Below are 57,671 nucleotides of genomic sequence, written 5' to 3'. Positions count from 1 at the left end.
AACTCACGGTTCGCGCCAATGCGCGGATAACCCAGAATGTGTGCCAGCGCCATCGTGTTTCCCCTTGCGGTATGCGGCTAGAATAAGTGCCTTCGTGTTCACGGCGTCGCAATGCCGTGATGTGCTGGCGGGCAGTCTCGCTGGCGGTAGTGCGTGAATCAAACTAAATTAACTAATCATCAAAATGAACGGCACTCATACACCATGCTCGAGCTTCGCCATCTCCGCACCTTGATCGCACTCCGTGACGCCGGCTCGCTCGTCGAGGCCGCCGAACGTGTGCATCTCACTCAATCGGCGCTCTCGCATCAGATCAAGGATCTCGAGGAGCGCCTGGACACGCCCCTTTTCCAGCGCAAGACACGTCCGGTCACCTTCACGCGGGCGGGCGAGCGCCTGCTCACGCTGGCCGAGCAGATCCTGCCACAGATCCGCATGGCGGAACGCGATCTGGCACGCCTGGCCGGCCATGAACAAGGACGCTTGCACATGGCCATCGAATGCCATAGCTGCTTTCAGTGGTTGATGCCGACCATCGATCACTTTCGCGATCACTGGCCGGAAGTCGAGGTCGATATTCCCAGCGGCTACAGTTTCGATGCCTTGCCCTCGCTGGCGCGGGAATCGCTGGATTTGGTGATCACTGCCGATCCCCAACCGCTGGCCGGCATTCATTACGAACCCCTGTTCCGCTACGAAGGGCTACTGGCGGTGGGCAAGCAACACCCGCTGGCACGTCACGACTGGGTCACGCCGGCACAACTGGCCTGCGAGACACTGATCACCTATCCGGTCGAGCACACACGCCTCGACGTCTTCACCCAGTTCCTGACACCCGCAGGCTTCACGCCAGCCGAGGTGCGCACCGCCGAGTTGACGATCATGATGATGCAATTGGTCGCCAGCGGACGCGGGGTCTGCGCGCTGCCCAACTGGGCACTCACCGAGTACCTGGAACGCGGCTATGTGCGCGCCCTGCATCTCGGCGAGCAAGGGGTGTGGAGCACGCTGTTCGCGGCCATTCGCGAGGAAAGCCGCGACGAACCATGGATGGAGGACTTCCTGCGCACCGCGCGCGAAACCTCCTTCGCGGTACTGGAAGGGATCAAGCCGGCGTAGCCACACGTCTCGTCACCATGCGTCCACGTCGGCGCTTGCGACATGCAATCGTCCGGCGAGTGCGATGTCGATCAGGCATCGTCCGCGCGGCGCGTTCGAGCGTGGCGCGGATCGCCCTGGAGGAGATCCGGGGTCGGCAACAATAGACTGAAGCGCGCCCCACCGAGCCGCTGGCTACGCTCGACCACGACGCTGCCGCCATGCCAGGCCATGATTTTCTGCACGATGGAGAGCCCCAGGCCATAACCGCCGGAACGCCGCGTGCGACTGTCGTCGAGGCGCGCGAAGGGTTTGAAGATCAGCAGGCGATCGGCTTCGGGGACCCCCGCACCGTCGTCCTCGACATCCAGGCGCACGGCGCGCGCTTCCCGCGTCACGCTCACATGAACATGCCCTTCCGCATGGCGGCAGGCATTGGCCACGAGATTGGAAAGCGCGCGTTGCAGATAGCGCGGATCGGCCTCGACGTCGACGTCATCGCCTTCCAGCACCTGCAGACGCAAATGCGCGTGCAGCGGTGCCAGAGTATCGACCACGCGATGGGCCATGCCGCGACAATCGGTGGTCTCGGTGGCGAGCTGGATGCCCTGGGCGCTGTCACTGCCCAGGCGGGCGTAGGTCAGAATCTCGTCGACGAGCTGATCGAGTTCCTCGATGTCGCCGTCGATATCCTGCAACTGGCGCCGCACCACGGGCTCATCGGTCATGTCCTCGACCATCTGCACCGCAAAGCGGATACGTGCCACCGGGGTGCGCAATTCATGGGAGACGGCGCGGATCATTTCCTGCTGTGTGCGCAACAACGACTGCACTTGGGCCGCCATGCCATTGAAGGCCATCCCCAGCCGTCCGAGAAAGTCGCTGCTCTCGACCTTGACCCGCGTATCCAGATGCCCCCCGGCGATGCGCGTAGCGGCACGTTCCAGGCGCTCCACGCGCCCTTCCACGCCGCGCACTACGAAATAAATGGTGCCCGCCAGCACCAGCAACATGATGCTCAGCAGCGCCAGCGCCAACGAGATAGGCATCGGCTCGAAGGATGGGATGGGGCCGATATTGAGCCAGCGATCCGCCCCCAGCCGCGCATGCACATACAAAACGCCGCGCCCCGGCTCGAGGCGCACCACGACTTCTCCGCCTTCGAGACGCGCCCGTTGAATGGGGTCGACACCCGAGGGCAGCGTCAGCGACACCTCCAGGGGAATCTTGAAGGCATGCTGCAAACGCGCCAAGCGTTCGGCGCTCTCGTCTTGAGAGACGCCGCTGAGCCACGTTCGCAGTGCTTCGGTCGCGCCGCGTAGCTGCATCTCCTGGAGCCCACCGACACGCACTTCCAACAGCCAAGGCGTATCCGGAAGGTGCTGCAGCACCGACCATGCCGCGTCGTGACGCTCAATCAACGGGCGACCTTCCTTGAGCCGCGAGCGGTCGAAGTAACTCAGCGATACGTCATCGATGGGATGCAGCGCCATGGGCACGCCCAACGTCGATGACATCGATGCCAGCCATTCATCGCGCTTATCGGCCGGTTGCTCAGCAACCAACTCTGCCAGCACCTGCATCGGACCGCTGGCCAAACGCTCGCGGTAATTTTCCTGGCGCACCTGATCGACCATCAGGTAACCCAGCAACGCGAGTCCGAATGTCAGCACCAACGCCAGCAGTAGCAAAACGTACACGCGCAGGAAGGTACTGTCCGACAGGGTTCGCCGCATCAACGTTAGCTATCCTTGACGAACAGATACCCTTTACTGCGCACGGTCTTGATTCGGTGCGGTTGATTGGGATCGTCGCCGATCTTGGGCCGAATACGCGAGACCCGCACATCGATGGAGCGATCCTGGCCGTCATACTTGATGCCCCGCAACTGCGAAAAGATTTCCTCGCGGGTCAGCACGTGGCCGGCATTGTCGGCCAAGAGCCACAACAGGTCGAATTCGGCACTGGTCAAGTCGATACGCTCGTCGTTTAACCAGGCCTCGCGCGTGGCACTGTCGATGAGCAGGTCGCCGAAGTTCAACCGGGTAGCACCGCTGGCGGCGTCCAAGGCGTCAGCACGACGCAGCAGGGCACGCATGCGCGCCAACAGCACGCGCGGCTGCACCGGCTTGGGCACATAGTCGTCGGCCCCCATTTCAAGGCCAAGCACCTGGTCCATATCGTCGGTACGCGCAGTCAACATGAGAATGGGGCCGGCATACTGGCCACGCACGCGACGGCAGATGGAAAGGCCATCCTCGCCGGGCAACATGAGATCGAGAATGACCATGTCCGGCTGTTCGTCGAGGATGCGTTCCACGGCACGTGCGCCGTCATATTCCAGATCGACCTGGAATTCATTCGCCTCGAGATATTCTCGCGTCAGATGCGCCAGACGCTCGTCGTCCTCTATGATCAGGACGTGATCGTGATGTCTGCTGCTGTCCAAGCTGTCATCCATCCCTTTACATTAATGCCATGAAGCCCTGCCTACCTTCGGCCTTGTCGTGCGAGTTCCGTTCGTCTTTATTTTGTATTCGTTGCGCTATCCAGGGAGACTCCGCCGGAATAAGCGGCGCGACAAAGGCGTGCATGCCGCCACTCCCTACCATAGCGGATAGCGAGCGATGATACCCGAATTCACTCTCGAGTAGCTGTCGAGCATCATAGAGATCGCCACGCTGATTGAAAAATCGTCGCGTGGCAGCGAGTTATAGATTTCTTGACGAAGCGCAAGAATAACCCCCAGAAGAGACACAGACTATCCACAACTTATCCACTTGCGACCCCCGAGAAACAGCTCTATCTTGTGCTCATCATCAAGACCTCCCCCATATATAGGGATCACCGTATTTCGCGTGCATGTCCCGAATGGGCCTCTTCAGGCACGAAAATGCCGAGACAAGGCGGTTAATTCGATCATCGTCGCCATAACGCTCGACTTCTCGCGATGCGACATGAACGGCGGCACTCTTTCCCTTGGACCCGTAACGACAGGAAGGCGTCATGGATACCACTCTTTCTTCCCCTGACAAGGCGTCAGTGGACATCACAGCGCCGCAGCGACTGCGCGTCATCAAGCGAGGCGGTGATGTCGCGGCCTTTGATGGCAGCAAGATCTCGGTGGCGATCACCAAGGCGTTCATCGCCACCGAAGGCGACAATGCCGCAGCATCGTCACGCATCCGTGACTTCGTTCACGAGGCGACCCAGAGCATCGTCGACACCTTCCTGCGTCGCATGCCCGATGGCGGCACCCTGCACATCGAGGACATCCAGGACCAAGTCGAGCTGGCCCTGATGCGCGCCGGCGAGCAGAAGGTCGCCCGCGCCTATGTGCTGTATCGCGAAGAACATGCTCGTGCCCGTCAGCCCCAGAACGGCGATATCGCCAAGCCGCACCCCAGCCTCAACGTCACGCAAGCCGACGGCACCGTACGTCCGCTGGACCTGGGCCGGGTCGAGACCCTGGTCTTTGACGCCTGCGAAGGGCTCACCAACGTCGAGCCGCAGAAGATCGTCGACGCATCGTTGAAGAACCTCTACGACGGCGTGTCCATCGATGGCGTGTCGCAAGCGCTGACGATGACCGCGCGCACCTTGGTCGAAAAAGAGCCCAATTATACCTACGCCACCGCGCGACTCTTGCAGGACAACCTGCGTCGCGAGGCACTCTCCTTCCTGGATATCGCCGACGAAGCGACTTACCAGGAGATGGCCGACCTCTACGCGCCGGCCTTCAAGGCCTATATCGCCAAGGGCATCGCGTTCGACCAGCTCGACCCGCAGCTTGCCGAGTTCGACCTCGAGCGCCTCGGTGCGGCGCTGGATTACACCCGCGACGCCCAGTTCACCTACCTCGGCCTGCAGACGCTTTACGACCGCTACTTCCTGCACCACGACGACATCCGCTACGAACTCCCGCAGGTGATGTTCATGCGTGTCGCCATGGGCCTGGCGCTCAACGAAGACGATCGCGAAGCGCGTGCCATCGAATTCTACGAGTTGCTCTCGAGCTTCGACTACATGGCCTCCACGCCGACGCTGTTCAACGCCGGCACCGTCAAGAGTCAGCTCTCTTCGTGCTATCTCACCACCGTGCCCGACCAGCTCGATGGCATCTACGGGGCGATACGCGACAACGCCATGCTCTCCAAGTGGGCCGGCGGCCTGGGCAACGACTGGACGCCGGTGCGCGCGCTGGGCTCCTACATCAAAGGCACCAACGGCAAATCGCAAGGCGTGGTGCCGTTCCTCAAGGTGGTCAACGACACTGCCGTGGCCGTCAACCAGGGTGGCAAGCGCAAGGGCGCGGTCTGCGCCTATCTCGAGACCTGGCACCTCGACGTCGAGGAATTCCTCGAGCTGCGCAAGAATACCGGCGACGACCGCCGCCGTACCCACGATATGAACACCGCCAACTGGGTGCCGGATCTGTTCATGAAGCGGGTCTTCGACGACGAAGAATGGACGCTGTTCTCGCCGTCCACCTGCCCCGACCTGCACGACCTGTACGGCGCCGCCTTCGAGAAGCGCTACGCCGAGTACGAGGAAATGACCCGCAACGGGCAGCTCAAACTGTTCAAGCGCGTCAAGGCCAAGGACTTGTGGCGCAAGATGCTGTCCATGCTGTTCGAAACCGGCCATCCATGGATCACCTTCAAGGACCCGTGCAACCTGCGCAGCCCGCAGAACCATGCCGGCGTGGTGCATAGCTCCAACTTGTGCACGGAGATCACCCTCAACACGTCGGCGGACGAAATCGCCGTGTGCAATCTGGGGTCGGTCAACCTGGCGCAGCACATCGTTGATGGCGAGCTCGATGGCGACAAGCTGAAGAAGACCGTCAAGACGGCCGTGCGCATGCTCGATAACGTCATCGACATCAACTACTACGCCGTACCGCAGGCCAAGAATTCCAACTTCAAGCACCGCCCGGTGGGGCTCGGCTTGATGGGCTTTCAGGACGCGCTCTACAAGCGTGGAATCGCCTACGCCTCTCAGGAAGCCGTTGCATTCTCCGACACCTCGATGGAGCTGATCAGCTATCACGCCATCGAAGCCTCCAGCGATCTAGCCGCCGAGCGCGGACGCTACCAAAGCTTCGACGGCTCGCTGTGGAGCAAGGGCGTGCTGCCCATCGACTCCATCGCCAACCTCGCCGAGGAACGCGGCGCCGACTATATCGAGGTGGACACCTCCACCACCCAAGACTGGGCGCGTCTGCGCGATAAGGTCACCAGCCAAGGGATGCGCAACTCCAACGTCATGGCGATCGCGCCGACCGCGACGATTTCCAACATCTGTGGCGTGACGCAGTCCATCGAGCCGACCTACCAGAACCTGTTCGTCAAATCGAACCTTTCCGGCGAGTTCACCGTGGTCAACGCCTACATGGTCAACGACCTCAAGGAACGCGGCCTGTGGGACGAGGTCATGATCAACGACCTCAAGTACTACGACGGCAGCGTGCAACCCATCGACCGCGTGCCGGATGACCTCAAGGCCCGTTATGCCAGCGCCTTTGAAGTCGAGCCCAAGTGGCTGGTCGAAGCCGCCGCGCGACGCCAGAAGTGGATCGACCAGGCGCAGTCGCTGAATCTCTACATCGCCGGCGTCTCAGGCAAGAAGCTCGACGTCACCTACCGCATGGCCTGGTTCCGCGGTCTCAAGACCACCTATTACCTGCGCGCGCTAGGCGCCACCTCGGTGGAAAAATCCACCGTCGATCGTGGCAATCTCAATGCCGTGGGCAACGCCGATAGCGGTGCATCGTCACCGCAGCCCACCGCCAGTGGCGCCCCCAGCCCAGCGGCCAGTGGCGCCTCCGGCGAAGCGCGCGGCATCGACGACTTCCTGAACGGCAAGAGCGGCAGCGGCTCGCGCGCGCCCTCGGCGGGCGATATCGACGAGCTCGGCTGCGAGGCTTGCCAGTAGACGCTTAGCGCCAGCGACGGGCTTCGAGTCGCGAGCCACGAACTGCTCGAAGCTCGAAGCTCGAAGCTCGAAGCTCGAAGCTCACCAAAGTCTAGCCACTGGCGTTATGTATCAACGCCACTAGCAAGGAATGAGGAAGAACATGCTGAACTGGGACGACTTTCACGAAGACGAGACCGCCGACGAGCCTCAAAAGCCTGCGCCGGCCACCAAGCCGACAGCGCAACCCGCAGCGCCGGAACCCGAGCAGGTGCGCGAAAGCGCGTCACGCTACCAGGTGGCCGATGAAGACCGGCTGGCGCGCGCCCGCAAGTCGCTGGACGAACTCGATGTCGCCGCCGGCCTGGAAGAGCTGGAAATGGGCGCGGCGCGTATCGAGGTCGACGACAAGAAGATGATCAACGCCCGCGCCGACCTCAACCAGTTGGTGCCTTTCAAGTACGAGTGGGCGTGGCAGAAGTACCTGGACGGCAGCGCCAATCACTGGATGCCCCAGGAAGTGAACATGAACGCCGACATTGCGCTGTGGAAAAGCAATGACGGCTTGACCGAAGACGAGCGCCGCATCGTCGAGCGCAGCCTGGGCTATTTCTCCACCGCCGACTCGCTGGTCGCCAACAACCTGGTGCTGGCGCTGTACCGCCTGATCACCAACCCCGAATGCCGCCAGTACTTGCTGCGCCAGGCCTTCGAGGAAGCCATCCACACCCACGCTTATCAGTATTGCGTGGAGTCGCTGAGCATGGACGAAGGCGAAGTCTTCAATATGTACCGCGAGGTCCCCTCGGTCGCCGCCAAGTCGGCGTGGAGCCTCAAGCACACCCAGTCACTGGCGCGCCCGGACTTCCATACCGGCACGCCAGAGACCGATCAGGAGCTGTTGCGCAACCTGGTCGCCTTCTACTGCGTGACCGAAGGCATCTTCTTCTATTGCGGCTTCAGCCAGATCCTCTCCATGGGCCGGCGCAACAAGATGACCGGTGTCGCCGAGCAGTTCCAGTACATCCTCCGCGACGAGTCGATGCACCTGAACTTCGGCGTCGACATGATCAATCAGATCAAGATCGAGAATCCGCACCTGTGGACGGCGGAATTCCAGGACGAGGTCACCCAGATGATCATCGAGGGCACCGAGCTGGAAATCGCCTATGCGCGCGACTCCATGCCGCGTGGTGTGCTGGGCATGAACGCCGCGATCATGGAGGAGTACCTGCACTTCATCTGTAACCGCCGCCTGGCGCAGATCGGCTTGAAGGAGCAGTACCCTGGCGCCGACAACCCGTTCCCATGGATGAGCGAGATCATCGACCTGCGCAAGGAGAAGAACTTCTTCGAGACGCGCGTCACCGAATATCAGGTTGGCGGCGCGCTAAGCTGGGATTGACACCTCACATGAGAGGTTTCGAGGTGGGCCGTGTCATGCGACATGGCCCGCTTTGCGTCATGCACTCGGTATCGGTAGGCTTGCCGCCGTTCCCATTCCCTACCCGACATCGCGAAAGGTACGAACATGCAACTCGGTATCATCGGACTCGGCCGCATGGGCGGCAATATCGCCCGACGCTTGATGCGCGGCGGCCACGACGTCGTCGCCCATGACCGCGATCAATCCATCGCCTCGGCGTTTATCGAGGACGGCGCCACCCCGGCGGACTCCCTGGCCACGCTGGTGGATCAACTGGAAACGCCACGCGTGGTATGGGTCATGCTGCCTGCCGGCGACCCCACCGAGGAGACGGTCAATGCGTTGGCCGAGCGGATGGACGCCGGCGACATCATCATCGATGGCGGTAATACCTTCTACAAGGACGACATTCGCCGCGCCAAGGCGCTGGCGCTCACGGGCATTCATTACGTGGACGTGGGCACCTCGGGAGGCGTCTGGGGATTGGAGCGCGGCTATTGCATGATGGTGGGCGCCGAGGCAGAAATCTTCGCTCATCTCGATCCACTGTTCGATACCCTGGCGCCCGGTCACGGCAATCTGGAACGCACGCATGGCCGCAACGCGCCCCATGACAGCGCCGAGCGTGGCTATATCCATGCGGGCCCGGTGGGTGCCGGCCACTACGTGAAGATGGTCCACAACGGGATCGAATACGGCCTCATGCAGGCTTACGCCGAAGGCTTCGAGCTGATGCAGAGCAAGTCATCGCCGGAATTGCCGGAAGACGAGCGCTTCGATCTCAACCTCGCCGACGTGGCCGAAGTCTGGCGCCGCGGCAGCGTGGTCTCGTCCTGGCTGCTCGACCTCACCGCCCAGGCGTTGACCGGCGACCCCAAGCTCGACCATTACACCGGCGCCGTCGCCGACAGTGGCGAAGGCCGCTGGACCATCGATGCCGCCGTCGAGCAAGGCGTCTCCGCCCCTGTCCTGGCCAACGCATTGTTCGCGCGCTTCAACTCGCGTAAGGACAACACCTACGCCAACCGCCTGCTCTCGGCGATGCGCTTCGGCTTCGGCGGCCACGTCGAGCCACCGAAGCAGTAATCCTCGGTGTGCGCTGGCCGCAGTATCGCTTGGGCCGTCAGTCCCCCAGCCCCAGCGACCGCTGCCAGCGCTTCTCGAGCGTATCGGGGCCGCTGGGGCCGAATACCGCCCGTGACACCCCCCGATACCAGGCCCACATCTGATCGCCGTAGCTGTAATGCCACCACTCGCTGGGCAGGTTGGCGAAGCCGGCATCCCGCATGGCGTGGTAAAGGACCCGCCGCCGGTCACGGTAGGTCCGCGTCGCGGCGTCGTGGGCGTGATGCTCGAAGTGGACGGTATGCGAGGCGGGTCGCGCTTCATCGAATGCCGAGCCCATCTCCAGCAGCATCCCATCATCGTCGCATAGCGCTACATCCACGGCTCCGCCGGTGAGATGCGGGCTCGGGCACTCTGGCCGATCACTGGGTGGCGAGACAAATGCTCGGGTCAGCGCCCGCCGATCCGATTCGTCGAGATCCGCATAGCGCGCTTCCACCATACTCAGCAAGGTGTCATAGAAGTGGCGCTGCACGGCATAGGGCCGCCAGGCATCCAGCACCACCAGACCTACCCCCTCCGGCAGGCTCCGCGCCACCATGAGAAGTCGCCGATAGACCGCCTCTCGCGCCCAGCACTCGGGCACCGCCCCAGATACGCCCAGGGCATGGTAGATGGGATGCACGCGCAAGGCCGGCGCGGCAAGGCTGAGTGCATGTAGCGGCATGCCCTCGTCGACGATGGGAATGGCGGCAATGGCCTCCCACTGGGGATCGGTAATGTCGGCGATGGGTCGAAGCGTCGAGTCAGTCACGTTCAAACAGTTCGTTTCCAAGTTGAAGTCAGCCCAGGGTGTTGGGTAGCCAAGTGATCAGGCCAGGAAAAACGATCAGCATCAGCAGCACGCACACCGCCACCAGAATAAACGGCCAGATGGTGCGGAAGAGCACGGTGATATCCAGCCGGCTGACCGCCGCAGCGATGAATAAGCAGGCCCCCATCGGCGGGGTGATCAAGGCGATGGTGATGTTGAGCGTGATGATGATGCCCAGCGCCACCGGGTCGATACCAGCCGCCAGCGCCACCGGCGTGAATACCGGGGAGAGCAGCATCAGGGCTGACACTTCCTCCATGAACATGCCGGTCACGAAGGTGATGGCACTCAGCAGCAAGAGCACGATCACCGGCGAGTCGATGAAGGGCTCGAGCAGCCCGGCGAAACGTTCCGGCGCCTGCGCATAGGCTAGTTCCCAACTGATCACCGATGAAATGCCGATGATCAGGAAGATCGCCGCCGCCAGCCGGGTGGTATCGATCACCGCCCGCCAGAAAGCCGCCAGCCGCAACTGGCCCATCAGCAGTCCACATACCGCCACGTAGAGCACGGTCAACGCGGCAGACTCGGTCGGCGTGACGATCCCCAGCACGATGCCGGCGACGATGATGAACGGCGCAACCAACGCCGGCAATGCGCCGCGTACCGCTGCGTATATCTCGTCTCTCGCCGGTAAGGTAGTGCGACGCGCGAAGCCCGCTCGCCTGGCATGCACGGCATTCATCGCCATGAACGCCAGCGCCAGCAGCAGACCCGGCACCACGCCGCCCAGGAACAACTGGCCGACAGAGGTATTGGTCTGGGCGCTGTAGAGAATCATTAAGATGCTCGGCGGAATGATGGGGCCGATCAATGAACTACCGGCAGTCAAGCCGGCAGCGAAGGCAGTGGTATAACCTTCGCGCGTCATCGCCGGGACCAATAGCGCGCCCATCGCCGAGGCGTCGGCGGCGGCCGAACCGTTGATCCCGGACATGAACACGCTGCCCACCACATTGACATGCCCGATACCGCCGCGTAGGTGACCCACCAGCAGGCGCGCGACGCGCATCAACCGCTCGGTCAAGCCACAAGCATTCATCAGGTTACCGGCGAGAATGAACAACGGAATCGCCATCAGCGAAAAACTGTTGAGGCCGCCGAAAAACTGCTGCGGCATCATCCGCGCAATCATACCCGGATCGACGAACACGAAGCCGACCAAGGCGGTCACGGTCAGCGTCAAGAAAAGTGGAATACCCAGTAAGGTATTGGCCAGCAAGGTAGCGAACATCGCGGCAACCATCATGAAGCGCCCTCCTTGGCCGTGTCCGCGTCGTCGATACCGGGTTGCGGCAGCGGCTGTGGTCCGTAGAGCAGCACCTGCAGCGCAAGCAACCCAAAGCCAATGGGCATGGCCAGCATGGGAATGGTACGGCTGATGCCCAGCCCCTGAGAGGTGAAATAGCTCACCGACAAAGCGTAATGCCAACTCCACCAGGTCATGGCCAGGCATAGCCCCAGGGTCAGCAACCATTGATAAACCAGTAACACTTGTCGCGCGGCACCTTCCAGCTTGCGCTCCAGTAGCGCCACTCGCATATGCTCGCCACGCACCCACACATTGCCGGCGATCAGCAATGCCGAGGCGATCAAGCAATAACGTGCCAGTTCATCGCTCCAGATCGGCGCCTGACCGACTACGTAGCGCGTCACGACGCCGTACAGGATATCGATCAGCGTGACCAACAACGCGATGCTGCCCAGACCTGTCGTGACCCGCCCCAGCAGCGATAACAAGGTTTTTCGGAACATGATGATCACATGGCGCGACCGACCTCGCCGGTCGCGCTCCTTCCCTCGGAATGAGTAAAACCGTTATCAGTTGCTGAGCAGGTCGCTTTGACCGGCATCCTCGAGCGCCATCTTGATCCACTCGTCGTCGATACCCTGTTCGCGCAACCAGTCGATATAAGCCGGCTGTCCTTGCTCACGAAACGCCGCCATTTCCTCACTGGAAGGTTCAATCACTTTCATGCCCTGGTCGGCAAGAAACTGGATGCGCTCGTCGACCTTTTTCTCGACCTCACGACGATTGATTTCGACGGCTTCCTTGACGGCGGCTTCAACGGCCTGACGATTGTCCTCGGAAAGCCCCTCGTACCAATCGCCATTGGCAATCAGGAATTGATCGGAATACTGCACATTGGCAAGGGTGAGATACTTCTGCACTTCGTAAAGGCTGCCCATGATGATGTACATCGGCGGGTTCATCTGACCATCGGCAACGTTGGTCTTGAGCGCCATATAGGTATCGGTCCAGGGAATCGGCGTGCCGGACGCACCAAAGGCCTCGTAGAGCGCCACTTGGCTGGGGTCCATGGCACGGAAGCGCAGTCCCTTGAAGTCTTCCGGACTGCTGATGGGACGCTGAGAGTTGGTGAAGTCGATGAAACCACCCTCCTCGACCACGCCCAGCAGCTCGGCGTTCGTACGTTCTTTCAAGGTGTCTTCCACCTTGTTCCAGTAGTCGCCCTCATCGAAGAACTGATGCGCGGCGCTGTAATCGTCAAACAGGAAGGGGATCGCGCTGACATAGATTTCGGGCACGATCGGCGAGAGTCCGGCAAAGGAAGCGATATTCAGGCTCGGGGTATTGATCACCTGCTCCATCCGCTCCTGTTCTTCGCCGAGCATAGAGTTGGGATACAGCTTGAGCTGGATATCGCCGTCGGTTTTTTCCTCGACGAGCCGCTTGAGATTGGACGCAAACAGGTGGACCGCATTCTTGTCGGCGTCGGGCGGTCCGTTATAGCTCAAATTCAGGGTGGTGGCAGCATTCGCCAGGCTTGCCGTGGCCAGCAAGCCGCTCGCGATGGCGGTCAGCAATACGGGACGCAACATTGAGGTACGCATGAAAGGACTCCTTGTTGTTATCGGCACGAGACGATTCGCGCAGGGATCGACCGTTGTTGCCTGGCAGCAGGTTTCAAACGGCGTTCCATGACGCTAATCGTTGCGCTGTTGACCTTTCAAGCGCACTAGCGTTGCTTTAAAGGCAACATACGTGCGTCAAGGACTCGCGGTGCGTCGGCGCTGAAGAAACGCATGCTATATCGCAGGTGCTCAATGAAAGCCTGGGCTGCCACCGTCAAAGGCCGCTCGACCTGACTGACGATGCGCGCCTGCGCCTGGCACAACACATCGGCATCAACTTCGCGCGTGACGATAGTGCCCTCGTGAATCTCCTCGAGGACACTGAGCTCAGGCATGAACGTCACACCTAAGCCGGAACGCACGAAATTCTTGAGCACCGACACCGAGTTGGTTTTCATGCGCGGCCGATACGATAGCTTGGCCGTACGCAATGCCATATCGACCAACTGTCCCATGCCGGTTTGTCCATCGATAAGCGCCAAGGAATGCGCACCGATCTCGGAGAGCGTCAACGGCGCCGTCGCGCGGGCCAACGCGTGCTCGGCGGGCACGATCAGATCCAGCGGTTGGCAGCGATCGACATGCGACATCAGGCGGTGATCGTCGGGCGGTGCGTACAGCAACGCTAGATCGACACTCCCTTCCTCGACCAACGCCATGGCATCGGTGAGCCCAGCCATATGTACTTCGATTTCCAATCCCGGATAGGTGGCCAAAAAATTCTGCAAGGGTGCCGAGACCAGATCCGCGATGAATCCTTCGCCGACGGCGATATGTACCTCGCCATGTTCCAGGTTCTGCATTGCCTGCAACTGGGAAAGTGTTGCCCGCTCGGCGGCGCGTCGATCGCGATAGTGACGCAGCATCAACTCACCGGCAGGCGTCAATCCCAGTCGTGGCGAACGCACCAGTAACACGGCATCCAGCTCCTCCTCGAGCGCGCGCAGCTGCCTGCTGAGTGCCGATGGGTTGACCTCCAGATGCGCGGCGGCCCGGCGTAGCGAGCCATAGCGAACGACGGCATCGAGATATTCAAGCGCACGGGATTTGAACGGGGTCATGGCAAGCTCGGTCAGCAATCTGATAAACAGGTATCATCCGACGAACGATCCCAAGGGATGGGATTGATTCCAATCCGCAACCGGCGTAGCGTGAAGGCGTCGAATTCACAGGAGACTGGATCATGGCGGAAGCCAAGAGTGTCATCAAACGTGTCTATGTTCCTACCTATGTCCGCGACCTGCCCAATGGCGAACGCGTGACGGTCCCCGGGCACTACAAGAAGACACCCACGCACTCGCGCTGACGCTCGTGATTGGGTCGCGCCCTTTCTGCGCGGGTATACAACGAACCAGGAACGCCCTGCCAACCGGCAGGGCGTTTTTCATGGGGGGCGCGTACACCGCATGCCTCAGCGACGCAGGTCGACCTCTCGCGTCTGGCCGGCGCCGACCTCGATCTGCTTCAGGATCAGCGGGCTGCGCGAGCCGTCCGGTAGGCGTACGCTTCCGGCCACATAGAAGACCCCCGCGGGTATCCCGGTGGCCTCGAAATATCCGTTGGCGTCGGTCTTGACGTAATGCGTGTATTCGCGAGCACGTGGGTCCGCAGGCTCGATACGCTTACCCGCCAATGCCACCTCGGCGGCTTCGGCGGAATAGCGCGTGGCCGGCGCGATCGACACGGTTTCTCCTTTTCCCGCCACCATGCCATATTGCGATGAGGCATAACGTAGCCGCCCCTTGACGACGGCGGAGCCATGCTTATCCAGCTTGGCGTATTCCTCGGCCGGAAATGCGACCTGGCGTTCGACAGCGCCTGCCGGCGTGCCTTCGCCGGCTTCCTCGACCTCGGCGGGCTGCGTCGGCCCCCCCGTGGGGAGCATCTCGCAACCACTCAGCGCCAGTCCCACCAGAAGCAACCACCATCCCGTGCGTATCGTTCTCATTCCATGAGCCACCTTGTGAGCGAGCTTAACGTGCAAGCTCGGGATTGAGCGTGTAGGTTCCCATCACGCTGGCCTGTTCGATGACATGCCCTTGCATGGCCTCGAGCACTTCGTCGCCGGTGAACTCGCCCTGCAGGCCCAGCGAGTCGACATCCAGCGCATAGACCGTGAAGTAATAGCGATGTACCAGGGCATCGTTCCATGGTGGGCAAGGCCCGTCATAGCCGCCGTAGATACCTTCTAGCTGTTCGTCATCGACGAAGAAGTCCGTGTAGCTGTTGATGCCGCGTACACCCTTGCCGGTTTCGCCCGGCGCCTTGCCCATGGCGACGACACCATCGGCATCTTCGCCTTCGTCGATGCCTTTCACCTTCGTCGGGATGTCGATCAATACCCAATGATAGAAATCGGCGCGCGGCAGGTCGGCCGGCACGCTGCGGCCTTCCTGGTTGACGTCACTGGGATCCGTGGGTGCATCCACATCGACCACCAACAGCGCAAGGCTATGCGTTCCGGCGGGCACATCGTGCCAATGCACACAAGGATTGCGATTGTCGCTGAAACGCAGGTGTTGCTGGGGATCGGGAACGGCGAACGCAAAGCGTTCGGGGATGGGTTCACCGTCGATGACGTCCTGCACGTCGATGCGCATGCGGCTTTCTCCTGATAGAGCGTAATGAATAATGTACGTGCCTCAGTTTGGCACATTCATGAGTCAGTGCGCATAGGACCAACGGCGCCCCCACATCTATAGAGAGTATCAGCGGTCAGGTGACGATCATCCTGCGAGGCATGTGAATTTGACCGATACTGTACGCACCTTCACCCGGAAAGGAGAACCGCCATGCCACGCTGGATACCGCTCGCCTTCATCGCGGGCTTCTTCGCCGTTCTTTGCTTCCATCAGCCCATGGCGGGCTTACTGCATGCCTACGCCATCGTCCCTTTTGCGCCCTATGGCACGGCATCCGTACCACCTTTGGGCATTCCTCAGTGGCTGTCGGCGAGCTTCTGGGGCGGTGTATGGGGGATCGTCATGCTGTGGGCTTTCACGCGTTTCCACATCACGACCGGGCTGTGGTGGAAAAGCGTGTTGTTCGGCGGTATCGCCTTGACCCTCGTGGCGCTTTTCATCGTATTTCCGCTCAAGGGGCGCGGCCTCAACCTCGCCGGGTTTCCTATCGGCTTTCTGGTCAATGGCGCCTGGGGCATGGGCATCTGGGTCTTCGCACGCTGCTTCGGGCTCTGGAGAATTTCGCCGCGGCAAGTGTCATCAGTCCCATAGCAGGGTCACTAGCAATGCCAATGCCCCCACGATCAATGCAGTGAGCACGGCGATGCTCACCAGCCGATCCAGCCAGACATCGACGCCGCTCCGGGATCGCCTCGCGGAGGCCGCTCTCCGGCGTCGGGTGGCACCTTGGCGTCGCTGCCTACCTGCTTTGGCCACTTGAGGCATTCCTCACTCCCGTGCATGCAATATCGCTTACCATAAGGGGTGGTGCGCGTTTCCACCAGCGTCAACGCAAAACGCCCGGCCGAGACCGGGCGTTACACCTGTCGTCAGGTGAGACATTAACCGCCTTCACGCGTATTGATACGCCGGTTGACCACGTTCGGGGCGCGCCGATAACGCTCGGCCTCCGCCAAGGTTTCCGCTTCGAACGCGTCGGCGCCGACCGGGGTCTCGCCGTGACGATGATAAAGAGACGTCAGCATGGCCTTGCGGTCCGCCCGCAACTCCTTCACCAGCACGACAATCATGCCATAGAGAATGAAGGTGAACGGCAATGCCGACAGCACCGCAGCGGACTGCAGCCCATTCAAGCCTCCGGCAACCAGCAAGGTGAGACAGATCGCGGCGATCAACACGCCCCAGATGATGCGCTTTAATAAGGGCGGGTTCAGCGAGCCGCCATCGGTCATCTGTGAAACGATGTACGTTGCCGAGTCTGCGGACGTCACCAGGAAGATGAAAATCAGAAACAGTGCCACCACCGACAATACATTGGAGAAGGGCATCAAGTTGAACATCTGGAATAGTGCCCCGGTGATGTTATCCGCCGTCGCCTGGGCTAACCCGACATCGCCGGTCAGTTCCATATTGAGCGCCGCCCCGCCGAACACGCCAATCCACAGGCAGGCCAGTAGCGGCGGCACGATCAAGACGCCAAACACGTATTCCTTGATCGTGCGGCCACGCGAGACACGTGCCACGAAGGTCCCCACGAACGGCGACCAGGCGATGACCCAGGCCCAATAGAAAATCGTCCAGTTACTCGCCCAGGTAGTGTCGCTATAGGGCGCGACACGCAGGCTCATACCCACGATATTCTGCAGATAGTCACCGATACCTAAGGTAATGGTCTCGAGAATGGCCACGGTAGGTCCAGTGAACAGCACATAGAACATCAGCGCGAAGCACAGCACCATGTTGAGGTTGGAAAGGCGCTTGATGCCCTTGTCCAGTCCCGACCAGGTGGACACCATATAACACAGGAACATGGCGCCCATGATGATGAATTGCCACTTGACGCCTTTCTCGACGCCGAACACTTCGTGCAGGCCGCCATTGATCTGCAATACCGCCAGGCCGATGGACGTTGCCACCCCCATCACGGTGGCAACCACGGCAAACACATCCAGCGCCGGCCCCACCTTGCGCAACTTGGGCCGCTTGGCGGTCATGCTCGACAGCACGTTGGAGACCAGCCCCGCCTGCCCCTTGCGGAACTGATAATAGGCGATGATCAGCCCGACCATGGAGAACGCCGCCCACTGGTGGATCCCCCAGTTGAAGAAGCTATATTGGATGGCGTAGCGGGCCGCTTCTTCGGTGCCGCCTTTCATGTCACCGTAAGGCGGCTTCAAGAAATGCGTCATTGGCTCGGCCATGCCATAAAACACCAGCCCGACACCGAACCCCGCTGCCAACAACATGCTGACCCACGAGAAAAAACTGTAGGAAGGCGAACTATCCTGAGGCCCTAGGCGGATCTTGCCGTACTTGCTTAGGGCTAGCGCCAGCAGAAACACCACGAACCCGAAGACAGAGAACAGGTAGAACCACCCGAAGTAGTGTGAAATGGTGGATAATGCCGTCGATGCCGCCTCACCAAACTGGTTGGGAAAGGCCGCGCCAACGGCGACCAAGACCGCCACGATCAAGGCGGAAGCGATGAATACGTATTGCCTTCCAATATTGGCCATGTCGCTATCCCTTTTAGTCTCCAACGATACGGTGCCTCATGCACCTTCCGGGTTCTTATCACCGAGCTCGGCGTGCCTGCAATGGCCCAAGGAACCAAAACCGCGTACATGAGACCAATCGGTAACGATGGCAGAATCATAGCCACATGACCATAATCGTATTTTATATATAAGCAGACAAAACATTAAACTTCATTGAAGAGCCCGCTATGCCGTCACCGACCCGCTTGGCGTCCGCCACCGCCTGGCTCGAACGTCTTTCACATTCACGACACGCCCTGTCGCTTTTGTTTCTCGCCTCGGTGCTGGAAACTCTGCTGGTGCCGATTCCCATCGAGACCATTTTGATTCCCTGGATGCTGGCCCAACCGCGCCGCAAATGGCGGCTGGCAGGCGTCGCGCTGGCCGGCAATCTGGCGGCTGCCTGCATCGGCTACGCACTGGGGGCATGGGCGTTGAACACCTGGGGGACGACGCTCATTCCCTTGTTCGGTGGCCAGGACGCCTATGCCGCCTTTCAATCACGCATGGCCAGCGACGGCTTTATGGCGGTGCTCGCGGTGGGCATTATCCCCATTCCCTTCCAGATCGCCATGCTCGCCGCCGGTTCGAGTGGTTATCCCTTTCCCTTGTTTCTGCTGGCGTCTCTCTTGGCACGTAGCGTGCGCTATTTCGGCCTCGCCCTGCTGGTGCATCTCGCCGGCGACACGGCACTCTCCCTATGGCAGCGCCACGCACGCCCTATCGGCATGCTGGGCATCGCGCTCTTTGGTATCTGGGCATGGACTCAGTTAGCGCCGTGAGCAAGTTTCAAAAGCCCCATGCCTTGAGTTATGCCCTCGCCATCCCAACAGAAAGGAAATATTGAGGACGCTAACGTTCACCCTATCCAAGAGGCCATCATGAGCCGACTCTCGCAGATTCCACTATCCGTGCTCGATCTCGCCCCGATCTCGCATGACGGCACGCCCGCCGAAACCTTCGAACGCACGGTCGATCTCGCCCAGTTCACCGATACCTTGGGCTACAACCGCTATTGGCTGGCCGAGCATCACAACATCGATGGCATCGCCAGTGCCGCCACGTCCTTGCTCATCGGCCATGTCGCCGGCAAGACGCAACGCATCCGTGTGGGCAGTGGCGGCATCATGCTGCCCAATCACCCGCCACTGGTCGTCGCCGAACAGTTCGGCACGCTGGAAACGCTGTATCCCGGACGTATCGATCTCGGCCTGGGGCGTGCGCCCGGCTCCGACGGCGTGACCATGCAGGCCATGCGCCGCAACCCGCGCGCCGGTGTCAATGATTTCCCCGACCGTTTGGCAGAACTACGTGGCTATCTGGGCGATGCCCTGCCCGACCAGCGCGTCAAGGCGATTCCCGGTCAGGGCACGCATGTGCCGCTCTGGCTGCTGGGCTCCAGCGACTTCAGCGCGCGCCTCGCCGCACAGCTTGGCTTGCCGTTCGCCTTCGCCGGCCAGTTCGCACCGGGCTATATGCTCGAGGCCATCCAGCTCTATCGGCAAATGTTCCAGCCCTCCGACGTGCTGGACGCGCCGTATGTGATGCTGGGCATCCCGCTAGTCGCCGCCGACAGCGACGCGCATGCGCAGTATCTGGCTACCACTCAGCAGCAGAAGTTTCTCAACCTGATTCGCGGCAAGAGTACGCGAACCCTGCCCCCCGTCGAAGCACTCGACTGGTCGCCGCAGGAACGCGCCATGGTCAGCCAGAACCTCGGCGCCTCCATCGTCGGCGGCCCCGATACGATCCGCGAGGAGCTCGAGAATTTCCTGGCCCATACTCAAGCCGATGAACTCATGATCAACGGTGATTTCTACGACCATGACGACCGTCGTCGCTCGTACGAGATTCTCGCCGATGTCTGGAAAGGCTAAGTACCACCAGCCATTTGTGCAGACGCAAAAGGCCGGCATTCGCCGGCCTCCTCTCACCGTAAACCGTTCACGCACCGTCATCTAAAAATACTGTGCACTCGCTTGCTGCCAGTCCTGCAAGTAATCCTCGGGGATGGCATCGCGCAGAAAGTCGCCAACCTCGACCTTAGGATGAATGTCAGCGTAAGTGCGGGCCGGGCCGTGTTCAGGACGATGAAAGATGTGCTCAGGGCCGAGCCGGTCGGGGCTGTCGAGGCCGAGGGTGCCAACAATGTCCAGAAGCGATTTCACGGTGGCATCGTGGAAGTTGCGCACACGCACTGCCTTGACGTTTACCTCGAGTGATTTGGCGCGTGCCGGATCCTGGGTCGTGACACCGGTCGGGCAAGTATTGGTATGGCAACGTTGCGCCTGGATGCAACCCACCGAGAACATGAACGCACGAGCCGAATTGCACATGTCGGCGCCGAGCGCGATCTTTTCGGCCATGTCGAAGCCTAGAGCAACCTTTCCGCTAGCGATCACCACGATCTCCTCACGCTTGCCGATACCGACTAGGCAGTTGTGCACAAACGGCAGTGCCTCGTTGATATAAGTACCGATGAAGTCGGAAAATTCTGCGGGGGCGGCGCCGGTGCCGCCTTCCGCCCCATCCACGGTAATGAAATCCGGCTGGATGCCGGTTTCCAATATCGCCTTGCACACCCCCATGAATTCGGCACGATGGCCAAGACACAGCTTGAACCCCACCGGCTTGCCGCCGCACAGCTCGCGCAGGCGAGCCATGAATTGCAGCAGCCCGATGGGCGTATCGAACTCGGGGTGCGAGGCCGGTGACAGGCAATCTTCCCCCACCGGAATCTCACGCGTATCGGCGATTTCCTGATTGACCTTAGAGCCGGGCAGGAGCCCGCCGTGGCCAGGCTTGGCGCCCTGCGATATCTTGATTTCAATCATCTTGACCTGCTCGGCACAGGCTTTCTTCTTGAACTCGTCGGGATCGAAGGAGCCGTCCTGGTAGCGGCAACCGAAGTAGGCGCTGGCGATTTCCCAGATGATGTCGCCGCCATGCTCACGGTGATAGGGGCTGATCGCGCCCTCGCCGGTGTCCTGAGCAAAATTACCGAGTTTGGCACCCTTGTTCATCGCCGCGACCGCATTGCCCGAGAGGGCGCCAAAGCTCATCGCCGAGATGTTCAACCGCGAAGAGTTGTAGGGGACGCGGCACTGCGGTCCACCGATCACCAGCCGAGCGTGACGAGAGTCAACGTCCTTGGGGGCCATGGAGTGCTGTACGAAATCGAAGCCAGCACCCTCCATGTCGCGCCGGGTACCGAATGGCGAGGTGTCAGAGCCACCATCCGCACGCGCATTGATAAGATCGCGCTGCTCACGATTGAACGGCCGGCCACTGGTTTCGGATTCAAAGAAATACTGGCGCAGTTCCGGCCGCACGAACTCCAGCATATAGCGTAGATGGCCGAGTATCGGATAGTTGCGCAACACGTTGTGGTTGGAACGCAAATCCCAGGCCCCCATGGCGGCCAACACAGGCAAAACTCCCCAAAGCCAGAGCCAAACGGGTGCCCATCGCGCAAGGGCGGCCCCGGAGACCAGGGTCAAGATGACGAAGACGCCATAGAACACTCGCGGATTGCCAAACATACGCTCTCTCGTATTAGCACTCATTTTCCATAATGACGCCTACCGGGTGCAATTGCCTAACACCTCCCCCTCGACGGCCATCCTACCGCTCGACGGCTGTATTGGTTGCCGAAGTATTTACTTGTAACGATAGCAATACATGATGGCGCTTGAGTATGCGCCATCCATGAGCGTAGCGTCATAATCGTTAGCGATTGTCTTTTTCAGGAGTATTGCTTATGGAAGGCGATGAAAAAGCACTGATGCGTGAGCAAGCCTTTGTCGGTGGCGGCTGGATCGATGCCCCCGATAATGACCGCCGGGCCGTCAGTGACCCGGCCACCGAACAGGTGATAGGCCATGCGCCGGAACTTCAGTCCACGCATATCGAAGAGGCGATCAATGCAGCATCGCGCGCCTTCGTGACGTGGCGCTGCACCTCGTGTGTCGAGCGCGCCAACAAACTTCTGGCGTGGTACGAAGGCATGCAAGAACACGCCGAAACGCTCGCCCGCTTGATGACTCTGGAACAGGGCAAACCGCTTGCGGAAGCGCGTGGTGAAGTCGACTATGCTGCAAGCTTCTTGCGTTGGTTCGCCGAGGAGGCACGCCGCGCTACCGGCGAGACCATCCCGCCGGAAGACCCCGCATTTGCGATTGGCACGACCCGCCAACCGGTTGGCGTGGCCGCCATCATCACGCCGTGGAACTTCCCGCTGGCGATGATCACGCGCAAGGTGGGAGCCGCCTTGGCGGCAGGTTGCACCACACTGATCAATCCTGCCAGTCAGACCCCCTTTAGCGCTCTGGCTCTAGCCGTATTGGCTGAGCGCGCCGGCCTGACGAACGGCGAGTTCAATGTCGTGACCTGCTCCGGCAAGCGCTTCTCCGAAACGGTATGTGCCGATGATCGTGTGCGCGCGCTGTCGTTCACCGGCTCTACCCAGGTAGGTCGGCAACTCCTGCGGCAAAGTGCGGATACGGTCAAATGCACGGCGATGGAACTCGGCGGCAATGCGCCTTTCATCGTCTGTGACGATGTCGACCTGGAGACCGCCGTCGACGGGGCGATCGCTGCCAAGTTCCAGACCAGCGGGCAGGACTGCGTCGCCGCCAACCGGATCTTCGTGCACCGCTCTCTCTACGAGGACTTCCTCAAGCGCTTCGCCGAACGCATGAATGCTATGAGCGTGGGCAACGGTTTCAATGAAGACAACGAGATCGGGCCGCTGATCAACCGCGACGCGATCGAGAAAGCCCAGGCACTGGTCGACGACGCAAGAAACAAAGGAGCACGTATCATCGGCCGCGATCAAGACGGGGCCCCCGGCCCGCAGTTTTTCATGCCTACCCTGGTGGCCGACTTTAATACCGAGATGCGCGTGTCGGTCGAGGAGGCATTTGCTCCGGTGGCTGCCATTTGTGCCTTCGATGACGACGATGAGGTCATCATGGCGGCCAACGACACGATTTACGGACTCGCTTCGTATGTTTACACCCATGATGATGCCCGCATCCGCAAGTTCCTACGCGAGCTGGAGTGTGGAATGGTTGGCGTGAACACCATGGACATCACCGGGCCACACGTCCCCTTCGGCGGCGTAAAGCAGTCGGGCCTGGGCCGCGAAGGCGCCCATGCCGGCATGGAAGAATATCTGGAAACCCAATATTACTGCATCGGCAACGGTCCACGCCCCGAGCGTTGACCGGCATGTTTGCCTGACCATTCACCGCATCGTCGCCATTCCGACGAGATTTTCGCCGATGTCTGGAAAGGCAGAGTCTCGCGCTACTCATCCACCCAAACGCAAAAGGCCGGCATTCGCCGGCCTTTTTGCATTCACACACAGTGACTGCATGTGAATACTGTGCCTCACCCCAGCCGTGCGGCGAGTTTCTCCTCCAGCTTCGCTTGGTCCTCGGCGAAGCGGCGGATGCCTTCGGCAAGTTTCTCGGTGGCCATGGCGTCCTGGTTGAGCCCCCAGCGAAACGATGACTCGTCCAACGGGGCGAGTCGCTCACCGGCATCCCCGACATCGCTGATCTTGCGCTCGATCTCGCCTTCTTGACCTTCGAGTTCCTCGAGCAGCGCCGGCGAAATGGTCAGGCGATTGCAGCCGGCCAGCCCCAGGATCTGGCCCTTGGTACGGAAGCTGGCGCCCATCACCACGGTGTCATAGCGGTAGCGGCTGGCGATATCGCATACCTCGCGCACGAACACGACGCCCGGGTCTTCATCCGGGGCGTACTCCTGCCCGGTTTTCTGCTTGTACCAATCGGTGACGCGACCCACGAAGGGCGAGATGAGATACACCCCGGCGTCGAAGCAGGCCCGGGCCTGCGCCTTGGAGAACAACAGTGTCAGATTGCACTGAATGCCCTCCTTCTCGAGCTGTTCGGCGGCACGAATGCCTTCCCAGGTGGAGGCCAGCTTGATCAGCACGCGTTCACGGCCGATCCCGCGCTGCTCGTAAAGCTCGATGAGACGATGCGCCTTCTTGATGCTCGCCTCGCGGTCGAAGGACAGCTTGGCGGCCACTTCCGTGGACACGCGCCCCGGAATCAGCTGCGTGATCTCACTGCCCATGGCGACGGACAAACGATCCACTGCTTCGTCGACCCGGGCCTGGGGATCGGCGATATCGGCCTTGACCTGCGCCAGCGTCTCGTCGATCAGCGCTTGATAGCCGGGCAGTTCGAAGGCCTTGAGGATCAGCGAAGGATTGGTTGTGGCATCGTGCGGCTGATAGCGCTTGATAGCCTCGAGATCGCCGGTATCGGCGACCACCATCGAAAGTTGCTTGAGAGCCTCGAGTTGCGTCATGGCAAATATCCTGTAACGAAAAGGGTCATGGGTCGCGTCTCATGGCGCGACGTCGTAGCGTTCGGCCAGCGCCTGACGGTAACGCTGGTAGAGTTCCTGATAACGGCGCACCGGTTCGCCACGTGGGCGGGTCAGGGTATCGAGATCCACCTCGACGAGGCGTTCGGTCAGTGCCTCCAACGACTCGCCCCGACCACGCGTCTGGGTATCGCACCAGGCGGCCTGAATCGCCCCGCCCAGGGCGGCAGCCTCGGTAATGCGTGGACAGATCACATCGACATCCAGCACATCGGCGACGATTTGGCGCCAGACGGCGCTCTTGGCGCCGCCGCCGACTAGACGGACTTGGCTGGCCTGCGATGCCAGCTCGCCCAAGCGTTCGAACCCATAGCGTAGCCCGAACGTCGTCCCTTCGACTACCGCGCGACAGAGATTGTCCGCTGTCGTGTTGAGGCTCGTCATGCCCTCGAAGCTGGCGGTGGCATGCGGCAGTGCCGGGACGCGCTCGCCATTGAAAAAAGGCAACGCCATGACGCCCTCGGCGCCCAGCGGGGCCCGGGCCACGCGCTCTCCGAAGGTCGCCAGATCGAAGCCGAACAGCTCGCGAACCTTGGTTGTCGCCGAGGTCACGTTCATGGTGCAGATAAGCGGTAGCCACCCACCGTGACTGGCGCAGAAATTGGCCACCTGAGCGTCCTCGGCCTCCATCGGCGCGGCCGAATGCGCGTATACGGTTCCCGACGTACCCAGGCTCAGGGTGACCATGCCGGGAACGATGTTGCCGGTGCCGATGGCCGCCATCATGTTGTCGCCGCCGCCACTGGACACCAGCACGTCATCGCCGAGGCCCAAAAGGCGTGCGATCTCGGGACGCACCATGCCCACCGGTGCGTGAGAGTCGATCAAGCGCGGCAGCACCGCTTCCGGCGAGAGTTCAGGCGCCATGGCTTGGAACACGTCATGACGCCAGTTGCGCGTGCGGGTATCGAAATACCCGGTGCCGGAGGCATCACCGCACTCGGCGACGCGCTCGCCAGTCAGCCAGAAGTTCAGATAGTCGTGGGGCAACAGCAAGGTGGCGATACGTTGGTAGGCGTCCGGATGCGTATCACGCAACCAGGCGACTTTCGAGGCCGTATAGCCGGTTTGTAGCACCAGCCCCAGTTTATCCAGGCAGCCTTCCCGGCCGCCCAGGCGCTCTATCAGCGTCTCGTTATGCAGCGCCGTTTCGGTATCGCACCACAGTTTCGCGGGATGCAGTGGCTGACCATCGGCATCCAGCGCGACCATGCCGTGCTGCTGCCCCGAGACACCGATGGCGCGGATCTCGTGCGCATCGATCCGCGCCGTGCTCACCGCCTCTTGGAACGCCTCGGTCAAGGCCGCGATCCATTCGCTGACATCCTGTTCGCGCTTGCCGTTATCGCCTTCGATCAGATGATGCGGACGACTCGCCTCGCCCAGGATCGCCGCACGCTCGATATCGACCACCACCACCTTGGTGCTCTGCGTTCCACAATCCACGCCAACGTACATGCTCTCTCCTTCGGCTGTATCGCATTCCCGACTATGGGGGTATCGAGTATCCGCCCCTTGGCCGTGTTACGACATACGACCCTCGACCAAGGCGTGGAGCGTCGCGCGAGCTCCCTCGGTATGCAAGGCCGCAAGCGCCTGGAGATAAGCGTCGCGGAAACGCACGTCATTCGCCAGGTCACCGAACAAAGCGTGCTGCTCGATGAACGCCGCTGGGTCGTCGCGATTGTCACCGGCAACCGCCATCAAGCGTTCCTTGAGACGATCGACGATCTCGATCGGTTGGCCTTGTTCATCGACCCCTTCAGCATAGCGCGCCCAGCTAGCCACCACAGCCGCACTACGCTGGACCTCACCGCCACGCTCGAGCTGTTCGCGGATCACCGGCAGCAGCCACTTGGGGATGCGATCCGAGCTTTCCGCACAAAGCCGCGCCAAGGTGTCCTTGATCTCGGGGTTGGCGAAGCGCTCGATCAGCGTGTGCTTGTAAGCGTCAAGATCCACACCCGGCACCGGTGCCAGCGTCGGCGTGGCCTCTCGGTTCATGTAATCGAGCAGGAAGTCGACGAACAGCGGATCCTGACAGACCTCATGGGCATAGCGATAGCCGGCAAGATACCCGAAATACGTCAGCGCCTGATGGCTGGCGTTGAGCAGGCGCAGCTTCATCAGTTCATAGGGCACGACGTCGTCGACCATCTGCACGTCGACCTGCTCGTAGGGCGGTCGCCCTTCGGGGAAGCGATCCTCTAGGACCCATTGAGTAAAAGGCTCGCAGACCACCGGCCATTGGTCCTCGACGTCGAAACGCTCGGCGAGCGCGGCGATATCCTCAGGCGTCGTCACCGGCGTGATGCGATCGACCATGGCATTGGGAAAGCAGACCTCGGTTTCGACCCAATGGCCCAGTTCATCATCCAATGCACGCGCATGGGCGGTGAACATCTTGCGGGCAACGTCGCCATTACCCTCGATGTTGTCGCAGGACATCACAGTGAACGGCGCGATACCTCGTTCGCGCCGCCGCTTGAGCGCCGCGACGACAAGTCCGAAGGTGGTGCTTGGTGCCTCGGGCGTCGCCAGATCCTGGCGTACCTCAGGTGTCGTGAGATCATACTCGCCGGTGATGTGATCGACGTTGTAACCGCCTTCGGTGACGGTCAGCGAAACAATCCGCGTCGCCGGGTCGGCCATGCGCTGGATCACCGCCTCGCGCTCGTCTGGGGCGTAGAGATAGTCGACGATGGAGCCGATTACCCGCGGCTCATAGCGTCCATCGGGGTGCTTGACCACCAGTGTGTAGAGATGATCCTGGGCGGCCAGCGCGGCCTGCATGCGCTGATCGCCGGGCATCACGCCGACGCCGATGATGCCCCAGTCGAGCGCCTCGCCACGGTTCATCAGCGTGTCGAGATACATGGCCTGATGGGCGCGATGGAACCCGCCCACGCCGATATGGACGATGCCCGGCGTCACGCTATCGCGATCATAGGCGGGCACGGCGATCTCAGACGCTAGATGTTGCAGGTTGTCGTTATTGAGTCGGGTCATGAATGTCTCCTGCCATAGACGGCGAGTGCTTCGCCTGAGGATCTTTAAAGGGTTGGTTGCTTGAAATAGTCAGTCGCTGGCTGCCCAGTACAGGTCGGCGGCGACAGAGGCGGTCTTGATCAAGCGGGCATTGAGCATGTCCTTGTTGCGTGCACGATCGAGCGCACCGTCAGGATCCATCCCCATCTCCCCCCAGCGCTGGATGAGACGCGCTTCGAGCACGTCATCGGGCACCTCGAGAAACAACGTCATATCGAATAGGGGGTGCAACTCACGCCAAGGCGATCGGTCGAGCAGCAGGTAATTGCCTTCGACGATGATCAGCCGATGCTCGAGGCCGATCAGCCGCCCACCGGCCCGAGCCAGATCCAGCGGCCGATCGAACACGGGCACGGCAACGGGAAGGTCGGCTCGGCGGATGCGCGTCAGGTCCTGCTGGAAACCGTCGATGTCGAAGGTCTCGGGTGCGCCCTTCACGGGCACCAGGCCTTGAGGTTCGAGGACCGCATTGTCGAAGTGGTAACCATCCATCGGCACAATGGACGCGATGCCGGGCTGGCGGTGGTTGAGCTCGCGACATAGCCATTCCGAGAGAAACGACTTGCCCGCCGCAGGCGGCCCGGCCAGCGCCACGATGAAGCGCGGCCGATCCGTCGACGCCTCGATCAGCCGCACGGCCAAGTCATGAATCTTCGGGATCATCGTCATTACTCCTGGCGATCTCGAATCGCGTCAGCTCATCCAGTTGCCGCCATCGACGTTCAGCGTCTGGGCCACCACGTAATCGCTGTCCTCGGAGGCCAGGAAGAGCGCCGCTCCCGTGTGATCCTCGGGGCGCCCCATCCGCCCATAAGGCACCGCCTCGCCGACCAGACGTTTCTTCTCGCCGAGCGGGCGCCCCTCGTAGCGCGCGAACAGCGCATCGACTTCATCCCACATCGGCGTATCCACCACGCCAGGGGCGATGCCATTGACGTTGATGCGATGCTTGATCAGATCGAGTCCGCACGACTGAGTCAGGCTGATCACCGCCGCCTTGGAGGCGCAGTACATGCCAACCAACGGCTCGCCGCGGCGCCCGGCCTGGGAGGCCATGTTGATGATCTTGCCGCCCTGACCGCGCGCGACCATGTGCGCCGCTACCGCCTGCAGGGTGAAGAAAGTGCCCTTGACGTTGATGTCGAACTGCCGGTCGTAACTGGCCTCACTGATCTCGAGGACCGGCGCCATGTCGAAGACTGCGGCGTTATTGACCAGGATATCGATACCGCCGAAGCGCGCCTCGACGGCCTCGATCATTGCCTGGCGCGACGCGGCATCGGCCACGTCGAGACGCACCGCCATCACCGGTGCATCGCGCGAGTCGGCCTGAATGTCGGCGACCACCTGTTCGGCGGCTTCGATGTCGATGTCGGCGATCGCCACCCGGGCGCCCTCTGCCAGGTAGCGTTTAACGATCGCCAGACCGATACCGCGCGCACCACCCGTCACCACCGCCGTGCGCTTGTCGAGTTTCATCGCTTGATTCCTTATCCAGAGAAATAGGGAGGCGTAATACGCCGCTGCTTAACGCACTCCCAGTCGTTCGCTGCGCCAGCGTTTTACCAAGCCGCCAAGCTCCGCCATGTGATCGAGCACATGCCAGGCACCGGCCTCGCGCAAGCGGTCGGCGTGGCCGGGTTCGATATGGCTGGCACCGATGAAGCCGATGACCTTCATGCCTGCGGCACGTGCCGCACTGGCCCCGGAGAAGCTATCCTCGACCACCAGACAGGCCCCAGGCTCGATTCCCAGACTTTCCGCCGCCAGTAGATAGACATCCGGCGCCGGCTTGGGACGCGCCACCTGTTCGGCACTAAACAGCGGGGCATTGCCGAGTTGGGCGTCGAGCCCGGTGTTGGCCAGCGAGGCGACGACGCGTCGACGACTGCTGTTGGAAACGATCGCCAGCGGCAGGTCGAGCGCCTCGATGGCCTCCACCACGCCGGCCATCGCCTCGAGCTCCTCGCCCAGACGCCACTCGATCGCCGTGTCAATGCGAGCCAGGGCATCGTCGGGCAAGGCGTGGACGCTGCGAGCGGCGAGGTGATCGAGAATCGCCTCGGTGGTCATCCCCAGCGCGTGGTGCAGCTCGTCGCCGATCGACAAATCAGGTAACCAATCCGCCAGCCGCTCACGCAGCACCGCCTCGGCGATCACTTCGCTATCGACCAGCACGCCGTCGCAATCGAAGATCAGCAACTCCATGGACGACTCCATCACTGGCCGCCCGGTGCGGCCGACACGCGATTTTCCTTGCGGTCGATGTCGACCAGCGGGTGACGATGCAGGTGAGTCAGCGCCTCGCCGTCGCCCTTGAAGAGGTGCGCACAGGTGGGGTCGAAGGAAAACCGCACTTGGTCGTGCACGCGATGGGCGACATCGCCGTCGGCGACCAGGATCCATTCGCTGTCGCCGTGCTGGAGATACAGCGAAGTGGCCCCCCCGAGCCGCTCGATGACCACGACCTTGGCTTCCAGCGGGCCCTGCTCGTCGAGCGCGAGGTGTTCAGGGCGAATACCCAGCGTCAGGGTGTCGCCGGCACTGACGCCGTCGCCCTCGACCGGGACTCGGCAATCGCCGCCGGGCAGCGCCACGTCGACCCCCTCGGCGTCGGCGCCACGAACCTCGACCTCCAGGAAGTTCATCTTCGGCGAGCCGATGAAGCCGGCCACGAAGCGGTTGCAAGGGTGATGGTAGAGTTCCATCGGCGAGCCAATCTGCTCGACCACACCGTCCTGCAGCACGACGATCTTGTCGGCCATGGTCATGGCCTCGATCTGGTCGTGGGTGACGTAGATCATCGTCGCGTCGAGTTCTTCATGGAGCTTCGCCAGTTCGATGCGCATCTGCACGCGCAGGGCCGCATCCAGGTTCGACAGCGGCTCGTCGAACAGGAAGATACTCGGGTTGCGGACGATCGCCCGGCCAATTGCCACACGCTGACGCTGACCACCGGACAGCGCCTTGGGCTTGCGGTCGAGCAAGGGTTCGAGCTGCAGGATGCGCGCGGCGGCAAGCACCTTTTCGCGACGCTCGGCCTTGGGCACCTTGGCCAGGCGCAGGCTGAAGCCCATGTTGTCCTCGACGCTCATGTGCGGATAGAGGGCATAGCTCTGGAAAACCATCGCCAGGCCGCGCTCGGCCGGGCCGACGTCGTTGATGCGCTGACCGTCGATGGAGATGTCGCCGCTGGTGGTGCTCTCGAGCCCGGCGATCATCCGCATCAGGGTCGACTTGCCGCAGCCGGAGGGCCCGACGAAGACCACGAATTCGCGATCCTTGACCTCGAGATCGACGCCCTTGATGACTTGGGTGCCCTCGAAGTCCTTGACGATGTTGTTGAGTTGCAGCGTTGCCATGTCGAATTCCTTATTTGACGGCGCCGAAGGTGAGGCCACGAACCATCTGCTTTTGAGTCAACCAACCAAAGATCAGGATCGGCGCGATGGCCAGCGTCGAAGCGGCGGAGAGCTTGGCCCAGAACAGCCCCTCGGGGCTCGAGAAGGAAGCGATGAAGGTCGTCAGCGGCGCTGCATCCGAGGTGGTGAGGTTGAGACTCCAGAACGCCTCGTTCCAGCTCAGGATGACCGCCAGCAACCCGGTCGACGCGATGCCCGGCAAAGTCAGCGGCAGCAACAGGTACACGACTTCCTGGAAGGTCTTGGCACCATCCATGCGGCCCGCTTCGAGGATGTCCTTGGGCACGTCCTTGAAGAAGGTGTACAGCATCCACACCACGATCGGCAGGTTCATCAGCATGTAGATGATGATCAGGCCGGTACGCGTATCGAGCAGCCCCAGATCGCGGGAAAGCAAGTAGATCGGCATCAACACGCCGACCGGCGGCAGCATCTTGGTGGAGAGCATCCACAGCAGCGTGCCGCGGGTGCGCTTGGTGGGCAAAAAGGCCATCGAATAGGCGGCGGGGATTGCCACGAGTAGCGCCAGTAGCGTCGAGCCAAACGAGATCACGATGCTATTCAGGGCGAACTTGAGGTAGTCGGCGCGCTCTATGACAGCGTTATAGCCCGCCAGGGTCGGATCGAAGATCAGCGTCGGCGGCGCGATGGCCTGTACTTCGGTCTTGAAACCGGTCACCACCATCCAGAAGATCGGAAAGAACACGATCACCGCGATGCCCCAGGCGAGCAGCGTGAGCAGTAGTTTCTTGGTCGTCGAAGGGTTCATGCAATGCGCCTCAGGTTTCGAGATTCTTGGCCACGGTGCGAACCAGGAAGATCGCCACGATATTGGCGAGGATGATGGCAATGACACCACCCGCCGACGCCGCTCCCACGTCGAAATCCAGCAACGCGCGGATGTAGATGAAGTAGGCCAGATTGGTCGAGGCCAGCCCCGGACCGCCGGAGGTAGTCACGAAGATTTCGGCGAACACGGTGAGCAGGAAGATCATCTCGATCATGACCACCACGCTGATCGCCCGCTTTAAGTGCGGCAGCGTAATGAACCAGAAAATCGCGATGGGCCCGGCCCCATCCATGCGAGCCGCCTCGACCTGGTCGTCGTCCAGCGACTGAATGGCAGTCAGCAGGATCAGCAGGGCAAAAGGCATCCAGTGCCAAGCCACGACGATGATGATCGACGTCAACGGCATCGCCGAGAACCAGTCGATCACCGGCAGACCAAGCAACTTGCTCAGCCAGGCGAATACCCCATAGACCGGGTGCATCATCATGTTCTGCCAGATCAGCGCACTGACCGTGGGCATGACGAAGAACGGTGCGATGACTAAAAGCCGGGCGATGCCGCGGCCGAAGAACTCCTGCTGGAAGAGCACTGCCAGCAAGGTGCCGCCGATCACGCTGATGGCCAACACCGAGCCGACCAGCAGCAGGGTATTGCCCATCGCCGTCCACAGCGCGGGATCGGTCACCAGGTAGTAGTAATTCTCCCAGCCGGCAAATCCCGAGACGCTGGGCATCATCAAGTTGTAACGCTGGAACGAGAACCAAATGGTCATCCCCAGCGGTATCAGCATCCACAGCAGCAACAGGGTAACCGCCGGGCCCTGCAGAAACAGGTTGCGGAAGCCCCCGACGGTTCGTCCGGACGTTCTTTCGCGCATGGAGGTACCCATTCAGAGGTGATGAGTCAGTAAAGGCGGCCGGGTCATGACGACCCGACCGAAGCGGGACGCGTATCAGTCGTAGTAGCCGGCCTGACGCATGGTGCGCTCTGCGGCGCGCTGGGCGGCGCTCAAGGCCTGATCGACGCTACGTTGTTCAGCCAGGGCGGCGGCGATCATCTGCCCCACCTGGGTACCGATGGCCTGGAACTCAGGAATGCCAACGTACTGCACGCCCGTGTATGGGACCGGCTTGGCACTGGGGTCGTTGGGATCCGCCGTCTGAATAGCGTTGAGCACGAAGTCGGCGAATGGCGCCGCTTGCTGGTAGTTGGGGTTCTCATAGGTGGACTGACGCGTTCCCGGCGGAATATTGGTCCAGCCTTCTTTTTGCCCCACCAGCTTCACGTATTCCTCGGACGTCGCCCAGGTAATGAAGGTCTTGGCGGCCTGCTTGGCATCGGAAGAAGTGGGAATGCCCAGCGACCAGGCCCACAGCCAGTTCGCGCCCTTGGGCGTCTTGGCGACCGGCGCCGGGGCGAAGCCTACCGTGTCGGCCACCTGGGACTGCTCGGCATCGTATAGCTTGCCGGCTGCGGACGTGGCATCCACCCACATGCCGCACTTGCCACCGGCGAACAATGCCAGGTTCTCGTTGAAACCGTTGGAAGTCGCGCCCGGCGGGCCATATTTATTCATCAACTCGACGTAGAAGCTGATCGCTTCGTGCCAGGCCGGCGAGTCGATGGTCGGTTTCCAGTTCTCATCGAACCAACGGCCGCCGTAGGTATTGACCAGCGTCGAGACGAAGGCCATGTTCTCGCCCCAACCCGGCTTGCCGCGTAGGCAGATGCCGTAGACACCGTTTTCGGGGTCGTTGAGCTTGCTCGCCCACTCCTCGACCTGCTGCCAAGTCGGCTGTTCGGGCATGCTGATACCGGCCTGCTCGAACAAGTCCTTGCGGTAATAGAGCATCGAACTTTCACCGTAGAACGGCAACGCGTAGAGGGAGTCCTTATAGCTCAGCGCCTGACGAATCGGCTTGAGCAGATCGTCCTTGGCGTAGGACTTGGGCAGATCGTCAAGCGGCGTCAGCCAACCATATTCGGCCCAGATAGGCACTTCATAGGTACCGACGGTCATGACATCGAACTGACCGCCCTGCGTCGCGACATCGGTGGTCAGACGCTGACGCAAGACGTTCTCTTCCAATACCACCCATTCCAGGTTGATATCGGGATGCGACTTTTCGAACTCTTCGGTCAGACTTTGCATGACGATCATGTCATCGTTATTCACCGTGGCCACGGTGACGGTCTCGGCTTGAGCGGCGAACGAGGCCAGTGTCGCGGCCCCGGCCAGGGGTAATACGAGGGGAAAGCGCATGGCGAGCTCCTGGAAGAAGATCATTGAATTTGTTTTGATCAATCTACTCATTGAGTATTCAAATGATCATTTGCAACGCCAAAAAAAGCAAACCTCACACCCTTATACTTTGGCCTAACCTCGCGGCAAATTCGCCACCACATAGCGTGCCGCCGCCTCGTCGGTGACCAATCCTTTGAGCCAGTTACCCCGCAGTGCGCTCAGAATCGCGGGCCCCTTGTCGCGGCCTCCCGCCAATCCCATCAGGCGCTGCCCTCCTAATGCCGACAGCGGCAAGCTGGTAATCCGACGCGTGATAGGGCAATCGATGAGTTGTCCTTCGGCATCCAGCGGCCAGCCAAGCAACTCCCCCACCGCGCCGGCCTCGAGCAGCTCGTTGAGCTCGGCCTCGCTGATGAAGTGATCCTGGAACAGGGTCGCGCGCGGATCGATACGCCCGATACCGATGACGCCGGCTTCTGCCTCGCGCGCGACACGAAACACCGCCTGCACCAGTTGCTGACCAAGCAACGCCTCCTTCTCCTCGACCGACGCGGCGACCACCGGAGCCGGCAGCAGGAAGCGCTCCGCACCGGTTTTATCGGCGAGCACCATGACCCCGTCGTAGCGGTTGGACGAACCGTCGCGTGCCACGTTTCCCACCAGCGACACGATACGGTGCTGCGACCTATCCAACTGACTCAAGGCTTCCACCGTGGCACGCACCGAACGCCCCGTCCCCAGCGATAGCGTCAGTGCTTGCTGACGATCAAGAAACCCGGCCAGTCGCTCTGCCCCCGCCTGGGCGAGAAAGCGTGGGCTGCTCTCTGGCATCTCGGGGTCGCTGGGTACGACGTCGCAATAATCCAGCCCGAAATGTGTGAGAATCGCCTCTCCCATCGCCATGCATCCGGAAATGGGATGGTCGATGTGGACCTTGACCAGTCCCTCCTGACGGGCCAATGCCAACAGGCGCTGCACACCGGGGCGCGAGACGCCCAGTTGGCCGGCGATGTCGTCCTGGGTGCGCCCGCCTACATAGGATAGCCAGGCCGCACGCGCCGCCTGCTCGCGCTTGAGTTCGTACTTGTCCATCGCCGCTGCTCCTGTTTGGAAGGGGAATGGCGGCATCATCGCAATCGCTCGCCACGCGCACAATATGCACCGCGTCCGACGCTGCCATTCCCTCAACGGACGATGATCAGGACTCGGTATCGCTCGGCGCCACCGGTGACGTGGGCAACCAGACACGCGCGGCGAGCCCCCCGAGCGAGGCACGTGACAGCGAGAGCCGACCGCCGTACAGGGTCATCAGATCCTCGACAATGGCCAAGCCCAGGCCGGAGCCGGAACGCCGTTCATCGAGGCGCGTGCCGCGTGTCAGGGCGGCATCACGCTGCTCATCACTCATCCCCGGGCCGTCATCTTCGATCAACAGTTCCACGCCGCCCGCCTGCGGATGAAAATTCAGCGTGACCTGACTGTCGGCCCAGCGCATCGCATTTTCCAACAGGTTGCCGACCAGTTCCTGCAAGTCTTGTGCTTCCATGCGCACCTTGAGGTCATCGGCCAACGATTGCGTCAACTGGATACCGCGCCGCTGCCCCATACGCGTCAAGCCCTCGAGCACCGGCGCCAGCGCTTGCGCGGCGTCCACCTTACCGGCGAGGACGACACCGCCGGCCGCCGAGGCCCGAGCGAGATGATGGCGCACGGCATCATCGATGCGCCCCAACTCGCCGTGCAGACGATCGCGGGTGTCGGGCGGGAAGCGTTCAGCGAGGGTGGTGAGCACGCTGACCGGGGTCTTGAGCGCGTGCGCCAGGTTGCCAGCCGCGTTACGTCCGCGCTCGATCAGGCGCTTGTCACGTTCCAGTACACCATTCATCGCACGCGCCAGGCGGGCCAGCTCGTCGGGCAGGAAATGCGTCTCGAGGCTGTCGTCGTCACCGGATTCGACCGCACGCAGATTGGCGTGCATGCGCCGCAATGGCGCCAGCCCCCAACGAATCTGAATCGCCAGCCCAATGAGCAGCAAAGCGCCCAGCGCGAGCAGCGACAATCCCAGTAGCCACTCGAAACGCGCCACTTCGGTATTCAGTTCCTCGCGGGGGGCCGCCACGCTGACATGGAATGTCTCAGCATGTCCCGGCAAACGAATATCACGTTCGATGACACGCAGGTGCTTGCCTCGAGGCCCTTCCACGTTCCTGACGTTGAGTCCCGAGACGTTATCCACCGGTAGCCGTTGATCCCACAACGAACGCGAGGTCAGCGTTTTTCCAGCATTATCGCGGACCTGCCAGTACCATCCTGAGAAGACTCGCTCAAACCGTGGGTCGCCCAGCGAACGCGTCATGCGCAGATCTTCGTTCTGGGCGTCGAGTTGTACCCCGGCCAGCAACACATTGAGCCACGATTCAAGACGGGCATCGAACGCGGTGGTGACAGCATCGCGGAAGTTATAAACGAGCCCCGTGCCCGCCAAGGGCAGTGCCACCATGACCAGCAATAGCGAAGTGATCAGCAAGCGGGCACGGATCGAGGTGCGGGCAAGACGTTGGCGCCAGTCACGTCGCCTCATTGCTCATCCTCGGGTGCCACCAGACGATATCCCTGTCCGCGCAAGGTTACGATGCGCTGGTTGCCGAGCTTGCGGCGCAAGCGACTAACCTGCACGTCGATGACGTTAGAGTCGGGCTCGTGATCACGGTCATAGACGTGTTCGGAAAGTTCAGTGCGTGTCACGGTGCGCGGTGCGGCATGCAGCAGATACGCCAGAAGCCGGGATTCCTGAGCCGTCAAAGTGATCGGACGCCCCGCCAGAGTGACACTGCCGGCATGCGTATCCAGCGCCAATTCGCCCAGCCGGAGGATGGGGTGGGCATGTCCATGGCTGCGTCGTACCAGGGCACGCAGACGAAACAACACCTCGGCAGTCTCGAAGGGTTTAGTGACGTAGTCATCGGCGCCAGCGGAAAAACCTGCCGCCTTGTCCGACCAGCGCTCGCGAGCGGTGAGCACCAACACCGGCAGATCGATACCATCCTCGCGCCAGGCCGCGAGCCAACGCGTGCCATCACCATCGGGAAGCCCCAGATCGAGTATCACGGCGTCATAGGACTCGACGCGCACCAGATAATCGGCGTTTGCACCGGTCGCGGCATGCTCCCACAACAACCCCGCCTCGACGAGCGCCTCACCCAGCGCCTGGGCCAGTGCGGTATCGTCCTCGATCAGCAATACCTTCATTGACGTGTCATCCCCTCGATATTGACCCCTTCGATACCCATCATCTCCCCGTTCGTGGCATCGAATTCGAACTCCACTACCTGCCCCTGTGGGCCGATCATGTCAATTTCGTAGCGCGGCACGTCAGCGTCGTCGCGCGCGAGCTCCACTTCCAGCACCTGGCCGATGTAGTGGCGCTCGAGCCAGTCGAGCACTGTGGGTAATGCGACTACGCGCCCCTCCTCCACCTCGCGGTGCAGAGAGCGCCATTCGTCATCGTCGGCCACAACCAGCGACTGGCAGGCCATGATGCCCACTGCCACCAGCATCAGCGCTTTGATACAGCGATTGAAGCGTTTCATGGGCATAAGTCTGCCTCAGCCGACATGAATGCAGCATGAATATCCGCAGGGCGAGGCCTCATCACCGCCACGCATACTCGCAGTCGTTAACATGAATGAAAGATGAACATCGTTTTCAGGTGACTGCAAGGTAGACGACGTTAGCGTGCCTCTATCCGCAGTCGCGGTATGGTCATACCAACCTCGAGGCGAAAGCCAGGAGTGAATCATGAAGACGATGCATATGCTGATGATGCCGATGGTCCTCACGGGAGGGCTCTCCACCGCTGCACTCGCCGATGACGGCGGCCTGTCACCGGGCAAGCTCGAGTCACTGCTCAACGACGCCGACGCCTATGGCTTCACCCATTACGATGAAGTCGCCATCGATGACGGTAACCGTCTGGAGGTGGAAGGCTGGCGTGACGATGGCTGGCAACTCGATATCGACATGCTTGTCGAAGATGGCAGCCTGGTGCACGAGAAACGCCACCAGGACACCATTCCCGACTGGAGCCTGACCAGCAATGAACTGCACCAGGCACTAAGCAACGCTCAGGACGCCGGTATGAAACGCTTTGCCGAATTGGATGTCGATGAAAGAGGGCATGTGGATATAGAAGGCTACGACGCCCAGAATAGTGAGATCGACATTCGCCTCGAGCGCAATGATCTAACGGTCACCGGAGTGAAAAATGACTGATCGACAGCACAATGCCGCTTGGCAGGCGGCACAGCAATGGCGAGAACGGGCGCGTCAGGCACGCCCGTCACAGGGAACCGGCGGGCTCAGGCTGCTCGCCACTTGGTTATTGTTCGGCGTCATGATGATCGTCGGCACCCTGCTCGGCCTGTTTTTCCTGATCATTGGCTGGGCGATGCTGCCCTTTCTGCGCCAGCGTATGAAAAAACGCGCCGAGGCCTTTCGTGCCGACCATGCGCAACCGGCGGGCGGCAATGGCGCTCAGGAAAGCACGCAATCACCAGACGAGACGCGCACCTCGCATGTACTCGAGGGCGACTACCGCGTCAAACCTGACGACTGAGAAAAGCCGCAAGAAGGCAGAGGCTGCAGAGGCAAAACGGCAAAAAAATGGCACGCCAGGCGTGCCAGAAACGACTGCTTACCTGCAAACCACAGGTCTTGCCGTCAAGGAAGGGGAATCGTTGACAAAGACGAAAAAGCCCGCCCCCGGAGGGACGGGCTTGATATTTGGTGCGCCCGGGAGGATTCGAACCTCCGACCACCTGATTCGTAGTCAGGTACTCTATCCAGCTGAGCTACGGGCGCTTTGCACAACGCACGACCAGCTCTGCCGTGTTTCGCGTTGCATCGAGAGCCAAGGCTCTCGCATATGCATCATCACGTGACTGAGTCACTTTGTTAAAGTGGTGCGCCCGGGAGGATTCGAACCTCCGACCACCTGATTCGTAGTCAGGTACTCTATCCAGCTGAGCTACGGGCGCAGTACTTCACTTCGATGCAATGCATCCGGTTGAGTGGCGGAGAGAGAGGGATTCGAACCCTCGATGGGGCTACAAACCCCATACTCCCTTAGCAGGGGAGCGCCTTCAGCCACTCGGCCATCTCTCCCTCATCAACACGGCGCGTATGTTACCGATTATCCTGGGGTCTTGTCTAGAGAGGATTGAAAATCTTTTGATATCAACCCATACCATCACGGTTTGCCTGGCGGGAGACTCGCTTGCCGTACTGCGTGCGTGTCCAACTGCTCAATCCAGAAAGCATGCCTGATCCAAAAGCCCGAGCCGATAAAGGGGACGACTTCACCAGCCCAGACGGTCCCACGCATGCGTCACTTCAAACGTTTGAACCGCCGTCTTCGCTATCGGTCTTCTCGCGCTGAATACGCTGGTAGATCTCTTCGCGATGTACGGCTACGTCCTTGGGCGCATTGACGCCGATACGGACCTGGTTGCCTTTCACTCCCAGGACTGTAACGGTGATGTCGTCGCCGATCATCAGTGTTTCACCGACGCGACGGGTCAGGATGAGCATGTCTGATCTCCTTCTCAGGCTTTCTTCCAACGGGATGCATGCACCGCCAAGCGACAGTACGAAGGCGAATTATGCGTCATACAGACCCCGAGAGCCAATGGCGCGTGCGTTGCATCCACGGATGCACTGACTGAAAGGCCGCATCTGGCCTTCCGGCGTCGTCCTGACGCCACCCTCAGCATAGAAGCCGATGGGCCGGGAAGGCCAAATTTCTTTGCTTATTCGCCCTGTATGCTGTCTTTATCGAGCCCGAAAGCAGTATGTAACGCGCGCACGGCCAGTTCCATCTGCTTCTCGTCGATAACCACGGAAATCTTGATTTCCGAGGTGGAAACCATGCGAATATTGATGTTTTCCTCGGCTAGCACGCGGAACATCTTGGACGCCACACCGGCATGTGAGCGCATGCCCACGCCGACCAACGAGACCTTAGCGATATTCTCATCGCCACGCAGCTCGCCACCGCCCAGCGCCGGGATCACCTGATCCTGCAGGATGCTTTGCGTCTGTTTGAAATCGCTCTTGGCCACGGTGAACGTAAAGTCGGTGTAGTCCCCGGCCGGCGCCACGTTCTGTACGATCATGTCGATTTCGATATTGGCGTCGGCGATGGGCCCCAGGATCTTGGAGGCCACACCGGGCACATCGGGAGTGTTGAGCAACGTCAGCTTGGCTTCACTGGAGGTGAAGGCAATACCGGAGATCAGCGGTTCTTCCATGGAGGCCTCTTCTTCTTCAGCGACGATCAAGGTGCCGGGGCCGTCCTCGAAACTGGACAGCACACGCAGCGGCACGTTGTATTTACCTGCAAACTCGACGGCGCGAATCTGCAATACCTTGGAGCCCAGGCTGGCAAGTTCGAGCATTTCCTCGACGGTGATGGAGGACAGGCGTTGCGCCTTGGAGCATACCCGCGGGTCGGTGGTATACACGCCGTCCACATCGGTGTAGATCTGGCACTCGTCGGCCTTGAGCGCCGCTGCCAGCGCCACGCCGGTGGTATCCGAACCGCCGCGCCCCAACGTGGTGATGTTGCCCTCGTCGTCGACGCCTTGGAAGCCGGCCACGACCACGACCTGGCCGTCGTCGAGATCGGCCTGAATGTCGTCGGTCTCGATACGTTGGATACGCGCCTTGGTGTGAGCGCTGTCGGTCTGGATGCCGACCTGACCGCCGGTATAGGACGTCGCCGCCACATCCAGCTTGTGCAAGGCCATGGCCAGCAGCGAGCTGGTGACCTGCTCGCCGGTGGACACCAGCATATCCATCTCGCGCGGCGTGGGCTCATCATTGATCTGGCTGGCCAGATCGATCAGCCGATTGGTTTCCCCGCTCATTGCCGACACCACGACGACCACCTGATGGCCTTCGTCGCGGAATCGCTTCACTTTGTCGGCGACGGCCTTGATGCGCTCCACCGAGCCCACCGAGGTCCCCCCGAACTTCTGTACGTATAGCGCCATAGCTGCCTATCCGTGGTGGTTTTCCCAAGCATGAATGAAGAAGAGGGCCGGCGCCATGCGCACGACCCTCTTCACGATCTTACTCGCCGAGCCGGGCTTCGACCCAACTCGGTACACTTGCCAAGGCATCAGGTAACGCCTGCGGCTGCGACCCTCCCGCCTGAGCCATGTCAGCGCGACCTCCGCCTTTGCCGCCGACCTGCTCGGCCACATGCTTGACCAGGTCGCCAGCCTTGAGGCGCGTGGTCAGGTCATCAGTCACCCCGGCGATCAGGCTGACCTTTTCGTCACCAGCCACGCCCAGCACGATGATCCCCGACCCCAGCTTGTTCTTGAGCTGATCGAGCAGGCCGCGCAGCTCCTTGCCACCGATGCCTTCGACCTGCTTGGCAAGCAATTTGACGCCCGCCACCTCACGCACCTCGGCCAGCATGTCGCCGCTCGCGGCACTCGCCAGCTTGGCCTTGAGCCGCTCGAGCTCCTTCTCCAGGCTGCGATTGCGCTCGAGCGTCGCCTCGAGGCGCGACTCTACCTGCTCGGGTTTGGCCTTGAGCTGCTCGGCGACACGCGTGACCTTGGCTTCCTGATCGCGGAAATACGCCAAGGCGCCTTCGCCGGTGACAGCCTCGACGCGGCGCACGCCCGCGGCGACTCCTGTCTCACTGAGAATATGGAAGCAACCGATATCGCCGCTGCGCGCCACGTGTGTGCCGCCGCAAAGTTCGATGGAGAAGTCATCGGCACCAATGGTCAGCACGCGCACGCTGTCGGCATACTTGGCCTCAAAGAGCGCTGCGGCGCCTTTAGCCTTGGCCTCGTCGAGTGTCATTTGCTCGGTGCGCGTGTCGGCGTTGGCGAGGATCTGCGCATTGACGATGCGCTCGACCTCATCGAGCTGTGCCCGGGTCATCGCCTCGAAGTGGCTGAAATCGAAACGCAGGCGCTCCGCCGTCACCAACGAGCCCTTCTGCTGTACGTGCTCACCCAATACTTGCTTGAGCGCCTCATGTAACAGGTGCGTCGCCGAATGGTTGCGCATGGTCGCCGCGCGCAAGCTGGCATCGACCTGTGGCGTGACGCTGTCACCCACGTCGAGCCGCCCCTCGACGAGCACGCCATGATGCAGATGGTGCCCGCCCTGCTTTTGAGTATCGGTTACCTGGAAACGCGTGCCATTGGCGTTCAAGTAACCGGTATCGCCGGCCTGCCCGCCCGATTCGCCATAAAACGGCGTACGATCCAGCACCACGACGCCCTGTTGACCGGCCTCGAGTGCCGTCAGTGCATTGCCTTCGCGATCCACCAAGGCAGTGACACGGGCCTCGTCTTCCAAGCGGTCATAGCCGGTGAAGGCCGTTTCGCCCTCGAGTTCCAGGGCCGCCGTGTAATCGGCACCGAATTGACTGGCCGCCCGGGCACGCTCGCGTTGTGCCTCGAGCTCACGCTGAAAGCCGACCTCATCCGGCGTCACACCACGCTCGCGACAGACATCCGCGGTCAAATCGAACGGAAAACCATAGGTGTCATAGAGCTTGAAGACGGTCTCACCCGGCAGCACCTCGCCCTCGAGCGTATCCAGCGCCTCCGTCAGCAGCCCCATGCCATGATCCAGTGTGCGCGCGAACTGCTCTTCTTCCTTGAGCAGCACCTTCTCGATCTGAGTGCGTGCCTTGCGCAGTTCCGGATAGGCATCGCCCATCTCGGCATCCAGCGCCGCCACCAGCTTATGGAAGAACGGCTCGCGCGTACCGAGCTTGTGGCCGTGGCGGATGGCACGACGAATGATACGCCGTAGCACATAACCGCGCCCTTCGTTGGACGGCAGTACGTCATCGGTGATCAAGAAAGCGCAGGAGCGGATATGATCGGCGATCACGCGCAGCGACGGCGCGCGAGTATCCGCGTAGCCCGTGGCTTCCGCCGAGGCATCGAGCAGATTCTGGAACAGGTCGATCTCGTAATTGGAATGCACGCCCTGCATGACCGCCGCGACGCGCTCCAGGCCCATGCCGGTATCGATGGACGGCTTGGGCAGCGGGTTCAGCGTCCCACCACTGTCGCGATCGAACTGCATGAACACCAGGTTCCAAATCTCGATGTAGCGATCACCGTCCTCGTCGGGGCTCCCCGGTGGGCCACCCGCGACCTCGGGCCCATGATCGTAGAAGATCTCCGAGGACGGACCACAGGGGCCGGTATCGCCCATCTGCCAGAAGTTGTCTTCATCGAGCTTGGAGAAGCGCGCCGGGTCGATGCCGACCTCATCCTTCCAGATACGCTCGGCTTCGTCGTCGCTGACGTGAACGGTGACCCACAGCTTGTCGGCGGGCAGCCCCAGGCGCTCCGTCAGGAAGGTCCACGCGAAGCCGATCGCGTCGCGCTTGAAATAATCGCCGAAGCTGAAGTTGCCAAGCATCTCGAAGAACGTATGGTGGCGCGCGGTATAGCCGACGTTATCCAGATCGTTGTGCTTACCCCCGGCACGCACGCAACGCTGCGCGGAGGTGGCACGTACATAGGGGCGCGGATCACGTCCCAGGAAGACGTCCTTGAACGGCACCATGCCGGCATTGGTGAACAGCAACGTCGGGTCGTTGCTAGGCACGAGCGAGCTCGACGGCACGATGGTATGGCCGTGCTCCTCGAAGAACGTCAGAAAGGCTTGTCTGATGTCTGCGCTTTTCATAGAAATTCCGTGGCGGTGTGCGTTAGGCGCTGCGCGGGCACGCGCGGCCCGACCGGACAAGCGGTGGGCGAGAAACGCGAAAGTCGGCGAATGACGGAAAACGAGTCGCCCCGAACCATCGCAAGGCGCACTAGTATAACGCGTTCGGCGGGGGACTAAAGAGGTGCCGGCATACCGGCGGAAGGCACATGCAGGGTAATATGTGCGCTAAGGATCCGTATCCCAAGCATGCGCCATGGCATGGCGCACCTGGTCGAAATCGAACCCGCGCGAGGCCAGAAACCGCTCACGCTTGGCGCGCTCGCGAGGCTCGCGGCCGGGGGAATCGAAACGCTTGGCCAAGGCCTCACAGGCCAGGCGATGCCAATCGGGGGCCTCGCTTTCGAGTGCCTCGCGCGCCATCTCGTCGCTGACACCACGCGAACTCAACTCGGCGCGAATCTTCATTTCCCCTTGCCCACGAAACACACGCGAGCGCACGAACTGCTCGGCGAAGCGCGCGTCGGACTGCAAGCCTTCCTCGGCCAGACCATCCAGCGCCAACGCGATGTCGGCACGTTCATGCCCTCGTGACGTCAGCCGCGACACCAGCTCAGCCCGCGAGTAATCGCGACGTGCCAACAGGCGGATGGCATCGTCGCGAGGTGTCGTCTCTTGCTTATCCATGGTTACAGAAGGCTATCGTCGTCCTGGGTCGCCGCGGCCTTATCTTCGCTCGCGCCTTCCGCCGGCTTGTCGTCCTCCGCCTTGGGCGTGGACAGCAAGCGTGCGCGAATCTCGCCTTCGACCTCATCCATGATCGCCGGATTGTCCTCGAGGAACTGAGCGGCATTGGCCTTGCCTTGACCGATCTTGCTGCCTTGGTAGCTGTACCAGGCACCTGCCTTGTCGACCAAGCCCTGCTGCACCCCTAGATCGATGACCTCGCCGGCATGGTAGATACCCTTGCCATAGAGGATCTGGAACTCGGCCTGGCGGAACGGGGGCGCCACTTTGTTCTTGACCACCTTGACGCGGGTTTCATTGCCGGTCACCTCGTCACCCTGCTTCACCGAGCCGGTACGGCGGATATCGAGGCGCACACTGGAATAGAATTTCAACGCGTTGCCGCCGGTGGTGGTCTCGGGACTACCGAACATCACGCCGATTTTCATGCGGATCTGGTTGACGAACATCACCATGCAATTGGCGTTCTTGATGTTGCCGGTGATCTTGCGCAGCGCCTGGGACATCAAGCGCGCCTGCAGGCCGACATGGGCGTCGCCCATTTCACCCTCGATCTCGGCACGCGGCGTGAGGGCAGCGACCGAATCGACGACGATGACGTCGACGCCGCCGGAGCGTACCAGCATGTCGCAAATTTCCAGTGCCTGCTCGCCGGTATCCGGCTGCGAGACCAACAAATCGTCGAGATTGATGCCCAGCTTTTCGGCGTAGCTGGGGTCCAGCGCGTGCTCGGCATCGACGAAGGCGCAGGTCTTGCCTTGCTTTTGTGCCTGAGCGATCACCGACAGCGTCATCGTGGTCTTGCCCGAGGACTCAGGGCCAAAGATCTCGACCACGCGGCCCAGTGGCAAGCCGCCCACACCAAGCGCAATATCCAGCCCCAACGATCCGGTGGATATCGCGGGCAGCGCCACGCGCGGCGTATCACCAAGACGCATCACGGCGCCCTTGCCGAACTGGCGCTCGATCTGGGAAAGCGCAGCGTTGAGCGCCTTGGAACGGTTATCGTCCTGTGCCATGAAGGTCTCCTATCGAAGGACGTCGAAGCTCGCACGGTGGCGCAAACGCATGTCGGCGCCAACCGTAAAATACTGTATGACTAGACAGTAGTATGACGAAAAAATTCCTCGCCGCCTACCTCTGTTTACTATCCGATATCACGCTGGCGATATCGCCTTCTCAAGCCTGTCGATCAGGCCGATCAGCGCCATGCGCACTGCCTTTCCACGTACTGCGTCACGCGTACCCGGCAGATGATGGCACTCACTCTCTTGTACTTGCGCGTCGCCCCAGGCGAACCATACCGTGCCTACGGGCTTGTCGGGGCTACCACCGCCGGGGCCTGCGACCCCACTGATCGCCACTCCCAACGTGGCGCCGCTGTCCCGACAAGCACCTGCCACCATCGCCTCGACCGTCTCGCGACTCACCGCGCCGTGGGTGTCGAGAATTGCTTCCGACACGCCCAGCAAGCGGGTCTTGGCGGCGTTGGAATAGGTCACGTATCCGGTCTCGAAATATGCAGAGCTACCGGCGATGTCGGTAATCGCACTGGCCACGCCGCCACCGGTACAGGACTCCGCCGCCGTCACGCTGACATCACGCCGCAGGCAGACGCGCTGAAGACGTTCGCTCAACGTCATAAGGTCGCCCCCCACCGGGGCCTGATTACTGCTCATAAAGATGCTTCTCCGCAGGTAGAGTCTGCGCGCTGGAAAGACCGCCCTGAACAGACCGGGTAGCCGCTCGACAGCTTAGCAGAAGTCATGTCACGACGGTCATCCCGCGTGTTTGGCCCGGGATTTCTCGAGCACCTGGCGGCAACCAGGTCCAGCACCTTCGCCCAACCCCGGTTCGAGCCAGGGTAGAATCGCCAGCGGCGGCGCCACCAGGGCGCTCAACGCCGAGAGCACGACACGCCCGATCAACTCACGCGACACCACCTCGATCCGTGGATCGGTGATGGGTCCCTGCACCCTCACCGGAGAATCGGAAGCCAGCAGGCTGGGGTCCTTAGGATGCGCCTCGAAGACGAGTTCCAGCCGTTCATGGTCGAGGTCGATTTCCCCGGCACCGGTAATGTTCGAGTCGACGGTGCTGATGAAGAACCGCTCGACCGCGGCAACGCCGTTCTCGGCATCGAGGCGAACATAGGCACAGCGCATGGGCACCTTGTCGGCATTCGACAGGGTGGCCAGCAGCCCTTCGCCAACATCGAGGCCAACGCCCTCTATCAATAGCATGTCCAGCCGCCCTCCGGACATCGCCAACTCCAAACGGCCATTGAGGCTCGCCATGAGTTCATCCATCGAGCCGCCGATGAAACGCACCTTTGCCTGGCCACCCAGCGTACCCGCTGAATCGGAGGCGATATCCGGCAGGCTAGCGCGACGCAAGATGGGAGAGAGATTGACCCGGCGTGCCGACAGGTCGAGGTTACCGGCCAACGCATCGCCACTGGAATCCGCCCGCAACCGGGCAACGACGGTCCCGCCGCCGAGCCCCATGCGCAGTGGATCGAACCTCAGCACGCCATTCTCCAGGGTCAAGTCCAGCGATACGTTGGACAACGGCACGTGCTCGGCATTGACGTTGTCCGCCGTATAGCGAACCTCGGCATCCATGCTGCTCCAGCCGTGAACATTCCACTCCCGATCAGAGAATAGCCCCGGCCGTCCTGCCTCCTGGCGGGCCCGCACCCGCTGGACCGACGAGGCCGTTTCTGCGCCGCCCGTCTCCGGCGCATTGCCGACGAGTAGGGCCAGATCGTCCAGGTCCAGGCGCTGCGAGTGCAGCGTCGCCCACAGCATGTCGGGCTCACCCAAGCGCAGACGAACATCACCGCTGATATTACTGTTGCCAAAGGTACCGTCCATATTAAGCAGCCGAACCAGGTCGTCGCTGACTCGCAACTGTCCCTGCAGCTCGTAAGGTGGCAGGGCCGGAAAATTGAGCCCGGTCAACGTATTGAGACGGGCCGGATTGGGCCCAGACAGACGAAACGAGGCCTGGATCCGGCCAAGCTCCAGTGGCTTCTCGATGGTGCCATCGACATGCAGCTCGGACTGACCGGAGGTGATCTGTCCGCGCACGGGATAGGGCTTGTCGGGGTTGCGCAGATTGAGTAGCGGCCCAACCTTCAGGTCGTATTCGAAAGACTTGCCGTTGTGCCGGCCATGGCCCTGCAAACGCACCCCCGGCACCGGGCTTCCCGCCAGATCGGCGGCATCGGCGTTGATGTGCAGAAACAGATCCTGCGCAGGCAGGCGGTAGTCGAGCGAGGTATCGTCCGCCACCAGCTCTCCATCCTCGAGCCGGGCATGCAGCCGGCCGTCCAGCGTTCCCAGGTCTTCATTGCCCAGCGGTGCCAGCGCCTCGCCCAAGTCGAAGCGGGACAGTTGCGCATCGATAGTGCCGCCCAGGGTGTGCGGCTGAATGCTCAGTTCGCCTTGGGCCGTCAGCGCGCCCTGGTCCTGCTCCAGATGCAGATTGCGTATATCCAGACGCCCCGCCTCGAGGCTGCCCTGTAACGCCACATTGCGCAGTTGAGTCGCACCGTAACTCAGCCGACCTATCGACAGGTTGGCCTGGGCATTGAACCGCCGCAATGGCTCGAGCCCTTCCGCCAACTGGCGGTTCCAGGCAGCGTCCGGGCCGAGCTCGTCAGCCTCATGAGACGCTGGCTGATTGCCACTCTGCGTCACGTCCATCCAAGCCAGGTCCAGGTGATCGATATCGAGTTGGGCATCGATCGTGGGCCGCTCTCCACCCAGAGCGATGCTGATCTCGCCTTGCGCCTGGGCCTCCCCCAACTGGATCGTAGCGCTCCGCAGGGCCCACTGCTGATCCCGGTGGCTAATCCGACCGTGAAGTTCGAGGGAGGGCAACTCCAGCGCGGGACGACCGAGCATTTTTGCCAGGTTCGCTGCCCGAGGCGCGGACACATCGAGCTGCCCCTCCAGGCTGGCCGGCCTGGAAACATCGCGCAGCCGGCCATCGAAGCGTGCCTGCAACTGGCCGAGATGGCCCTCCAGGGTGATCGGGTACGCATTGTTTTCGTTGCCTGCCAGGGCCTGGGACGGCGCGCCGCCGTGACCGCTGAATTCGAGCGGCAGTCCCTGTAAACGACCCTGCGCTTCGACCAGCAGTTCGCGTGGGTCGCCATCGCCGCTACGGGTATGAAAGCTGGCGCTGAGATCCGCCTGCAGGTTAGGGTCCCAGTAGGTCAGTTGCCCTTTATCGACCCTGACGATATCGGGGCTGATGCCAAGCCCTCCACCGCTGTCTTGACCCGTACCGATCAGCGCTGCCCAGTTCGATGTGCCGTCTTCACGCCTGGCGAGATGGACGACCGGCCGGGTTAGCACGAGCCGTTGCAGCTCGAGCTGCCCGGTCAGCAGCGCACTAGGATTCACCGCGATATCCAGAGCCCCGACAGCCAGCATCCGATCATGCGGTGCCCAGTCGGGATTGGCAACGGTGATCTCCTCGAGTCGCACCGTCAGTGGCCAGCCCCAGTCTATGTCCAGACTGCCGATCTCGACACTACGGTCATTGAGGTGCTGACTAACCTGACCTTCCAGCCATTCGCGGGCCCACTGCGACTCGAGGAGGGAAATACCGGCCACCGCTAACGCCACGGTGCAGACCAGCGTTACGAGAATTCGTCGAGATGCCTTGACCACGTCCACTCCCTGGTCCATTTAGCTACGCGTCCTGCGCTCCACGTCCTCTTGTTTATCGAGCACATGAGTAGGAGTGTAGACGCTCCGGCTCGGCAGATATGCCGACTCGCCTGCTCCTGAAAACGACGAAATAGCGATCAACCTGAGGGCGCGCAAGCATCCGACCACTACACTCGTTTTCGTCTAGCATGCCGTCATCATTGACATTCCAAGTATCGACCGTGCCTTCGTCATCGAAACCAGCGCCGAATTCTTCAAAATTGACGACGCCATGTCGTATTTCTCGGTTGGCACCTTAAACGGTATGCCACTGACGCCGCCCCCCCGAATGCGTAGAATAGAGGCTTTGGCGAACACTTACAGGCCATCCCGCGCCATGTCGCCTTCTTCCATTTGGCAACATCAGCCACCCGCACGACAAGGATTCGCATGAGCCAGGCCTCTGCCCAGCATACCCCGATGATGGTCCAGTACCTGAAGATCAAGCGCGAGCATCCCGAGGTGCTGCTCTTCTATCGCATGGGTGATTTCTACGAGCTGTTTTATGAAGACGCCAAGCGCGCCGCGCAATTGCTCGACATCACGCTGACCCAGCGCGGCCAATCGGGGGGCAAGCCGATCCCCATGGCCGGGGTGCCGTATCATAGCGCCGAAGGCTATCTGGCGCGGCTGGTCAAATCCGGGGAATCGGTGGCCATCTGCGAGCAGATGAGCGACCCCAGCACGGCCAAGGGCCCCGTCGATCGCCAGGTCGTGCGCATCGTCACGCCCGGCACCCTGCACGACGAAGCCCTGCTCGACGCACGCCGCGACAATCTCGTGCTTGCCGTGCATCCTCACGGCGAGCGCTGGGGCCTAGCCTGGCTAGAGCTTTCAAGCGGCCATTTCAGCGTGCTCGAAGTCGATGGCGAGAGCGATCTGCTGTCCGAGATCCAGCGCCTCGACCCCGCCGAACTGCTCGCCGCGGAGAGTCTTTCATTACCACCTGCTCTCGCAGAGCGCCCTGGCTTTCGCCGCCAGGGCGACTGGCTGTTCGATCTGGAGAGCGCGCAGCGCTTGCTGTGCGATCAATTCGGCGTCGCCGACTTGCGCGGCTTCGGCTGCGCGCATCTCACCACCGCGCTGACCGCCGCCGGTGTGCTCATCGACTACGCCCGCGACACCCAGCGCTCGCGCCTGCCCCATGTCACAGGCATCGCCGTGGAGACCCGCGACGAAGCGGTAGTGATCGACGCCGCCAGTCGTCGCAACCTCGAGATCGACATCAACCTCGGCGGCGGCTTCGAGAACACGCTGGCCAGCGTGTTGGATACCACCGCTACGGCCATGGGCTCGCGTCAGTTGAAGCGCTGGCTAAACCGGCCGCTGCGCGACACCGCCCAGGTCCAGGGGCGTCAGGCGGCGGTACAGTGTCTCATCGACGGCGACCGTTATGCCGCGCTGCGCGAGCCGCTCAAAGCGATCGGTGACATCGAGCGCATCCTCGCCCGTGTAGCCCTCTATAGTGCCCGGCCACGTGACCTGGCACGCCTGCGCGACGCCCTCAACGCCCTGCCATCGCTGGAGCGCGATCTGGCCGAGCTCGACGCTGGCACCGCCATCGACGAACTCAAGCGCCATATCCAACCATACCCTGAGCTGGCCGAGACGCTGACTCGCGCCCTGGTCGACAACCCGCCGGTGGTGATCCGCGACGGCGGGGTGATCGCCACAGGTTTCGACGAGGAACTCGACGAATACCGTGGCCTAGCCGAGCACGCCGGCGACTACCTGGTCGAGCTCGAAACTCGCGAGCGCGAACGCACCGGCCTGACCGGCCTCAAGGTCGGCTACAACCGCGTCCACGGTTACTTCATAGAGATCCCACGCGCCCAGGCCCGCGAGGCCCCAACCGAGTATATTCGTCGCCAGACGCTGAAAAACGCCGAACGCTTCATCATCCCAGAACTCAAGGAATTCGAGGACAAGGCACTCTCGGCCAAGTCACGCTCACTGGCGCGCGAAAAACTGCTCTACGACGGGTTGCTGGAAACGCTCAACGTCGACCTTCAAGCACTGCAGGGCACAGCACGCGCCCTGGCAACCCTCGACGTGCTGGCATGTTTCGCCGAACGCGCCCTGGCGCTGGATTTCGTGCGTCCTCGCCTGAGCGATCAACCCGGCCTGCGCATTCGTGGCGGGCGCCATCCCGTGGTTGAGCACGTCAGCGACCACCCGTTCGTGCCCAACGATCTGATGCTGGACGAAACGCGACGCCTGCTGGTCATCACCGGGCCCAATATGGGCGGGAAGTCCACCTACATGCGCCAAGCGGCATTGATTGCGCTGCTCGCGCATACCGGCAGCTGCGTGCCCGCCGACGATGCCGAAATCGGCCCCGTGGATCGCATCTTCACGCGTATCGGCTCAAGCGACGACCTGGCCGGCGGCCGTTCGACCTTCATGGTGGAGATGACCGAAACCGCGACCATCCTGCACAATGCTACCGAGCACAGCCTGGTACTGATGGACGAGATCGGTCGCGGCACCAGCACCTTCGACGGCCTCTCGCTGGCCTGGGCCAGCGCCGAACACTTGGTCGAGCGGCGCGCGTTCACGCTCTTCGCCACACACTACTTCGAGATGACCGCCCTGACGGAACCCTACGACGGCGTGGCCAACGTGCATCTGACGGCCGCCGAACATCAGGACGGGATCGTCTTCATGCACCGTGTCGAGGAAGGACCCGCGAGCCAGAGCTACGGCCTGCAGGTCGCGCAGCTCGCTGGCGTGCCGCCACGCGTCGTGGCACGAGCACGCGAGAAGCTCGCCACCCTGGAGCAGCAGGAAGTCCATCAAACCGGCGCTCGTCACGGGATGCACGAGGGCAACGCGTCCAAGCCGCAACAAGCAGACCTTTTCGCCAGTGCGCCGCATCCAGTCATCGAGGCCCTGGAAAAGCTCGACCTTGATGATCTTTCCCCACGCCAGGCCATGGCCTTGCTCTACGAGTGGCGTGAACAATGCTGAAGGGGCTTTTAGCTATGAGGCCATTCCAAAACGTTTATGGCGCTGGCTTGCCCGCGCGCCGGGGGCGCGACTAAAATGTGGCGCCATTAGAATACGCCATTATAAATCGCCGCCCGTTTATAACCGTACTGTCACTCTTGGGCGCTGCCGCGACCGAGATCCAGGAGATCCTCATGACATTCGTCGTCACCGAAAACTGCATTCGCTGCAAATACACCGACTGCGTCGAAGTCTGTCCCGTGGACTGCTTCTACGAAGGGCCCAACTTCCTGGTGATTCATCCCGACGAGTGTATCGACTGCGCGCTGTGCGAGCCCGAATGTCCGGCCGAGGCGATATATTCGGAAGATGAGCTTCCGGAGGATCAGAAGGACTTTACCGAGCTCAACGCTGAGCTTTCCGAAGTCTGGCCCAATATCAGCGAAAAGAAAGACCCCCTGCCCGACGCTGAGCAGTGGGACGGCACCGCCGACAAGCGGCAATATCTCGAACGCTGACGCTGGTTGCCAACTGCCTCGGCGCGCCACGCAACGCCGGCCTTTCGACGAGGCCGGCTTTTTTTGGCCGACAGGGCAACGGCAAGACAAAAAAAAAGCGGCCCGAAGGCCGCTGCATCCCATTCATCCCTGAGCGGATCCCTCCGCTCGACTCCCTAGGTGCGCTCCATGCCTGCCATGGGCTCCCTCCACGACAGGCGCACCCTGCTGCATCCCAATCTGCCTCCAGGTAAGCAATGCCTTTGCTCATCCTGTGCCACGCATTGTTACCAAACATCGCCATCGCGGCAAGCGGGTCACCTGATCACCCCCGACCAGCAGACAGTCAGCGCCTCATGAAAAATTATTTTTAAAAACATGCAGATAGGAAAAATTAAAACCTACCTAGCATGCCAGCCATATGGTTTATCACACATTGAGGGCATTTTTTGTAGGAAATCTCTTACAAAAAGTGGAGATAATGCTTACTCCCAAAACACCCACGGCGGCCCTGGAGGCCGCCGTGGATGCTGCAAACGTAACGTCATATAGACGAGTATCGTGCCAGTGTCAGCCTTGGCCCTTGATCGCGGCCAGACCGGGGTAGGCCGCCTGGCCTTCCAGAGCCTGCTCGATGACCAGCAAGCGGTTGTACTTGGCCACGCGATCACTGCGGCACAGCGAGCCGGTCTTGATCTGGCCGGCGGACGTGCCCACAGCCAGATCGGCAATGGTGGTGTCTTCGGTCTCGCCGCTGCGGTGCGAGATGACCGCCGTAAAGCCGGCATCCTGCGCCATTTTGATGGCATCCAGCGTCTCAGAGAGCGAGCCGATCTGGTTGAACTTGATCAGGATGGAGTTACCGATGTGCTCGTCGATGCCGCGCTTCAGGATCCGCGTGTTGGTGACGAACAGATCGTCGCCGACCAACTGAATCTTGTTGCCCAACTTCTCGGTCAAGGCCTTCCAGCCGGCCCAGTCGGACTCGTCCATGCCGTCCTCGATGGAGACGATCGGGTATTGATCGCACAGTGCCGCGAGATAGTCGACGAAACCTGCCGCATCGTAGGACTTGCCCTCGCCCGAGAGGTTGTACTGACCGTCCTGGTAGAACTCCGAGGAGGCGCAGTCCAGTGCCAGGGTCACGTCCTTGCCCAAGGTGTAGCCAGCCTTTTCCACGGCCTCCTGGATCACTGCCAGGGCCTCGGCATTGGAGGCCAGGTTGGGGGCGAAACCGCCCTCGTCGCCCACTGAAGTCGACAGACCGCGCGCGGCGAGCACCTTCTTCAGGGTATGGAAGATCTCGGCGCCCATGCGCAGCGCTTCGCGGAAGTCGGGCGCACCGACCGGCTGAATCATGAATTCCTGAATATCGACGTTGTTGTCGGCATGCTCGCCGCCATTGAGGATATTCATCATCGGCACCGGCATACGGAACTGGCCCGGCTGGCCGTACAGCTCGGCAATGTGCGCGTAGAGTGGCACACCCTTCTCGATGGCAGCCGCCTTGGCCGCGGCAAGCGACACGGCGAGAATAGCGTTGGCGCCAAGCCCCGCCTTGTTGTCGGTGCCATCCAGCTCGAGCATGGCGTTATCCAGGCCACGCTGATCGAGCGCATCCTTGCCCACCAAAGCATCACGGATCCTGCCATTGACGGCTTCGACCGCCTTGAGCACGCCTTTGCCCAGATAGCGCGACTTATCTCCGTCGCGCAGCTCCAGCGCCTCGCGTGAGCCGGTGGAGGCGCCGCTCGGCGCGCACGCCGTGCCACGCACGCCACTCGCCAGCACTACATCGGCCTGAACGGTCGGATTGCCGCGGGAGTCCAGCACCTCGAGCGCGTGGATATCTTTGATCTCAGCCATTGCGAGTCATCCTCGTGTTAACGATGGGTCGTTTCAGCATATCGAGTGGGTAGCGATCACGCTGACCGCTACGGGCGGCTCCGCTCGTCGTTTACTCGACTATCGCATGCGTCGGTATCTCAGTCGATTTTCAGGGGTGCGAAACCCTTGACCATGTCGTCGATCGACTTGAGTTGGCTCAAGAAACCTTCGAGGCGCGTCAAGGGCAAGGCGCAGGGGCCATCGCACTTGGCATTATCGGGGTCGGGATGCGCCTCGAGGAACAGCCCTGCCAATCCCACTGCAACGCCCGCACGCGCCAGCTCGGCGACTTGCGCACGACGTCCGTCGGCGCTATCGGCGCGGCCACCGGGTTGCTGCAGCGCATGAGTGACATCGAAGAACACCGGATAGCCCGTCTTTTTCATTTCACCGAAGCCCAGCATGTCGACCACCAGGTTGTTGTAGCCGAAGCTGGAGCCGCGCTCGCAGAGTATCAGCCGTGAGTTGCCGGCTTCCTCGCACTTGCGAATGATATGACGCATCTCATGCGGGGCGATGAATTGCGGCTTTTTGATGTTGATCGCCGCACCGGTCTCGGCCATCGCCACCACCAAATCGGTCTGGCGGGCCAGGAAGGCCGGCAACTGGATGACATCCGCCACTTCGGCCACCGGCTTGGCCTGCCAGGGCTCGTGTACGTCGGTGATCACCGGCACGTTAAAGCGCGACTTGATCTCGTCCAGCCATTCGAGGCCCTTTTCCAGCCCCGGGCCACGATAGGAGTGGATCGAGCTGCGATTGGCCTTGTCGAAACTCGACTTGAACACATAGGGCATACCCAGGCGCTGCGTCACTTCGACATAGGCCTCGGCGACTTCCAGTGCCATCTCGCGGGACTCGAGCACGTTCATGCCACCGAACAGCGTCAGCGGCAATGAATTGCCGGCCCTCAGGCCGGCAAATTCAATCTGTTTGGATGTCTCGGCCATAGTGTTTCCTCAGCTCGGCTGTTGTGCACGTGCCCGCGCGGCCGCAGCCTTGTACTCCAGCGCAGCGTTGATGAAACCGGAGAACAAAGGATGGCCATCACGCGGCGTGGAGGTGAATTCCGGGTGGAACTGACACGCCACATACCAAGGGTGATCGGGTAGTTCAATCATCTCGACCAGAGAGTGGTCGGCGCTCTTGCCGGAAATTACCAGCCCGGCGTCTTCCAGGGCCTCGACGAACTGGTTATTGACCTCGAAGCGATGACGATGGCGTTCGGTGATGTCTTCCAGGCCATAGGCCGCATGCGCCCGGGTCCCCGGCTTGAGGTGGCACACCTGTCCGCCGAGCCGCATGGTGCCGCCCAGGTCGGATGCCGCATCGCGCAGCTCGATCTTGCCCTCGGGCGTGACCCATTCGGTAATCAGCCCCACTACCGGATGCTGTGTGTCGTGGGTGAATTCGGTGGAGTTGGCATCCGCCCAACCCGCAACATGGCGCGCATATTCGATGACAGCCACCTGCATGCCCAGACAGATGCCCAGGTACGGCACTTTATTTTCGCGGGCATAACGGGCGGTGGCGATCTTGCCTTCCACGCCACGCTCGCCGAAGCCGCCGGGCACCAGAATGGCATCCTTGCCGGCTAGGCGTTCGGTACCATGGTGTTCGATGTCCTCGGAGTCGATATAGTCGATGTTGACCTTAACCCGCCCCTGAATACCAGCATGGATCAACGCCTCATTGAGCGACTTGTAGGCGTCGAGCAGCTCCATGTACTTGCCGACCATGGCGATGTTGACTGACTTTAGCGGATTCAGCTTGGCATCCAGGACGTGCACCCATTCGCCGAGATCGACCTCGTCGGCCTCGAGGCGCAGCTTGTCGCAGATGATGTCGTCCAGGCCATGCTCATGCAGCATCAGCGGGATGCGATAAATGGTATCGGCATCCTGCAGCGGCACCACCGCGCGCTCCTCGACGTTGGTGAACAGCGCGATCTTGCGCCGCTCGCTTTCCTCGAGCTCGACTTCGCTACGGCAGATGAGGATATCCGGCTGGATGCCGATGGAGCGCAGTTCCTTGACGCTGTGCTGAGTCGGCTTGGTCTTGGTCTCGCCGGCGGTCTTGATGTAGGGGACCAGCGTGAGATGCATGAAGAGTGCCTGGCTGGCGCCCTTCTCGCTGCGAATCTGACGCGTCGCCTCGAGAAACGGCAGCGATTCGATATCACCCACCGTGCCGCCGATTTCCACCAGCGCGACATCGAAACCATCACCGCCTTCATAGACTCGGCGCTTGATCTCGTCGGTGATATGCGGAATCACCTGCACGGTTCCACCCAGATAATCGCCGCGGCGCTCCTTGCGCAGCACGTGCTCGTAGACGCGCCCAGTGGTGAAGTTGTTGCTCTGGGTCATCTTGGTGCGGATGAAACGCTCGTAATGCCCCAGGTCGAGATCGGTTTCGGCGCCATCTTCGGTGACGAACACCTCGCCGTGCTGGAACGGGCTCATCGTGCCGGGATCGACATTGATGTACGGGTCCAGCTTGAGGATGGTGACCTTGAGGCCGCGCGCCTCGAGGATCGCCGCGAGGGAGGCGGAGGCGATGCCCTTGCCGAGTGAGGACACAACACCGCCGGTCACGAAGATATATCGCGTCATGGAAAACCTGTCGAAACGTGATCTGAAGGCCGTGGAGAAAACCGGGCCTGGATGGGACGCCAGAATAGCAGATTCGCCCAGAACGCTCAATTTGAGCTTCGGGCTTCGGGCTTCGGGCTTCGGGCTTCGGGCTTCGGGCTTCGGGCTTCGGGCTTCGGGCTTCGGGCTTCGG

The 57,671-nt window shown here is 61.5% G+C and carries 49 protein-coding genes and 3 tRNA genes (1 of these 52 running past the window's edge); 13 read left to right on the top strand and 39 right to left on the bottom strand.

The genetic code is table 11. The features are described 5' to 3' along the window. Positions 1-53, bottom strand: the start of a protein-coding gene (gene metE, locus RVY79_RS11780; protein ID WP_317464375.1) for a 5-methyltetrahydropteroyltriglutamate--homocysteine S-methyltransferase. The gene continues 2,233 nt to the left of window position 1, outside the view; only the first 53 of its 2,286 coding nucleotides appear in the window; the start codon lies at positions 51-53; the stop codon falls past the left edge of the window. A gap of 151 nt (positions 54-204) precedes the next feature. Between metE and RVY79_RS11775 the strand changes: the two genes are divergently transcribed. Beyond that, entirely contained in the window at positions 205-1,119 is a 915-nt protein-coding gene (locus RVY79_RS11775) for a LysR family transcriptional regulator (RefSeq protein ID WP_317464374.1), read from the top strand. A 71-nt stretch (positions 1,120-1,190) separates the two neighbouring features. Here the strand turns inward: RVY79_RS11775 and RVY79_RS11770 are convergent, their stop codons facing one another. Together RVY79_RS11770 and RVY79_RS11765 are read right to left on the bottom strand one after the other, a co-directional pair. Beyond that, positions 1,191-2,834, bottom strand: coding sequence for an ATP-binding protein (locus RVY79_RS11770; protein ID WP_317464587.1), 1,644 nt, complete (start codon positions 2,832-2,834; stop codon positions 1,191-1,193). Between the two features lie 5 nt (positions 2,835-2,839). Further along, positions 2,840-3,559 carry a response regulator gene (locus RVY79_RS11765; RefSeq protein ID WP_317464373.1) on the bottom strand — a complete coding sequence of 240 codons (720 nt, stop codon included), beginning with the start codon at positions 3,557-3,559 and terminating at the stop codon, positions 2,840-2,842. Positions 3,560-4,104: 545 nt separating this feature from the next. Between RVY79_RS11765 and RVY79_RS11760 the strand changes: the two genes are divergently transcribed. The 3 genes from RVY79_RS11760 (at position 4,105) to gnd (ending at position 9,526) form a co-directional block, all read left to right on the top strand. After that, positions 4,105-7,035: a ribonucleoside-diphosphate reductase subunit alpha gene (locus RVY79_RS11760; protein WP_317464372.1), complete on the top strand. Its 2,931-nt coding sequence runs from the start codon at positions 4,105-4,107 to the stop codon at positions 7,033-7,035. Positions 7,036-7,177: 142 nt separating this feature from the next. Beyond that, positions 7,178-8,419, top strand: coding sequence for a ribonucleotide-diphosphate reductase subunit beta (locus RVY79_RS11755; RefSeq protein WP_317464371.1), 1,242 nt, complete (start codon positions 7,178-7,180; stop codon positions 8,417-8,419). Positions 8,420-8,545: 126 nt separating this feature from the next. Further along, positions 8,546-9,526 (top strand): phosphogluconate dehydrogenase (NAD(+)-dependent, decarboxylating), encoded by a 981-nt coding sequence (gene gnd / locus RVY79_RS11750; protein ID WP_317464370.1) that lies wholly within the window; start codon positions 8,546-8,548, stop codon positions 9,524-9,526. A gap of 37 nt (positions 9,527-9,563) precedes the next feature. Here the strand turns inward: gnd and RVY79_RS11745 are convergent, their stop codons facing one another. The 5 genes from RVY79_RS11745 to RVY79_RS11725 form a co-directional block, all read right to left on the bottom strand. After that, positions 9,564-10,319, bottom strand: coding sequence for a M15 family metallopeptidase (locus tag RVY79_RS11745; RefSeq protein WP_317464586.1), 756 nt, complete (start codon positions 10,317-10,319; stop codon positions 9,564-9,566). Positions 10,320-10,347: 28 nt separating this feature from the next. Then, on the bottom strand, positions 10,348-11,625 hold the full coding sequence (locus tag RVY79_RS11740; RefSeq protein WP_411161727.1) for a TRAP transporter large permease: 1,278 nt from the start codon (positions 11,623-11,625) through the stop codon (positions 10,348-10,350). Beyond that, the gene (locus RVY79_RS11735) at positions 11,625-12,134 is read right to left on the bottom strand and encodes a TRAP transporter small permease (RefSeq protein WP_317464366.1); all 510 of its coding nucleotides are present in this window, start codon (positions 12,132-12,134) and stop codon (positions 11,625-11,627) included. The genes RVY79_RS11740 and RVY79_RS11735 overlap by 1 nt, the downstream gene beginning before the upstream one ends. 66 nt (positions 12,135-12,200) lie before the next feature. Continuing rightward, complete coding sequence (gene dctP, locus RVY79_RS11730; protein WP_317464365.1) at positions 12,201-13,235, bottom strand: TRAP transporter substrate-binding protein DctP; 1,035 nt, start codon at positions 13,233-13,235, stop codon at positions 12,201-12,203. Between the two features lie 125 nt (positions 13,236-13,360). Beyond that, positions 13,361-14,317, bottom strand: coding sequence for a LysR family transcriptional regulator (locus RVY79_RS11725; protein ID WP_317464364.1), 957 nt, complete (start codon positions 14,315-14,317; stop codon positions 13,361-13,363). A 122-nt stretch (positions 14,318-14,439) separates the two neighbouring features. Here RVY79_RS11725 and RVY79_RS11720 point away from each other — a divergent pair, with 122 nt between their 5' ends. Next, positions 14,440-14,562 carry a hypothetical protein gene (locus tag RVY79_RS11720; RefSeq protein WP_263433926.1) on the top strand — a complete coding sequence of 41 codons (123 nt, stop codon included), beginning with the start codon at positions 14,440-14,442 and terminating at the stop codon, positions 14,560-14,562. Positions 14,563-14,667: 105 nt separating this feature from the next. Here the strand turns inward: RVY79_RS11720 and RVY79_RS11715 are convergent, their stop codons facing one another. Both RVY79_RS11715 and RVY79_RS11710 read right to left on the bottom strand, forming a co-directional pair. Continuing rightward, positions 14,668-15,204, bottom strand: a complete 537-nt coding sequence (locus tag RVY79_RS11715) for a carboxypeptidase regulatory-like domain-containing protein (RefSeq protein ID WP_317464362.1) — start codon at positions 15,202-15,204, stop codon at positions 14,668-14,670. Positions 15,205-15,229: 25 nt separating this feature from the next. After that, positions 15,230-15,856 carry a YbhB/YbcL family Raf kinase inhibitor-like protein gene (locus tag RVY79_RS11710; protein ID WP_317464360.1) on the bottom strand — a complete coding sequence of 209 codons (627 nt, stop codon included), beginning with the start codon at positions 15,854-15,856 and terminating at the stop codon, positions 15,230-15,232. A 192-nt stretch (positions 15,857-16,048) separates the two neighbouring features. On the opposite strand from RVY79_RS11710, the gene RVY79_RS11705 reads away from it, so the two are divergent. Further along, positions 16,049-16,489, top strand: coding sequence for a hypothetical protein (locus RVY79_RS11705; RefSeq protein WP_317464359.1), 441 nt, complete (start codon positions 16,049-16,051; stop codon positions 16,487-16,489). A 290-nt stretch (positions 16,490-16,779) separates the two neighbouring features. On the opposite strand, the gene RVY79_RS11700 is transcribed toward RVY79_RS11705, so the two are convergent. Beyond that, positions 16,780-18,414: a BCCT family transporter gene (locus RVY79_RS11700; RefSeq protein WP_317464357.1), complete on the bottom strand. Its 1,635-nt coding sequence runs from the start codon at positions 18,412-18,414 to the stop codon at positions 16,780-16,782. A gap of 209 nt (positions 18,415-18,623) precedes the next feature. Here RVY79_RS11700 and RVY79_RS11695 point away from each other — a divergent pair, with 209 nt between their 5' ends. Continuing rightward, the gene (locus RVY79_RS11695; RefSeq protein ID WP_317464355.1) at positions 18,624-19,217 is read left to right on the top strand and encodes a YqaA family protein; all 594 of its coding nucleotides are present in this window, start codon (positions 18,624-18,626) and stop codon (positions 19,215-19,217) included. A gap of 99 nt (positions 19,218-19,316) precedes the next feature. Further along, on the top strand, positions 19,317-20,312 hold the full coding sequence (locus tag RVY79_RS11690; RefSeq protein ID WP_317464353.1) for an LLM class flavin-dependent oxidoreductase: 996 nt from the start codon (positions 19,317-19,319) through the stop codon (positions 20,310-20,312). A gap of 81 nt (positions 20,313-20,393) precedes the next feature. Here the strand turns inward: RVY79_RS11690 and RVY79_RS11685 are convergent, their stop codons facing one another. Further along, positions 20,394-21,863, bottom strand: coding sequence for an FMN-binding glutamate synthase family protein (locus RVY79_RS11685; RefSeq protein WP_317464351.1), 1,470 nt, complete (start codon positions 21,861-21,863; stop codon positions 20,394-20,396). Positions 21,864-22,195: 332 nt separating this feature from the next. Between RVY79_RS11685 and RVY79_RS11680 the strand changes: the two genes are divergently transcribed. Continuing rightward, positions 22,196-23,662 carry an NAD-dependent succinate-semialdehyde dehydrogenase gene (locus RVY79_RS11680; RefSeq protein WP_317464350.1) on the top strand — a complete coding sequence of 489 codons (1,467 nt, stop codon included), beginning with the start codon at positions 22,196-22,198 and terminating at the stop codon, positions 23,660-23,662. A gap of 167 nt (positions 23,663-23,829) precedes the next feature. On the opposite strand, the gene tal is transcribed toward RVY79_RS11680, so the two are convergent. The 14 genes from tal to RVY79_RS11610 all read right to left on the bottom strand — a co-directional run bounded on the left by tal (position 23,830) and on the right by RVY79_RS11610 (position 37,953). Further along, complete coding sequence (tal, locus tag RVY79_RS11675; RefSeq protein ID WP_317464349.1) at positions 23,830-24,780, bottom strand: transaldolase; 951 nt, start codon at positions 24,778-24,780, stop codon at positions 23,830-23,832. Positions 24,781-24,819: 39 nt separating this feature from the next. Then, complete coding sequence (gene xylB / locus RVY79_RS11670) at positions 24,820-26,316, bottom strand: xylulokinase (protein WP_317464347.1); 1,497 nt, start codon at positions 26,314-26,316, stop codon at positions 24,820-24,822. A gap of 66 nt (positions 26,317-26,382) precedes the next feature. Further along, the gene (locus RVY79_RS11665) at positions 26,383-27,867 is read right to left on the bottom strand and encodes a mannitol dehydrogenase family protein (protein ID WP_317464346.1); all 1,485 of its coding nucleotides are present in this window, start codon (positions 27,865-27,867) and stop codon (positions 26,383-26,385) included. Positions 27,868-27,936: 69 nt separating this feature from the next. Then, entirely contained in the window at positions 27,937-28,569 is a 633-nt protein-coding gene (locus RVY79_RS11660; RefSeq protein ID WP_317464345.1) for a nucleoside/nucleotide kinase family protein, read from the bottom strand. Positions 28,570-28,599: 30 nt separating this feature from the next. Continuing rightward, the gene (locus RVY79_RS11655; protein WP_317464343.1) at positions 28,600-29,385 is read right to left on the bottom strand and encodes an L-iditol 2-dehydrogenase; all 786 of its coding nucleotides are present in this window, start codon (positions 29,383-29,385) and stop codon (positions 28,600-28,602) included. A 48-nt stretch (positions 29,386-29,433) separates the two neighbouring features. Continuing rightward, positions 29,434-30,114: an HAD-IA family hydrolase gene (locus RVY79_RS11650; RefSeq protein ID WP_317464342.1), complete on the bottom strand. Its 681-nt coding sequence runs from the start codon at positions 30,112-30,114 to the stop codon at positions 29,434-29,436. 11 nt (positions 30,115-30,125) lie between these two features. Continuing rightward, positions 30,126-31,268, bottom strand: coding sequence for a sn-glycerol-3-phosphate ABC transporter ATP-binding protein UgpC (locus tag RVY79_RS11645; RefSeq protein WP_317464340.1), 1,143 nt, complete (start codon positions 31,266-31,268; stop codon positions 30,126-30,128). A 10-nt stretch (positions 31,269-31,278) separates the two neighbouring features. Next, positions 31,279-32,097 (bottom strand): carbohydrate ABC transporter permease, encoded by an 819-nt coding sequence (locus tag RVY79_RS11640; protein WP_317464339.1) that lies wholly within the window; start codon positions 32,095-32,097, stop codon positions 31,279-31,281. Positions 32,098-32,107: 10 nt separating this feature from the next. Continuing rightward, positions 32,108-32,995 (bottom strand): sugar ABC transporter permease, encoded by an 888-nt coding sequence (locus RVY79_RS11635; protein WP_317464338.1) that lies wholly within the window; start codon positions 32,993-32,995, stop codon positions 32,108-32,110. Positions 32,996-33,070: 75 nt separating this feature from the next. Further along, complete coding sequence (locus RVY79_RS11630; protein ID WP_317464337.1) at positions 33,071-34,381, bottom strand: sugar ABC transporter substrate-binding protein; 1,311 nt, start codon at positions 34,379-34,381, stop codon at positions 33,071-33,073. Between the two features lie 114 nt (positions 34,382-34,495). Next, on the bottom strand, positions 34,496-35,455 hold the full coding sequence (locus RVY79_RS11625; RefSeq protein WP_317464336.1) for a sugar-binding transcriptional regulator: 960 nt from the start codon (positions 35,453-35,455) through the stop codon (positions 34,496-34,498). Between the two features lie 106 nt (positions 35,456-35,561). After that, the gene (locus tag RVY79_RS11620) at positions 35,562-36,944 is read right to left on the bottom strand and encodes a sensor histidine kinase (RefSeq protein ID WP_317464335.1); all 1,383 of its coding nucleotides are present in this window, start codon (positions 36,942-36,944) and stop codon (positions 35,562-35,564) included. Continuing rightward, complete coding sequence (locus tag RVY79_RS11615) at positions 36,941-37,612, bottom strand: response regulator transcription factor (RefSeq protein WP_317464334.1); 672 nt, start codon at positions 37,610-37,612, stop codon at positions 36,941-36,943. Before RVY79_RS11615 ends, RVY79_RS11620 begins: the two co-directional genes overlap by 4 nt. Continuing rightward, complete coding sequence (locus tag RVY79_RS11610) at positions 37,609-37,953, bottom strand: PepSY domain-containing protein (protein WP_317464333.1); 345 nt, start codon at positions 37,951-37,953, stop codon at positions 37,609-37,611. The genes RVY79_RS11615 and RVY79_RS11610 overlap by 4 nt, the downstream gene beginning before the upstream one ends. A 208-nt stretch (positions 37,954-38,161) precedes the next feature. Here RVY79_RS11610 and RVY79_RS11605 point away from each other — a divergent pair, with 208 nt between their 5' ends. Further along, the gene (locus RVY79_RS11605) at positions 38,162-38,635 is read left to right on the top strand and encodes a PepSY domain-containing protein (protein ID WP_317464332.1); all 474 of its coding nucleotides are present in this window, start codon (positions 38,162-38,164) and stop codon (positions 38,633-38,635) included. Continuing rightward, positions 38,628-38,978 carry a hypothetical protein gene (locus RVY79_RS11600; RefSeq protein WP_317464331.1) on the top strand — a complete coding sequence of 117 codons (351 nt, stop codon included), beginning with the start codon at positions 38,628-38,630 and terminating at the stop codon, positions 38,976-38,978. Before RVY79_RS11605 ends, RVY79_RS11600 begins: the two co-directional genes overlap by 8 nt. 168 nt (positions 38,979-39,146) lie before the next feature. Here RVY79_RS11600 and RVY79_RS11595 read toward each other — a convergent pair. The 10 genes from RVY79_RS11595 to RVY79_RS11550 form a co-directional block, all read right to left on the bottom strand. Further along, a tRNA-Arg gene (locus RVY79_RS11595) sits at positions 39,147-39,223 on the bottom strand. 99 nt (positions 39,224-39,322) lie between these two features. Next, positions 39,323-39,399: transfer RNA gene (locus RVY79_RS11590), tRNA-Arg, on the bottom strand. Positions 39,400-39,433: 34 nt separating this feature from the next. Then, positions 39,434-39,526, bottom strand: a tRNA-Ser gene (locus tag RVY79_RS11585). Between the two features lie 228 nt (positions 39,527-39,754). Then, entirely contained in the window at positions 39,755-39,952 is a 198-nt protein-coding gene (gene csrA, locus RVY79_RS11580; protein ID WP_040239634.1) for a carbon storage regulator CsrA, read from the bottom strand. Positions 39,953-40,170: 218 nt separating this feature from the next. Next, positions 40,171-41,415, bottom strand: coding sequence for an aspartate kinase (locus tag RVY79_RS11575; RefSeq protein WP_317464327.1), 1,245 nt, complete (start codon positions 41,413-41,415; stop codon positions 40,171-40,173). 79 nt (positions 41,416-41,494) lie between these two features. Beyond that, positions 41,495-44,101 (bottom strand): alanine--tRNA ligase, encoded by a 2,607-nt coding sequence (alaS, locus tag RVY79_RS11570; protein ID WP_317464325.1) that lies wholly within the window; start codon positions 44,099-44,101, stop codon positions 41,495-41,497. Between the two features lie 207 nt (positions 44,102-44,308). Continuing rightward, complete coding sequence (locus tag RVY79_RS11565; RefSeq protein WP_317464323.1) at positions 44,309-44,767, bottom strand: regulatory protein RecX; 459 nt, start codon at positions 44,765-44,767, stop codon at positions 44,309-44,311. A 2-nt stretch (positions 44,768-44,769) separates the two neighbouring features. Further along, positions 44,770-45,846: a recombinase RecA gene (gene recA, locus RVY79_RS11560; RefSeq protein ID WP_317464322.1), complete on the bottom strand. Its 1,077-nt coding sequence runs from the start codon at positions 45,844-45,846 to the stop codon at positions 44,770-44,772. 138 nt (positions 45,847-45,984) lie between these two features. Then, on the bottom strand, positions 45,985-46,506 hold the full coding sequence (locus RVY79_RS11555; RefSeq protein ID WP_317464320.1) for a CinA family protein: 522 nt from the start codon (positions 46,504-46,506) through the stop codon (positions 45,985-45,987). Between the two features lie 99 nt (positions 46,507-46,605). Next, on the bottom strand, positions 46,606-49,530 hold the full coding sequence (locus RVY79_RS11550; protein WP_317464318.1) for an AsmA family protein: 2,925 nt from the start codon (positions 49,528-49,530) through the stop codon (positions 46,606-46,608). A 411-nt stretch (positions 49,531-49,941) separates the two neighbouring features. Between RVY79_RS11550 and mutS the strand changes: the two genes are divergently transcribed. Then, a complete protein-coding gene (gene mutS / locus RVY79_RS11545) occupies positions 49,942-52,521 on the top strand; it encodes a DNA mismatch repair protein MutS (protein WP_317464316.1) in 2,580 nt (859 codons plus the stop codon). Positions 52,522-52,694: 173 nt separating this feature from the next. After that, positions 52,695-53,018 (top strand): ferredoxin FdxA, encoded by a 324-nt coding sequence (gene fdxA / locus RVY79_RS11540; protein ID WP_317464314.1) that lies wholly within the window; start codon positions 52,695-52,697, stop codon positions 53,016-53,018. Positions 53,019-53,567: 549 nt separating this feature from the next. Here fdxA and eno read toward each other — a convergent pair. The 3 genes from eno to RVY79_RS11525 form a co-directional block, all read right to left on the bottom strand. Beyond that, the gene (gene eno, locus RVY79_RS11535) at positions 53,568-54,863 is read right to left on the bottom strand and encodes a phosphopyruvate hydratase (RefSeq protein ID WP_317464312.1); all 1,296 of its coding nucleotides are present in this window, start codon (positions 54,861-54,863) and stop codon (positions 53,568-53,570) included. Between the two features lie 119 nt (positions 54,864-54,982). After that, entirely contained in the window at positions 54,983-55,834 is an 852-nt protein-coding gene (kdsA, locus tag RVY79_RS11530) for a 3-deoxy-8-phosphooctulonate synthase (protein WP_317464310.1), read from the bottom strand. Positions 55,835-55,843: 9 nt separating this feature from the next. Then, on the bottom strand, positions 55,844-57,499 hold the full coding sequence (locus RVY79_RS11525; RefSeq protein ID WP_317464309.1) for a CTP synthase: 1,656 nt from the start codon (positions 57,497-57,499) through the stop codon (positions 55,844-55,846). Positions 57,500-57,671: the final 172 nt, after the last annotated feature.

The sequence above is a fragment of the Chromohalobacter sp. HP20-39 genome, assembly GCF_033052815.1.
Classification (GTDB): domain Bacteria; phylum Pseudomonadota; class Gammaproteobacteria; order Pseudomonadales; family Halomonadaceae; genus Chromohalobacter.
This window is presented reverse-complemented; position numbering and strand designations above follow the sequence as displayed.

Excerpts from the sequence above, each read along its gene's own strand:
- RVY79_RS11715 (WP_317464362.1), bottom strand. The coding sequence starts at position 15,204 with ATGAGAACGATACGCACGGGATGGTGGTTGCTTCTGGTGGGACTGGCG.
- RVY79_RS11720 (WP_263433926.1), top strand. The coding sequence starts at position 14,440 with ATGGCGGAAGCCAAGAGTGTCATCAAACGTGTCTATGTTCCTACCTAT.
- RVY79_RS11525 (WP_317464309.1), bottom strand. The coding sequence starts at position 57,499 with ATGACGCGATATATCTTCGTGACCGGCGGTGTTGTGTCCTCACTCGGC.
- RVY79_RS11725 (WP_317464364.1), bottom strand. The coding sequence starts at position 14,317 with ATGACCCCGTTCAAATCCCGTGCGCTTGAATATCTCGATGCCGTCGTT.
- RVY79_RS11775 (WP_317464374.1), top strand. The coding sequence starts at position 205 with ATGCTCGAGCTTCGCCATCTCCGCACCTTGATCGCACTCCGTGACGCC.
- RVY79_RS11555 (WP_317464320.1), bottom strand. The coding sequence starts at position 46,506 with ATGAGCAGTAATCAGGCCCCGGTGGGGGGCGACCTTATGACGTTGAGC.
- RVY79_RS11645 (WP_317464340.1), bottom strand. The coding sequence starts at position 31,268 with ATGGCAACGCTGCAACTCAACAACATCGTCAAGGACTTCGAGGGCACC.
- xylB (WP_317464347.1), bottom strand. The coding sequence starts at position 26,316 with ATGTACGTTGGCGTGGATTGTGGAACGCAGAGCACCAAGGTGGTGGTG.
- RVY79_RS11550 (WP_317464318.1), bottom strand. The coding sequence starts at position 49,530 with ATGGACCAGGGAGTGGACGTGGTCAAGGCATCTCGACGAATTCTCGTA.
- kdsA (WP_317464310.1), bottom strand. The coding sequence starts at position 55,834 with ATGGCCGAGACATCCAAACAGATTGAATTTGCCGGCCTGAGGGCCGGC.
- RVY79_RS11765 (WP_317464373.1), bottom strand. The coding sequence starts at position 3,559 with ATGGATGACAGCTTGGACAGCAGCAGACATCACGATCACGTCCTGATC.
- eno (WP_317464312.1), bottom strand. The coding sequence starts at position 54,863 with ATGGCTGAGATCAAAGATATCCACGCGCTCGAGGTGCTGGACTCCCGC.
- RVY79_RS11660 (WP_317464345.1), bottom strand. The coding sequence starts at position 28,569 with ATGATCCCGAAGATTCATGACTTGGCCGTGCGGCTGATCGAGGCGTCG.
- csrA (WP_040239634.1), bottom strand. The coding sequence starts at position 39,952 with ATGCTCATCCTGACCCGTCGCGTCGGTGAAACACTGATGATCGGCGAC.
- dctP (WP_317464365.1), bottom strand. The coding sequence starts at position 13,235 with ATGCGTACCTCAATGTTGCGTCCCGTATTGCTGACCGCCATCGCGAGC.
- RVY79_RS11650 (WP_317464342.1), bottom strand. The coding sequence starts at position 30,114 with ATGGAGTTGCTGATCTTCGATTGCGACGGCGTGCTGGTCGATAGCGAA.
- RVY79_RS11705 (WP_317464359.1), top strand. The coding sequence starts at position 16,049 with ATGCCACGCTGGATACCGCTCGCCTTCATCGCGGGCTTCTTCGCCGTT.
- RVY79_RS11615 (WP_317464334.1), bottom strand. The coding sequence starts at position 37,612 with ATGAAGGTATTGCTGATCGAGGACGATACCGCACTGGCCCAGGCGCTG.
- RVY79_RS11565 (WP_317464323.1), bottom strand. The coding sequence starts at position 44,767 with ATGGATAAGCAAGAGACGACACCTCGCGACGATGCCATCCGCCTGTTG.
- RVY79_RS11600 (WP_317464331.1), top strand. The coding sequence starts at position 38,628 with ATGACTGATCGACAGCACAATGCCGCTTGGCAGGCGGCACAGCAATGG.
- RVY79_RS11740 (WP_411161727.1), bottom strand. The coding sequence starts at position 11,625 with ATGGTTGCCGCGATGTTCGCTACCTTGCTGGCCAATACCTTACTGGGT.
- RVY79_RS11620 (WP_317464335.1), bottom strand. The coding sequence starts at position 36,944 with ATGAGGCGACGTGACTGGCGCCAACGTCTTGCCCGCACCTCGATCCGT.
- RVY79_RS11680 (WP_317464350.1), top strand. The coding sequence starts at position 22,196 with ATGGAAGGCGATGAAAAAGCACTGATGCGTGAGCAAGCCTTTGTCGGT.
- RVY79_RS11710 (WP_317464360.1), bottom strand. The coding sequence starts at position 15,856 with ATGCGCATCGACGTGCAGGACGTCATCGACGGTGAACCCATCCCCGAA.
- RVY79_RS11575 (WP_317464327.1), bottom strand. The coding sequence starts at position 41,415 with ATGGCGCTATACGTACAGAAGTTCGGGGGGACCTCGGTGGGCTCGGTG.
- recA (WP_317464322.1), bottom strand. The coding sequence starts at position 45,846 with ATGGCACAGGACGATAACCGTTCCAAGGCGCTCAACGCTGCGCTTTCC.
- RVY79_RS11630 (WP_317464337.1), bottom strand. The coding sequence starts at position 34,381 with ATGCGCTTTCCCCTCGTATTACCCCTGGCCGGGGCCGCGACACTGGCC.
- mutS (WP_317464316.1), top strand. The coding sequence starts at position 49,942 with ATGAGCCAGGCCTCTGCCCAGCATACCCCGATGATGGTCCAGTACCTG.
- alaS (WP_317464325.1), bottom strand. The coding sequence starts at position 44,101 with ATGAAAAGCGCAGACATCAGACAAGCCTTTCTGACGTTCTTCGAGGAG.
- RVY79_RS11770 (WP_317464587.1), bottom strand. The coding sequence starts at position 2,834 with ATGCGGCGAACCCTGTCGGACAGTACCTTCCTGCGCGTGTACGTTTTG.
- RVY79_RS11760 (WP_317464372.1), top strand. The coding sequence starts at position 4,105 with ATGGATACCACTCTTTCTTCCCCTGACAAGGCGTCAGTGGACATCACA.
- RVY79_RS11610 (WP_317464333.1), bottom strand. The coding sequence starts at position 37,953 with ATGAAACGCTTCAATCGCTGTATCAAAGCGCTGATGCTGGTGGCAGTG.
- gnd (WP_317464370.1), top strand. The coding sequence starts at position 8,546 with ATGCAACTCGGTATCATCGGACTCGGCCGCATGGGCGGCAATATCGCC.
- RVY79_RS11640 (WP_317464339.1), bottom strand. The coding sequence starts at position 32,097 with ATGAACCCTTCGACGACCAAGAAACTACTGCTCACGCTGCTCGCCTGG.
- tal (WP_317464349.1), bottom strand. The coding sequence starts at position 24,780 with ATGACGCAACTCGAGGCTCTCAAGCAACTTTCGATGGTGGTCGCCGAT.
- RVY79_RS11635 (WP_317464338.1), bottom strand. The coding sequence starts at position 32,995 with ATGCGCGAAAGAACGTCCGGACGAACCGTCGGGGGCTTCCGCAACCTG.
- fdxA (WP_317464314.1), top strand. The coding sequence starts at position 52,695 with ATGACATTCGTCGTCACCGAAAACTGCATTCGCTGCAAATACACCGAC.
- RVY79_RS11700 (WP_317464357.1), bottom strand. The coding sequence starts at position 18,414 with ATGGCCAATATTGGAAGGCAATACGTATTCATCGCTTCCGCCTTGATC.
- RVY79_RS11605 (WP_317464332.1), top strand. The coding sequence starts at position 38,162 with ATGAAGACGATGCATATGCTGATGATGCCGATGGTCCTCACGGGAGGG.
- RVY79_RS11755 (WP_317464371.1), top strand. The coding sequence starts at position 7,178 with ATGCTGAACTGGGACGACTTTCACGAAGACGAGACCGCCGACGAGCCT.
- RVY79_RS11655 (WP_317464343.1), bottom strand. The coding sequence starts at position 29,385 with ATGAAACTCGACAAGCGCACGGCGGTGGTGACGGGTGGTGCGCGCGGT.
- RVY79_RS11735 (WP_317464366.1), bottom strand. The coding sequence starts at position 12,134 with ATGTTCCGAAAAACCTTGTTATCGCTGCTGGGGCGGGTCACGACAGGT.
- RVY79_RS11695 (WP_317464355.1), top strand. The coding sequence starts at position 18,624 with ATGCCGTCACCGACCCGCTTGGCGTCCGCCACCGCCTGGCTCGAACGT.
- RVY79_RS11665 (WP_317464346.1), bottom strand. The coding sequence starts at position 27,867 with ATGACCCGACTCAATAACGACAACCTGCAACATCTAGCGTCTGAGATC.
- RVY79_RS11625 (WP_317464336.1), bottom strand. The coding sequence starts at position 35,455 with ATGGACAAGTACGAACTCAAGCGCGAGCAGGCGGCGCGTGCGGCCTGG.
- RVY79_RS11690 (WP_317464353.1), top strand. The coding sequence starts at position 19,317 with ATGAGCCGACTCTCGCAGATTCCACTATCCGTGCTCGATCTCGCCCCG.